At 68.3% G+C, this 56,477-nt stretch carries 58 protein-coding genes and 1 tRNA gene (2 of these 59 running past the window's edge); 16 read left to right on the forward strand and 43 right to left on the reverse strand.

The window, feature by feature from the left end:
- The 21 genes from ABV606_RS00785 to ABV606_RS00885 all read right to left on the reverse strand — a co-directional run.
- Window positions 1-205, reverse strand: partial view of a DUF4383 domain-containing protein gene (locus ABV606_RS00785; RefSeq protein WP_281487661.1) — the beginning only. 251 nt of this gene lie to the left of the window's left edge; the window shows 205 of its 456 coding nt (coding positions 1-205); the start codon lies at window positions 203-205; the stop codon falls past the left edge of the window.
- Window positions 206-429: 224 nt separating this feature from the next.
- Entirely contained in the window at window positions 430-1,533 is a 1,104-nt protein-coding gene (locus tag ABV606_RS00790; RefSeq protein ID WP_353987987.1) for an HNH endonuclease signature motif containing protein, read from the reverse strand.
- Complete coding sequence (locus ABV606_RS00795; RefSeq protein ID WP_353987988.1) at window positions 1,496-2,050, reverse strand: DUF222 domain-containing protein; 555 nt, start codon at window positions 2,048-2,050, stop codon at window positions 1,496-1,498. The genes ABV606_RS00790 and ABV606_RS00795 overlap by 38 nt, the downstream gene beginning before the upstream one ends.
- 135 nt (window positions 2,051-2,185) lie before the next feature.
- Window positions 2,186-3,355: a flagellar hook protein FlgE gene (locus ABV606_RS00800; protein ID WP_281487659.1), complete on the reverse strand. Its 1,170-nt coding sequence runs from the start codon at window positions 3,353-3,355 to the stop codon at window positions 2,186-2,188.
- An 82-nt stretch (window positions 3,356-3,437) separates the two neighbouring features.
- On the reverse strand, window positions 3,438-3,887 hold the full coding sequence (locus ABV606_RS00805; RefSeq protein ID WP_353987989.1) for a flagellar hook capping FlgD N-terminal domain-containing protein: 450 nt from the start codon (window positions 3,885-3,887) through the stop codon (window positions 3,438-3,440).
- 25 nt (window positions 3,888-3,912) lie between these two features.
- Window positions 3,913-5,364 (reverse strand): NlpC/P60 family protein, encoded by a 1,452-nt coding sequence (locus ABV606_RS00810; RefSeq protein ID WP_353987990.1) that lies wholly within the window; start codon window positions 5,362-5,364, stop codon window positions 3,913-3,915.
- Window positions 5,361-5,801: a hypothetical protein gene (locus ABV606_RS00815; RefSeq protein ID WP_353987991.1), complete on the reverse strand. Its 441-nt coding sequence runs from the start codon at window positions 5,799-5,801 to the stop codon at window positions 5,361-5,363. Before ABV606_RS00815 ends, ABV606_RS00810 begins: the two co-directional genes overlap by 4 nt.
- Window positions 5,798-7,150, reverse strand: coding sequence for a FliI/YscN family ATPase (locus ABV606_RS00820; protein WP_422785342.1), 1,353 nt, complete (start codon window positions 7,148-7,150; stop codon window positions 5,798-5,800). The genes ABV606_RS00815 and ABV606_RS00820 overlap by 4 nt, the downstream gene beginning before the upstream one ends.
- Complete coding sequence (locus ABV606_RS00825; protein ID WP_281487655.1) at window positions 7,150-7,755, reverse strand: FliH/SctL family protein; 606 nt, start codon at window positions 7,753-7,755, stop codon at window positions 7,150-7,152. Before ABV606_RS00825 ends, ABV606_RS00820 begins: the two co-directional genes overlap by 1 nt.
- Window positions 7,745-8,773, reverse strand: a complete 1,029-nt coding sequence (gene fliG / locus ABV606_RS00830) for a flagellar motor switch protein FliG (protein ID WP_353987992.1) — start codon at window positions 8,771-8,773, stop codon at window positions 7,745-7,747. Before fliG ends, ABV606_RS00825 begins: the two co-directional genes overlap by 11 nt.
- A complete protein-coding gene (gene fliF, locus ABV606_RS00835; protein ID WP_353987993.1) occupies window positions 8,770-10,413 on the reverse strand; it encodes a flagellar basal-body MS-ring/collar protein FliF in 1,644 nt (547 codons plus the stop codon). The genes fliG and fliF overlap by 4 nt, the downstream gene beginning before the upstream one ends.
- Window positions 10,413-10,745, reverse strand: a complete 333-nt coding sequence (gene fliE / locus ABV606_RS00840; RefSeq protein ID WP_435415183.1) for a flagellar hook-basal body complex protein FliE — start codon at window positions 10,743-10,745, stop codon at window positions 10,413-10,415. The genes fliF and fliE overlap by 1 nt, the downstream gene beginning before the upstream one ends.
- Window positions 10,742-11,137, reverse strand: coding sequence for a flagellar basal body rod protein FlgC (locus ABV606_RS00845; protein ID WP_353987994.1), 396 nt, complete (start codon window positions 11,135-11,137; stop codon window positions 10,742-10,744). The genes fliE and ABV606_RS00845 overlap by 4 nt, the downstream gene beginning before the upstream one ends.
- A complete protein-coding gene (locus ABV606_RS00850) occupies window positions 11,134-11,478 on the reverse strand; it encodes a flagellar basal body rod protein FlgB (RefSeq protein WP_353987995.1) in 345 nt (114 codons plus the stop codon). The genes ABV606_RS00845 and ABV606_RS00850 overlap by 4 nt, the downstream gene beginning before the upstream one ends.
- A 151-nt stretch (window positions 11,479-11,629) precedes the next feature.
- Window positions 11,630-11,947, reverse strand: a complete 318-nt coding sequence (locus tag ABV606_RS00855; protein WP_353987996.1) for a hypothetical protein — start codon at window positions 11,945-11,947, stop codon at window positions 11,630-11,632.
- The gene (gene fliS / locus ABV606_RS00860) at window positions 11,937-12,362 is read right to left on the reverse strand and encodes a flagellar export chaperone FliS (protein WP_353987997.1); all 426 of its coding nucleotides are present in this window, start codon (window positions 12,360-12,362) and stop codon (window positions 11,937-11,939) included. The genes ABV606_RS00855 and fliS overlap by 11 nt, the downstream gene beginning before the upstream one ends.
- The gene (gene fliD, locus ABV606_RS00865) at window positions 12,359-13,672 is read right to left on the reverse strand and encodes a flagellar filament capping protein FliD (RefSeq protein ID WP_353987998.1); all 1,314 of its coding nucleotides are present in this window, start codon (window positions 13,670-13,672) and stop codon (window positions 12,359-12,361) included. Before fliD ends, fliS begins: the two co-directional genes overlap by 4 nt.
- A 178-nt stretch (window positions 13,673-13,850) precedes the next feature.
- Entirely contained in the window at window positions 13,851-14,678 is an 828-nt protein-coding gene (locus ABV606_RS00870) for a flagellin (protein WP_353987999.1), read from the reverse strand.
- A 120-nt stretch (window positions 14,679-14,798) separates the two neighbouring features.
- A complete protein-coding gene (locus ABV606_RS00875; protein WP_353988000.1) occupies window positions 14,799-15,464 on the reverse strand; it encodes an esterase/lipase family protein in 666 nt (221 codons plus the stop codon).
- Window positions 15,465-15,514: 50 nt separating this feature from the next.
- Window positions 15,515-16,312 (reverse strand): alpha/beta fold hydrolase, encoded by a 798-nt coding sequence (locus ABV606_RS00880; RefSeq protein ID WP_353988001.1) that lies wholly within the window; start codon window positions 16,310-16,312, stop codon window positions 15,515-15,517.
- A 105-nt stretch (window positions 16,313-16,417) separates the two neighbouring features.
- Entirely contained in the window at window positions 16,418-17,338 is a 921-nt protein-coding gene (locus ABV606_RS00885; protein WP_353988002.1) for a sigma-70 family RNA polymerase sigma factor, read from the reverse strand.
- A 406-nt stretch (window positions 17,339-17,744) separates the two neighbouring features.
- Between ABV606_RS00885 and flgN the strand changes: the two genes are divergently transcribed.
- The 5 genes from flgN (at window position 17,745) to ABV606_RS00910 (ending at window position 22,578) form a co-directional block, all read left to right on the forward strand.
- Window positions 17,745-18,230, forward strand: coding sequence for a flagellar export chaperone FlgN (gene flgN, locus ABV606_RS00890; protein ID WP_353988003.1), 486 nt, complete (start codon window positions 17,745-17,747; stop codon window positions 18,228-18,230).
- 88 nt (window positions 18,231-18,318) lie between these two features.
- On the forward strand, window positions 18,319-19,734 hold the full coding sequence (gene flgK, locus ABV606_RS00895; RefSeq protein ID WP_281487642.1) for a flagellar hook-associated protein FlgK: 1,416 nt from the start codon (window positions 18,319-18,321) through the stop codon (window positions 19,732-19,734).
- Window positions 19,735-19,744: 10 nt separating this feature from the next.
- Window positions 19,745-20,626 carry a flagellar hook-associated protein FlgL gene (gene flgL, locus ABV606_RS00900; protein WP_353988004.1) on the forward strand — a complete coding sequence of 294 codons (882 nt, stop codon included), beginning with the start codon at window positions 19,745-19,747 and terminating at the stop codon, window positions 20,624-20,626.
- On the forward strand, window positions 20,623-21,045 hold the full coding sequence (locus tag ABV606_RS00905; RefSeq protein WP_353988005.1) for a flagellar assembly protein FliW: 423 nt from the start codon (window positions 20,623-20,625) through the stop codon (window positions 21,043-21,045). Before flgL ends, ABV606_RS00905 begins: the two co-directional genes overlap by 4 nt.
- Before the next feature lie 168 nt (window positions 21,046-21,213).
- Entirely contained in the window at window positions 21,214-22,578 is a 1,365-nt protein-coding gene (locus ABV606_RS00910) for an NAD-dependent succinate-semialdehyde dehydrogenase (protein WP_281487639.1), read from the forward strand.
- A 113-nt stretch (window positions 22,579-22,691) separates the two neighbouring features.
- On the opposite strand, the gene ABV606_RS00915 is transcribed toward ABV606_RS00910, so the two are convergent.
- Complete coding sequence (locus tag ABV606_RS00915; protein WP_353988006.1) at window positions 22,692-23,195, reverse strand: SRPBCC family protein; 504 nt, start codon at window positions 23,193-23,195, stop codon at window positions 22,692-22,694.
- Between the two features lie 247 nt (window positions 23,196-23,442).
- Here ABV606_RS00915 and ABV606_RS00920 point away from each other — a divergent pair, with 247 nt between their 5' ends.
- From ABV606_RS00920 to ABV606_RS00960, 9 genes are all read left to right on the forward strand, one after another.
- Window positions 23,443-24,135 (forward strand): DUF6766 family protein, encoded by a 693-nt coding sequence (locus ABV606_RS00920; RefSeq protein WP_281487638.1) that lies wholly within the window; start codon window positions 23,443-23,445, stop codon window positions 24,133-24,135.
- Between the two features lie 11 nt (window positions 24,136-24,146).
- A complete protein-coding gene (locus tag ABV606_RS00925; RefSeq protein ID WP_353988007.1) occupies window positions 24,147-24,599 on the forward strand; it encodes a low affinity iron permease family protein in 453 nt (150 codons plus the stop codon).
- Between the two features lie 318 nt (window positions 24,600-24,917).
- The gene (locus ABV606_RS00930; protein WP_435415190.1) at window positions 24,918-26,102 is read left to right on the forward strand and encodes an ABC transporter ATP-binding protein; all 1,185 of its coding nucleotides are present in this window, start codon (window positions 24,918-24,920) and stop codon (window positions 26,100-26,102) included.
- Window positions 26,103-26,195: 93 nt separating this feature from the next.
- Window positions 26,196-27,380 (forward strand): extracellular solute-binding protein, encoded by a 1,185-nt coding sequence (locus ABV606_RS00935; protein ID WP_281487636.1) that lies wholly within the window; start codon window positions 26,196-26,198, stop codon window positions 27,378-27,380.
- Complete coding sequence (locus ABV606_RS00940) at window positions 27,373-28,269, forward strand: ABC transporter permease (protein WP_353988008.1); 897 nt, start codon at window positions 27,373-27,375, stop codon at window positions 28,267-28,269. Before ABV606_RS00935 ends, ABV606_RS00940 begins: the two co-directional genes overlap by 8 nt.
- Complete coding sequence (locus ABV606_RS00945; protein ID WP_353988009.1) at window positions 28,266-29,198, forward strand: ABC transporter permease; 933 nt, start codon at window positions 28,266-28,268, stop codon at window positions 29,196-29,198. Before ABV606_RS00940 ends, ABV606_RS00945 begins: the two co-directional genes overlap by 4 nt.
- A gap of 43 nt (window positions 29,199-29,241) precedes the next feature.
- Complete coding sequence (locus ABV606_RS00950) at window positions 29,242-30,897, forward strand: amidohydrolase (RefSeq protein ID WP_353988010.1); 1,656 nt, start codon at window positions 29,242-29,244, stop codon at window positions 30,895-30,897.
- A gap of 60 nt (window positions 30,898-30,957) precedes the next feature.
- A complete protein-coding gene (locus ABV606_RS00955) occupies window positions 30,958-32,406 on the forward strand; it encodes an NAD(P)/FAD-dependent oxidoreductase (RefSeq protein WP_353988011.1) in 1,449 nt (482 codons plus the stop codon).
- A gap of 44 nt (window positions 32,407-32,450) precedes the next feature.
- Complete coding sequence (locus tag ABV606_RS00960) at window positions 32,451-32,759, forward strand: cupin domain-containing protein (protein WP_353988012.1); 309 nt, start codon at window positions 32,451-32,453, stop codon at window positions 32,757-32,759.
- Between the two features lie 28 nt (window positions 32,760-32,787).
- Here the strand turns inward: ABV606_RS00960 and ABV606_RS00965 are convergent, their stop codons facing one another.
- Window positions 32,788-33,759: an IS481 family transposase gene (locus tag ABV606_RS00965; protein ID WP_353988013.1), complete on the reverse strand. Its 972-nt coding sequence runs from the start codon at window positions 33,757-33,759 to the stop codon at window positions 32,788-32,790.
- A 106-nt stretch (window positions 33,760-33,865) separates the two neighbouring features.
- Window positions 33,866-34,429 (reverse strand): dihydrofolate reductase family protein, encoded by a 564-nt coding sequence (locus ABV606_RS00970; protein ID WP_353988014.1) that lies wholly within the window; start codon window positions 34,427-34,429, stop codon window positions 33,866-33,868.
- Window positions 34,430-34,539: 110 nt separating this feature from the next.
- Between ABV606_RS00970 and ABV606_RS00975 the strand changes: the two genes are divergently transcribed.
- A complete protein-coding gene (locus tag ABV606_RS00975) occupies window positions 34,540-35,310 on the forward strand; it encodes a type 1 glutamine amidotransferase (RefSeq protein ID WP_353988015.1) in 771 nt (256 codons plus the stop codon).
- On the opposite strand, the gene ABV606_RS00980 is transcribed toward ABV606_RS00975, so the two are convergent.
- The 7 genes from ABV606_RS00980 to ABV606_RS01010 all read right to left on the reverse strand — a co-directional run bounded on the left by ABV606_RS00980 (window position 35,307) and on the right by ABV606_RS01010 (window position 44,590).
- On the reverse strand, window positions 35,307-35,864 hold the full coding sequence (locus ABV606_RS00980; protein WP_353988016.1) for a GNAT family N-acetyltransferase: 558 nt from the start codon (window positions 35,862-35,864) through the stop codon (window positions 35,307-35,309). The genes ABV606_RS00975 and ABV606_RS00980 overlap by 4 nt on opposite strands.
- 39 nt (window positions 35,865-35,903) lie before the next feature.
- Entirely contained in the window at window positions 35,904-37,358 is a 1,455-nt protein-coding gene (locus tag ABV606_RS00985) for an MFS transporter (RefSeq protein WP_353988017.1), read from the reverse strand.
- Window positions 37,351-39,870 (reverse strand): ABC transporter permease, encoded by a 2,520-nt coding sequence (locus tag ABV606_RS00990; protein ID WP_353988018.1) that lies wholly within the window; start codon window positions 39,868-39,870, stop codon window positions 37,351-37,353. The genes ABV606_RS00985 and ABV606_RS00990 overlap by 8 nt, the downstream gene beginning before the upstream one ends.
- Entirely contained in the window at window positions 39,867-40,640 is a 774-nt protein-coding gene (locus ABV606_RS00995; RefSeq protein WP_353988019.1) for an ABC transporter ATP-binding protein, read from the reverse strand. Before ABV606_RS00995 ends, ABV606_RS00990 begins: the two co-directional genes overlap by 4 nt.
- A complete protein-coding gene (locus ABV606_RS01000; protein WP_281487622.1) occupies window positions 40,637-41,146 on the reverse strand; it encodes a DJ-1/PfpI family protein in 510 nt (169 codons plus the stop codon). The genes ABV606_RS00995 and ABV606_RS01000 overlap by 4 nt, the downstream gene beginning before the upstream one ends.
- Window positions 41,147-41,318: 172 nt before the next feature.
- Complete coding sequence (locus ABV606_RS01005; RefSeq protein WP_353988020.1) at window positions 41,319-44,063, reverse strand: ATP-binding protein; 2,745 nt, start codon at window positions 44,061-44,063, stop codon at window positions 41,319-41,321.
- Between the two features lie 56 nt (window positions 44,064-44,119).
- Entirely contained in the window at window positions 44,120-44,590 is a 471-nt protein-coding gene (locus ABV606_RS01010) for an ATP-dependent zinc protease family protein (RefSeq protein WP_281487620.1), read from the reverse strand.
- A 25-nt stretch (window positions 44,591-44,615) separates the two neighbouring features.
- Between ABV606_RS01010 and rimK the strand changes: the two genes are divergently transcribed.
- Window positions 44,616-45,809: a 30S ribosomal protein S6--L-glutamate ligase gene (gene rimK, locus ABV606_RS01015; RefSeq protein ID WP_281487619.1), complete on the forward strand. Its 1,194-nt coding sequence runs from the start codon at window positions 44,616-44,618 to the stop codon at window positions 45,807-45,809.
- A gap of 54 nt (window positions 45,810-45,863) precedes the next feature.
- Here rimK and ABV606_RS01020 read toward each other — a convergent pair whose 3' ends face one another.
- From ABV606_RS01020 to ABV606_RS01075, 12 genes are all read right to left on the reverse strand, one after another.
- Entirely contained in the window at window positions 45,864-46,784 is a 921-nt protein-coding gene (locus ABV606_RS01020) for a dihydrodipicolinate synthase family protein (protein ID WP_353988021.1), read from the reverse strand.
- Window positions 46,781-48,169: an MFS transporter gene (locus ABV606_RS01025; RefSeq protein WP_353988751.1), complete on the reverse strand. Its 1,389-nt coding sequence runs from the start codon at window positions 48,167-48,169 to the stop codon at window positions 46,781-46,783. Before ABV606_RS01025 ends, ABV606_RS01020 begins: the two co-directional genes overlap by 4 nt.
- A 231-nt stretch (window positions 48,170-48,400) precedes the next feature.
- Window positions 48,401-49,582 carry an AI-2E family transporter gene (locus ABV606_RS01030; protein ID WP_353988022.1) on the reverse strand — a complete coding sequence of 394 codons (1,182 nt, stop codon included), beginning with the start codon at window positions 49,580-49,582 and terminating at the stop codon, window positions 48,401-48,403.
- A 144-nt stretch (window positions 49,583-49,726) separates the two neighbouring features.
- Window positions 49,727-49,802: transfer RNA gene (locus ABV606_RS01035), tRNA-Ala, on the reverse strand.
- Window positions 49,803-50,009: 207 nt separating this feature from the next.
- Complete coding sequence (locus tag ABV606_RS01040) at window positions 50,010-50,843, reverse strand: MetQ/NlpA family ABC transporter substrate-binding protein (protein WP_353988023.1); 834 nt, start codon at window positions 50,841-50,843, stop codon at window positions 50,010-50,012.
- Window positions 50,844-50,983: 140 nt separating this feature from the next.
- Window positions 50,984-51,736: a methionine ABC transporter permease gene (locus ABV606_RS01045; protein WP_281487615.1), complete on the reverse strand. Its 753-nt coding sequence runs from the start codon at window positions 51,734-51,736 to the stop codon at window positions 50,984-50,986.
- Entirely contained in the window at window positions 51,733-52,776 is a 1,044-nt protein-coding gene (locus ABV606_RS01050; RefSeq protein WP_353988024.1) for a methionine ABC transporter ATP-binding protein, read from the reverse strand. Before ABV606_RS01050 ends, ABV606_RS01045 begins: the two co-directional genes overlap by 4 nt.
- Before the next feature lie 175 nt (window positions 52,777-52,951).
- Window positions 52,952-53,329 (reverse strand): ribosome silencing factor, encoded by a 378-nt coding sequence (rsfS, locus tag ABV606_RS01055; RefSeq protein WP_353988025.1) that lies wholly within the window; start codon window positions 53,327-53,329, stop codon window positions 52,952-52,954.
- 37 nt (window positions 53,330-53,366) lie between these two features.
- Window positions 53,367-54,761 (reverse strand): hypothetical protein, encoded by a 1,395-nt coding sequence (locus tag ABV606_RS01060; protein WP_353988026.1) that lies wholly within the window; start codon window positions 54,759-54,761, stop codon window positions 53,367-53,369.
- Window positions 54,758-55,363, reverse strand: a complete 606-nt coding sequence (gene nadD / locus ABV606_RS01065; protein ID WP_281487611.1) for a nicotinate-nucleotide adenylyltransferase — start codon at window positions 55,361-55,363, stop codon at window positions 54,758-54,760. Before nadD ends, ABV606_RS01060 begins: the two co-directional genes overlap by 4 nt.
- A 15-nt stretch (window positions 55,364-55,378) precedes the next feature.
- Window positions 55,379-55,591 carry a hypothetical protein gene (locus ABV606_RS01070; RefSeq protein ID WP_281487610.1) on the reverse strand — a complete coding sequence of 71 codons (213 nt, stop codon included), beginning with the start codon at window positions 55,589-55,591 and terminating at the stop codon, window positions 55,379-55,381.
- A 33-nt stretch (window positions 55,592-55,624) separates the two neighbouring features.
- Window positions 55,625-56,477 carry the 3' portion of a glutamate-5-semialdehyde dehydrogenase gene (locus ABV606_RS01075; protein ID WP_353988027.1) on the reverse strand. 410 nt of this gene lie beyond the right edge of the window, so only the last 853 of its 1,263 coding nucleotides appear in the window; its start codon lies beyond the right edge, outside the window; its stop codon occupies window positions 55,625-55,627.

Genomic DNA, 56,477 nt, shown 5'->3' on the forward strand with positions numbered 1-56,477 from the left:
GGACGATGTTGTGCAGGATCGAGACTTGGAACAGGCCGAGCAGCAAAGCTTCGGAGTCATGCCCCGCGAACTGCATCGTGTCGTAGTTGGTGGTGATCCCGGGGATGAACCCCGCGATGCCGACGACCAGGAAGACGATTCCGTAGATCATCGACACTTTCTGCACTGCGGTTTCCGCGTAACCGTACGCGACATTGGTAGCCATGATGAGCTCCTCCGTGTTTGGGCACATTGAACCCCCCGCACGGGAGCCTCGCTAGAGACCAACGAATCTTTCTCCCAGATCAGAAGGCGCTTCTCCCACTTCCCGGCGCTTCGACGCCCTCTGAGTCTCCGCTCACGACACCGCGGACGCGCTTGCAGCCGCGACGCTCGTTGAGCGAGGCGCTGTGGGATTTGCTTCAGAGGACGATGAACGCCCGTCTCCTCTCATGTTCGCATTGCGATGCGGATGCGGGATTTGGTGCTGGGTCGCCAGGTGCCGGTCGGGTCGAGCCATGGCGGGGGTTTCACCCATGGGGTGCCGTGGCGCATGCTGATCTGCCAGCCGCTGGTGTCGATGGTGCGGTGGTGGAAGTAGCAGAGGCTCACCCCGTTCTCGACGCTGGTTGGTCCGCCGAGGCTGGCGGGCGTGACGTGGTGGAGCTCGCACCACGCAGCGGTGATGCTGCAGCCTGGGATCACACACCCGCCGTCGCGGAGGGTGATCGCCCGTCGTTGCTGCGCGGTGAACACCCGTTGCGGGGTGCTGAGGGAGATGATCCCGCCGTGCGTGTTCACGATCGCCGGTTGGATGCCGCCGTTGCAGGCGTAGGCGCGGGCCTTGACCATGCTCACCGGCTCGCTGATGCCATCGACCATCGCCGCCCCGCTGCCCCGGTCGAGATCGCGGTGCTGGACGGCGACGATCACCGTCGGCGGTGCCCCACCGATCGTCGGCGCGTCGGCGGCGCGGGCGGCGGTATCGAGGATGCTGGCCAGCACATCATGCCGGCGCTGATCGAAGGACCGCGGATCCGGCTTCACGAGATCGTTCGAACCACCGTAGACCGGGGTGCCACCAAGATCGGACGCGACCGTCACGCCTGCTCCGAGGCCCGCTGCAGCCGCGCCGGCACGGTTGGCGCCCGAGGCAGCCGCAGGATCCGAGGCCGCCCACGCCTCTCGCTGTCCTGACGGGCTCGAGGCGCTGTCGGCATCCGCGCCCGAAACCGAATCGGAGTCCTCGAACGCGACTTGGCGTCGCGGTGACAGGTGCGCATCCAACTGCCGTTGCAGGGACGCGGCGACCTCGGGCATCAGCATCCCGGTGATCGGGATCAACCCGCCCTTGGCCCGACCCAACCGCAAGAACCGGCGCGCCATCGCCTGCTCATCCGAGATGAGCACACCGTCAGGGTCGATCGCGGCCCGCCACACCTGCGCCTGCACCCGCACCTCATCAGCATGGAACTCGCCCGCCGAACCGGTGACCGCCGCCTCCGCCGCGACGAAGTCAACCTCGAGCACACCCCCGGCCGGGCACCAGGTCACGATCCTCCACCGGCGTCACACGATCCAGCAGCGGCCCGAACGTGGTCACGATCGCCGTCGCCGTATCAACGCCGATCCGACCCTCCCGCAGCGCCGCCGCCACCGTCGGAAACGCCGGCGGCACCGTCTCGCCGGTGAGCGTCGTCTCTGGCGTGAGCCGCTCGCCCAGCCGCAGGCGGCGCTGCGCGGTCACCGCGCTGACGCCGGTGACGCGCTGCACCAACTCGACCGCGGTGCGACAACCGTGACGCCTCGCCATCGATTCCTCACCAAGGCTCGTGCGAGACCGACGACCAATCTCACCAGCGACCAAGACCCGAAGCGAGTCAAGAAGCCGGCCGGCCCGCTCCGCGACCTCGAGCAACTCGATCAGGCCAGCGTCATCCGCGCTGTCGATCCGAGCGTGCTGCGCCTCAACGAACGCCACCAACCCCGCAGGCAGCAACGCAGCATCGACCGCGCCTGCCCCAGCGGCGGCGCCAGAAGCCGCGTCGCCCTCGCCCGATCGGTGAACCATGACCCGATGCTGTCACCAGCCCCGACATTCACGATCCACGAAAAACCCAGATCAGCAGCCGCTTTCCTGTGGAGAAGACGACCCCTGTGGAGGAAATGTCGCACGCCGGCTCAGGCCCGCCGCCCAAGCGTAGAACTACCGCTTGAGGTTCGTGAGCTCCTGCAGCACCTCGTCCGACGTGGTGATGATGCGGGCGTTCGCCTGGAACCCGCGCTGTGCGACGATCAGGTTGGTGAACTCCTGCGAGAGGTCGACGTTCGACATCTCAAGCGCACTACCGAGCACTAGCCCGAGACCCTCACTACCTGCCGTGCCAAGCGCCGCGGCACCCGAGTTCAGGGTGGCGCGGTACGACGATGCTCCGGCCTTTTCGAGCCCCACAGGGTTGACGAAGTTGGCCAGCGCGAGCTGCGCGAGCACTTCGGTCGCTCCGTTGCTGAACGCGCCAACGATCGATCCGTCTTTCGCGAGCGAGAAGGATTCGAGTGTGCCTGCGTTGCGGCCGTCCTGCCCAGTGACCGTGGCCGTGGTGAGCCCCGCGTAGCCCGTCACCGCACCGAAGTCGACCGCCACACCGCCGATGGTCATGGCCGGCGCAGCGTCCAGCACACCGTCGGTGAACGTCAGTGAGGCGGTGACCGCGCCGCTGCCGTCGTCGCCGCTCACGTCCCAGCCCGCGGCCGATTTGGTGAACGTGAAGCTCAGCATCCGGCCGTTGCCCGCCGCGTCGAACACCTCGACCTCGCGAACGAGCTGGTCGCCCACGGTTGCATCCGAAGGCAGGTTGCCGCCGAGGCTCGCTGTGGTGGTCGCGACCGCGGGCGCGATCGCCCCGAGCGGCAGCGTGATCGGGCCGGCCGGGCCACCAGCGCTGACGGTGCCACCCGCGGCGGCCCACCCCTGCACGAACGCGCCGTCAGCCGTCACGAGCCGACCCCGCGCATCGAAGTCGAACGCGCCCGAACGCGTGTAGAGCGTCTCGGTGCCCTGCCGCACGACGAAGAAGCCGTCTCCGGCGATCATCATGTCAGTGCTGCGGCCGGTCATCTGGGCCGAGCCCTGCGAGAAGTTCGTGGTGATGCCGGCCACCTGAACACCGAGGCCGACCTGTGCCGGGTTGGTGCCACCCACGTTCGCGGCGGGGCGACCCGCGCCCTGCACGAGCTGCGACAGCGTGTCCTGGAACTGCGTGGCGGATCCCTTGAAGCCGGTGGTGTTGACGTTTGCGATGTTGTTGCCGGTCACATCGAGCATGGTCTGGTGCGAGCGCAGTCCCGAGATGCCGGAGTACAGGGAGCGGAGCATTGTGGTGCCCTTTCGGTCGAGTTTCGGAAGTTCGGAGGTGGATGCCGCGGCATCCGTCGGTTCGTGGAGGCGGTCGCGCGGTCTACGCGGCGCCGGGCGCTGCGCCGGGCGTGCTGCCGGGGACGGGCGGGATTGCTGTGACCGCGTCGAGTGCGATCGACCTGCCATCGATCACGAGCGCGGGCACCGCGCCGGCGAACGACACGGACGACACGAGCCCTGAACGAGCCGCGCCGTCAGCGTCGAGATACTCGACCGTCTGACCGATCAACGCCGCCGCAGTGCTGCGCATCTGCAGCGAGAATGATTCCTCGCCGGTGCGCGCCAGGGCCGTCAGTTGCTCCATCATCGCGAGCTGGGTGCTCTGCGCGATCATCTGATTGGTGTCCATCGGCGAGCTCGGGTCTTGATTGCGCAATTGCGTGACGAGCAGCTGCAGGAACACCTCGCTGTCGATGGTCTGCTTGCGCTCGACCGGGCGGCCGCTGCCGGCGTGCACGCCGGAAGCTCCGCCGAGTGCGTCGATCGTCATCTTGTGGCTCCGTTCAGCAATCCGGTCAGGTCAACAGGTCGATGGTCGCGCCGAGCCCAGTCAGTGAGACCGGCAGTGCAGTGGGTCGCGCCTCGGTGACGGGCAGCGCCGAGTCGGATGCCGCGAGCTCCGCGGCCGCGCGATCAACAGGGGCCCCACTGCTCGCGTGGCCATGCTCACCCGTTCCTGCATCGCGCGACTCGCCGTTCAACGATCCGGCCGCCGACCCGGCGTCGCGGGCAGCGCTGCCCTGGCCGCCGCCATTCGAGGTGGAGGCATCGGCGAGGTCGAGTCGCGCTCCGGCGTGCAGCATCCCGAGTTCGCGTCGAAGATCGCCCAGCATCCCCCGAAGCGCTTCCCGGCCCTGGTCCGGTGCGAGGAGTTCGATGCGGATGCCGTCGGTGCCGATGTTCGCGCGCACGGTGACCGGTCCGAGCTGCTCGGGCTGCACGCTGAGCGTCACGGTGTGCTCACCGGCCCCGCGCGAGGCGAGCGCGAGGATCGGCCGACCCAGCTGTTCTGCAAGCGTTGCGTGCGCGGCCCTCGGGGCAGACGTGGCGTGGGCCTCGGCAGGCGCATCAGGCGCGGGCGCTCCGGAGGTCGGCGTTCCCGCGGCAGCTGCGGCGGCGCCGAGCAGGGACCCACCCGCAATGCCCGCGTCTCGCATCAGCGGGGTCGGCGCAGCGCCGAGAGTCGATGTAAGACGCGCCGCCTCTGCTGCCGCATTTCCCGCCGGCGAGCTCGCGCTCATGAGCGAGGCGAATCCGTCCACTGGTGCGCCGAAACCGCTGCCCCCGGCCGCTCCCGGCATCGCGCCGAGCACCGAGGCGACGGCCGCCGCGGCATCAGCGGTGGTGGCAGGGCCGCTCACGAGCGGCAAGGCGGCAGGCGCAGTCTGCACGGGTGCCGCGCCCGGCACGGTTACCCGCCTGATGGTCTTGATGTCGGCATCCGTGAGGTAGTTGGGCTGCAGAGACACCGTGCGGCCCGCATACGGCGCGTGGATGATCTGCCCGTCTCCGGCATAGATGACGATGTGGTCGGCGTTGTGCGTCACGATGAGGTCGCCCGGTTGCGCATCCGCGAGCGAACTCACCTCAGTGCCGAGATGCTGCTGGTGCCGCACGAGCCGTGGCACGTCGATGCCGAGATCGGCGAACACGCGCTGCACCAGCCCTGAGCAGTCCATCCCGCTCCGGTCTTCGCCCCCGAACACGTACGGCACACCGAGGTATCGCTTCGCCGCCGCGACGATCGCCTCTCCTCCGCCTGCCCCGTGCGCACCATCGACGGCGAGCCCGACCGCCGAGCTCGGGTTCGCGCCGAGCGCGCGGGCGAGCGAGCCGGCGAAGGCGCTCTCGGTCGGTCCTGGCGTGCCGCGCGAGTGCACTCGGTCGAGCAGCGTGCGCAGTTCTGATACGCGCGATTCGATGGCGCCGATACCGGCGGATGCCGGTGCGATCTGCGGCACGGTCATACGACTCCCCCTTCGTCAGCCGCGCGGAGCGCGCCTCGCAGCCCGGCCACCTCGTCGAGGCGCAGTTGCTCGGCGTGCTGCGCTGCCTGCTCGGCCTGCCGAGCATGTTCCTCGGTCACCCGCTCGAGTGCGCGGCTGCGCTGGAGAGCAGCTCGGTGCTCCGCCTCCGCTTCGCCTACCGAGCGATTCTGTGCCGCCCTCGCCGCGGCCAGGGCTGCCAGCATGCTGCTCATCGCCGCCCGCGACGCTGCCAGCGCTGCGAGTGCGTGCGGCGATGTGGGCTCCAGCGGCAGCAGGCCCAGTTCGTGCTGCAGGGCGGCGGACCTCGCCTGCAGCTCCTCGGCCCGCCGTCGGCGGGCGGCGAGTTCCTGCGCGGCGCGATCAGCCTCGGACCGGCGCAAGCGCAGCAGCGAGAGCAGGGGCGACGCGGCCTTCATGCTGCGGCCCCGAGAAGCGCGGCGAGTCCCTGCAACTCAGCCCAGGCCCGGTCGGCCGGAACGAGTTCGTCGAGGCGTTGCGTCAGGAATGCCTCAATGGCATCGGAGTGCCGCAGCGCGGCATCGATGCGGGGATTCGTTCCAGCGTGATACGCGCCGACGTCGATGAGGTCGCGGGAACCGGCGCGCGCGGCGAGCACTCGTCGCAATGCGGTCTGCGCGGCGCGCTGCTCGGCATCCGTCAATCGACTGGACAGTCTCGACACCGAGGCGAGGGGGTCGACCGCGGGGAAATGCCCTGCGACGGCCAATTCACGGGTGAGCACGATGTGGCCGTCGAGGATCGACCGCGCTGCGTCTGCGACCGGCTCATTGTGATCGTCGCCGTCAACGAGCACGGTGTAGATACCGGTGATCGAGCCGCTCTTGGCGGGCCCGGCGCGCTCGAGCAGGCGTGCGAGCATCGAGAACGTCGACGGCGGATAGCCGCGCGTCGCGGGCGGCTCGCCTGCCGTGAGCCCGATCTCGCGCTGGGCGGCCGCCGCACGGGTGAGCGAGTCCATCATGAGCACGCAGTCGGCCCCGTCGTCCCGGAAGGTCTCCGCGATGCGGGTGGCGAGGAACGCGGCGCGCAGGCGCATCAGCGCGGGCTCGTCCGAGGTCGATACGACGACGACCGAGCGTGCGAGCCCCTCTGGGCCGAGGTCATGCTCGAGGAACTCGCGAACCTCGCGACCGCGCTCGCCGATCAAGGCGATCACCGTCACCTCTGCCGTCGAGCCCCGCGCGATCATCGACAGCAGCGACGACTTCCCCACCCCTGAGCCTGCGAAGAGCCCGAGGCGCTGCCCGCGTCCCACCGGTGTCAGGGTGTCGAGCACGCGCACGCCGAGCGGCAGCGCGGTGGCGATGGGGGTGCGCTCCAACGGTCCTGGCGGGTCATTGGTGAGCGACACCCACGACGAAGGGCGCAGTGGGCCGAGACCGTCGATGGGGCGACCGAGACCATCGAGCACGCGTCCGAGCAGAGTGGCACCGGTGGGCACGAGCGAGGGATGCGCCTGCCGGCGCGCCGGTGCGCCGACCCGGAGCGCGGACGGGTTGGTCAGCGGCATGCATCGCACGCGACCAGTGGATGCCGCGACGACTTCTGCTGCGACGGGCGCCGCATCGTCGATCATGATGACTTCGCCGATCGCCGCGTCGAGCCCCGTGACCTCGAGGCTCAACCCGACCATCGACGACAGCCGCCCCACGCGGTGCGGAGCCGCCGAGCGTCGGGCGCGGTGGAGCGCCGCTTCAATGGCTGGTCGCATCCCTGAGGCGGATGCCGCTCGCGTCGCCGGCATCACGGCGTCATCTCCTCGAGGCAGGCCTTCGCACGTTCGAACGCGAAGCGGAGCCTGGCGTCGATCCACCCCTCGGGCAGATCGGCGATCGCGTCACCGCGATCGAGCGATGCATCGTCCACGATCGGCGGCAACGACTCGGCCGATCCCGCTCTCAGGAGCGCCGCGTCGACGGGGTGCATGCGGATGCCCACCGCCTCGCCGGCATCCGGATGGGCCAGCACACGACTCAGGGCCGCCCTCGCCGCGTGCTCACCATCGCGCAGCTCGGTGCCGAGCACCGCTTCGCTCAACTCGACGGTCGCTCGCAGGAGCAGGCTTTGCGCGTCTCCCGTGAGCTCCGCGGCGCGTTGCCGCAACACCTCGGAAGCGGTGGTCAGGGCAGCGACACGCTGCTCCTGCGCCTCCGCCATCGCGCGGGCGGACGCCTCCGCCTCCGCTTTCACACGGGCCAATTCATGTTCAAGCTCGGCTCTCGCGGCGCGCATGCCGGCCGTGTACCCCGCCGAGAACCCCTCCGCGACCGCCCCTGCGGCACGACGCTTGTGCTCGGCATCGTGCACCGCGGGGTACTCAAGTCGAGCGAAGGCGATGTCAGTAGACATACTCCTCCTCGTCGCCGCGCTGCACGGTGATCGCCTCCTGCGCTTCGAGGTCCCGAATCGTGCGCACGATCTCCGCCCTGGCCTCTTCGACCTGCGAGAGCCGCACGGGCCCGAGCAATTCGAGCTCGCCGTCGAGCACCTCGCGGTTGCGCTCAGTGAGGTTCGCGCGAATCACCGACGAGACGGCTTCGGGAGCGCCCTTCAGCGCGAGCGCCAAGGTCGCGGCGTCGACGCCTCGCAGCACCAGCTGCGCATCGCGCGGTTCGAGCCGTGTGATGTCGGCGAAGGTCAGCATGCGGGACCGCACGGCCTCCGCGAGCTCCGGGTCACGCTCGTCGAGTTCGCTCAGCAGAGACTTCTCGATCGTCACATCGGCGCGGTTGATGATGTCGACGAGCGGCTGCACGCCGCCGACCGCCTCGGCCTCGCGCAGCGCCGCGACCGCCCCCACGCGCAGCTTCATGGTGTCGGCCACGAGTTGCACGGCATCCGGTGCTGCAGATCCCATAGTGGCGAGGGCCTGCGCGACATCGGCACGAGCCTCTTCGGGCAGCACCCCGAACACCGAGCTAGCCCGGTCGGGACGAAGGTGGGCGAGCACGAGCGCGACGGTCTGAGGCAGCTCGCTCTCGAGCAGCCCTGCGACCTGCGCCGGATCGAGGGTTTCGAGGAACTCGAACGACTTGCCGGCAAGACTCGACGCCACCCGGTTCATGACTCCCGCGGCACGCTCAGCACCGAACGACGCTTCAAGGAGCCCTGCTGCCACATCGTGGCCACCGCGCGACGCGACCCGACCATGCCGCGCGATGTCGTGGAACTCGCTGAAGGCCCGCTCGACCGCCTCAGGGGCGACCCGTCCAAGGCGGGTGATCTCGGCGGCGATCTCTTCGGCTTCAGCCTCGGTGAACTTCGACATGACCTGCGCAGCGGCGGCAGGGTCGAGGTTGAGCAGCACGATCGCCGCCTTCTGTACTCCGGTCAGCTGCTCGGCAGCGGTGATGACTGTTGTCGTCATCTGGCCGCCTCGATCGGAGTCGTCGGCACGGAGGCGGTCACCGCCGCGGGTTCGCCCACGGAGAGTTGCGGCACGGCGGCGAGTGAAGGTTGCTCTGCCATGAGCCCGCGGAGGAAGTCGGCCGTGCGCTCAGGGTCGCGCGCGGCGAGCGACTCGATCTCGGCACGGCGGCGCGCGGCCGAAATCACCTCGGGAAGCTCCGGCTCATCGTCCACGGGCGGCGGCACGACCTCCTGGTAGTCGAGCGGCGCGGTGGGCGGCGCCTCAATGGCGGCCGGCACGGCGACGTGGCGCCCGCGCCCGCGGCGCTTCATCATCACCACGGCGAGCAGCAGTGGCAGGAGGATCGCCAGGGCGATCATGACGATCGTCGCAATGCGCCAGAGCTGTTCCTGAAAGGCCGCGTCTCGCGCAGCCTCGAGCTCTGCGGCGGCCTGCTGGGCAGCGGCCTGGCTGAAGGGCACGACTTCGACGGTCACCGAATCGCCACGGTCGGTGTCGATCCCAGCAGCACTGGCGACGAGCGCCCGCAGGTCTGCCGCGCCGATCCCTTCCGCCGCGGCACTATCGACCGCGACCGAGACGCTCTGGCGCACGAGTTCGCCCGCCGGTCGCACGGTCGACTCGGTCACTCGGTTGAGCGCGTTGTTCCTCGTGCTGGTCTCCGAGTTGTACGCGCCGCCCTGCGCATTCCCGGGCACCGCGATGTTGTCGGGGCCGAGCACGCCCGCAGCGGTGTCGCCGTTGCCGGTGTACTGCTCGGTCGTCGTCGATTCGTTGATCGCGGGTGCGCCCTCGGGGTTGGTGTAGGTCTCCTCGAGTCGCTCACCGGTAGAGAGGCTGAGCTCTGCCGCCACGACGACCGTCGCGTTGCCTGTGCCGACGACGCGGTCGAGCATCGCCTGCACCGCGGTGCGAACGCGGCTCTCGTAATCGCCGGCGCGCTGGTCGGCGGTTCCGGCCGTGCCCGTGCCGACGGCCGACAGCACCGTGCCGTCGGCGTCGATGATCGCGACGTTCTCGACCGGCATGCCCTCGACGGCCGCCGAGGTGAGATGCGCGATCGCCTGCACCTGTTCGTTCGAGAGGGTCGTGCCCTGCGAAGTCTCGATGAAGACACTGGCCGTGGGGTCGGCCTTCTGCGCAACGAACACCGTCTCTTCTGGAATCGCCAGTCGCACGGATGCCGTGCGCACGCCCTGCATGGCACCGATCGTCGCCGCGAGCTCACCCTCGAGCGCACGCTTGTAGGTGACCGATTGCTGGAACTCGGAAGCTGTCACGCCCATCTGGTCGAGCAGCGAGTACCCGCTGGCGCCCGCGCTCGGCATCCCCGCCGCCGCGGCCTTCAGCCGCTGGTCGTAGACGTGCGCCTCAGGCACGAGGATGGTCGACCCGCCTGCCTGCAACTCATAGGGAACGTTCTCAGCACGCAGTTGCTCGACGATGGCGCTGGCGTCCGCGGCGCTCAGCCCGGTGAACAGTGGGGAATAGGCGGGACGCAGCAGCCACGATCCGAGCGCGACGATGCCGAGCGCGAGCACGGCGATACCGATGAGCGCGATGGTGCGCTGCGCAATGCTGAACCCGGCGACCACCGCGCGGGCGCGCTGGAACAGGGAGGTGACGGCCTGGGGCATCAGGCCTGCATCCGCATGATCTCGTTGAACGCATCGACGCCCTTGTTCCGGATCGCCGCAACCAGCTCGAGGGTGACTTGGGCCCGGCTCGAGGCGATGGTCGCCGCGTGGATGTCGGTGAGCTCACCGGTTACCGCCTTGATGGCGAGGGTCTTCGACTCGGCTTGCAGCGCTTGGGTGCCGTCGACGGCGCGGCCGAGCGCCGCCGCGAACCCCTCGCCCGACGCGCCCTCGGTGCCGCGAACGGCGTCCGTGGCGCGCATTCCGGGCATCGCGGGCATCGCGGCGATGCCGGGCAGCGCGTCACCGATCGCGCCGATGGGGAACGTCATGCCTGCCTGCCGATCTGCAACGCCGCCTCGTAGCTCGACCGCGCGCGCTCGATCACCGCGGCGCTGGCCTGGTACCCGCGCTGGGCGAGGATGAGCTGGCCCATCTGGGCGGCCATGTCGATGTCGGGGTAACGCACGTAGCCGGCCTCGTCAGCAAGCGGGTGCTGGGGGTCGTGCACCATGCGCCCCTCCGGGTCGCCCCAGGCTGCGCCTTCGACGTACACGCCAGACCCTTCTGCGCCTTCGCGGGCAATGAGGTATCGGGCCTGGAACGCCGCCCCGTCGGTCGGTCGGGCCGTGTTGATGTTCGCCAGGTTGTCGGCGACCGCGTCGAGCCATTTCCGATGCACGGTCATGCCGGTGCCGGCGATGCCGAGCGCGTCGAAGGTCACGAGCTGCTCCTCATCGCGGCGCGGATCGAGCTGAAGCTGCCGCTGATGGACTGCGTGGCGAACTGGTAGCGAAGCACCGTGTCGATATTCGACAGCGTCTCGGTCTCGAGGTTCACATTGTTGCCGTCGAGACGTGTCGGCTCGAGCGAGCGACCCTCGCTCGCGGCGGCACGTCCGTCGCCCGCGGCCACCGAGGAGGCGAGGGCGGATTCGAACTGCACGCGTCTGGCTGTATAGCCCGGCGTATTGACGTTCGCGATGTTGTTGGCGATGGCCCGCTGGCGCTGCGCGAGCCCGTCGAGTGCGCTGCTCAGCGCATTGAAAGACACGGATTCGAACACTGCAGTTCCCTATTCGGCGTTGTTGTCGAAGGGCGGCCTATCCATGGCCTGGCATTGAGCGATCCGTGCTCGACTACAGCTATCGGCAGTCGACTGCGAAGCGTTAGCGAGCGCCGTGTTGTGCTTGTACTGGGGCGGCGGACGGCGTGCGTCAGCCTGTGACGTCGAGGAACACTGCCGCGTGCTCCTTCGCGGGCGGCACTGTGTTGAGCGCGCGCAGGTGCTTCTTGACGCCTTCCGCGCGCGTCTGCAGTTCAGACAGGCGTTGCTCCTGACGCGCCAACAAGCGCTCGGCACGTGCCCGGAGCGATTCCGGAATCGGGATCAGTGATGCCGGGGGCTCCCACCCCGCAGAGAGACCATGCTCGTCCTCGAGCGAGCGTTCCAGGCGCTCGAGCTCGGCGGCCCATGCATCGAGGCCGGTGCAGGCAGCGCCCGCTCCCCGAGTCTCGGAGGAGTCAGGCGACACCGAGCACGCCGCCCTGCTCACTCGTCGCCGTTGAGGCGGGGGGCGCGACAGACATGCCTGCCAGCACCTCGTGCCAGGCCGACTGCAACGGCTCGAGCAGTGCGATGCACTCGATCACGGCTTCGGCGTCATGCCGGATGTTGGCGTGAATCAACCTCGACTGCACCCACTCGTACACGGCTGCGAGCTGCGTGCCTTCGGCCCATCGGCTGGTGTCGAGCGACACCGCCAGTTCCTGCACGATCCGCTGGGCGTGGAGGAGTTGAACAGAAGCCTCTGCGAAGTCGCCGCCGGCTTGAGCGCGCTTCGCGCGATGGAGATCGACGAGCAGCCGGTCGTACAGCATCGTGACGAGTTGCGCGGGGCTCGCCGAGAGCACGGCGTCGCGCTGGTACTGGTTGAGGCCCGTGGTCATCGCTTGCTCCCCTGCCCAGTGCTGAGACCCGCCAACTGTGAGCTCAGCCATGACGACTGCGCGTTCAACTGACCCATCGCCACCTCGAGTGCTGCGTAGGTGCGCTGCAGGGTCGTGCGTCGCTGCTCGAGCCGTGCATCCCACTCGAGCACCTGGTCGCTCAAGCGCTTGACGGTCGACTCCTGACCGGTGATCTTCTGAGTGAGGATGCCGTCGTACTTGTCTGAGACGAGGTCGCTCGCCGATGCGATGCGTTCCGCGATGACGGTGATCGCTCGCTGGGCGAAGGCGGCGTCGTCTGCCAGCGCGGCGGTGAACTTCTCCTCGTCGAACTCGATCGCACCCTGCCGAGTGATGGTGATGCCGATCTCGGAGGGCGAGCGCCCATCGACCGGGCCGATCGCAGCGTCCGTGAGTCGGCTTCGCACATCGCGGACCATGCTGTCGCCGGTGAAGATGCCACCCTTGGTGGTGCTGCCTCCGGCGCCGTTCGACACCGTCACCGCTGAGTTGGTCGCGATGTACTGCACGAGCTGGCCGATCATTCCGGCGAACTCGGTCACCGACTCGGTGATCGTCGCGTCATCGCGCGCCACGTCGATTGTGACGGCATCGGTCGAGGTCTCCCGCACGGTGACATCGACACCGGGCAGCAGGTCGGTGAAGGTGTTGCTCGACGAGGTGATGACCTGCTCAGCACCGGTGCCCGCCCACAGTCGCACCTGAGCGTCACGGGCCGGCACCACATCGGTGAAGCCGCCAGCCGAGACCGTGAACGCGCCCTCGGTTCCGGATGTCGCCGACGTGAGCTGCAATCGCGCAAGGCCGCCGCCCACCGACACCTTCGTCGCCGAGACGCCCGCGCCGCTCGCGTTGATCGCAGCGACGAGGTCGTCGAGAGCACCGCTTGCCGGGTCGACGACGACACTTCCGGCGGCCGTCGAGATGGTGAGCGGCCCCGCAGTCCATTCGCTCATCGCTGCTGAAACGCTGCTCTGCCGCGACGCCAGCTGATCGACGATGATGTCGATGCTCCCGGCAGCGGTGCCGGGGCGGGCGGTTGCGGTGACGGCATCCGAACTGCTGCTGGCTGCAGCGGGAGCGAGCGCCTGTGGCTTCAGCAGTTCCTTGGCTCGTTCGCCAAGGGCCGCTACGCGCGAGTTCAGGTTCTGCAGGGCGCTCAGGGTCGTCTGCGTGGAGGCGACTTGCCGCTTGAGCAGCGTCTGAGGTACCGCCTCGATCTGCATCAGGGAGTTGATGAGCGCAGTGGTGTCGAGCCCGCTCGCGAGACCGTCGATAGCGAACGCCATGCGGAGCCTTTCTGATCGGGGCCGGAGCGTGTCGGGTTCGGAATTCGGTCAGGGATGCCGGTGGTACTACGAGCCCGGCGACGGCGCGAGAGGTCCAGTTCTCGCACCGCCGCCGGGTCGTTCAGGCTCAGCCTGTTCAGTGCCGCGGCCCGGGGTGGCCGGGCGCGCGGCGACCGGATCAGCCGAGCAGCTGGAGCACGCCCTGGTTCGCGGCGTTCGCCTGGGCGAGCATCGCGGTGCCAGCCTGCGAGAGGATGTTCGCGCGGCTGAAGTTGACCATCTCGGCTGCCATGTCGGTGTCGCGGATGCGCGACTCAGCGGCCGAGAGGTTCTCGCGTGCCACGTTGAGGCTGTTGATGGTCGACTCGAAGCGGTTCTGCGCCGCACCGTAGCCCGCGCGAGCGGTCGACACTGCTGCGATCTCGGTGTCGATCGAAGCGATCGAGGTGAGCGAGTTCGCCGCCGAGTCGACAGTGAGCGCCTTCACTGTGGCGCCGAGTCCCGAGAAGTCCGTCAGGGTGACGGCGATCTGGTCTTCGGCTGCCGTGCTGCCCGCACCGACCTGGAACGTCAGAGTCGGCACCGAACCATCCATCAGCTTGATGCCGTTGAAGTTGGTCGAAGCGGCGATACGGGTGAGCTCGTCGCCGAGGGCGTCGATCTCGGTCTTGATCGCTGCCCGCGAGTCGGCGTTGTTCGAGTCGTTGCCCGCCTGAACAGCGAGGTCGCGAACACGCTGCAGGATCGAGTGCACCTCGGTCAGCGCGCCTTCAGCGGTCTGGATGACCGAGACGCCGTCCTGCGCGTTGCGAGCGGCGACAGCCAGACCGTTGACCTGCGCACGCAGACCCTCGGAAATGGCCAGACCCGCGGCGTCGTCAGCAGCACGGTTGATGCGCAGACCGCTCGAGAGCTTCTCGAGCGACTTCGACAGGTCGTTCTGCGTGTTCGACAGGTTGCGGTGAGCGTTGAGCGCCGCAACGTTGGTGTTGATCTGCATACCCATGGTAATTCCTCCGTGACTGGGTGTGGTGACACCTGCCCATCCGTGGGCCGGCTATCCAGACCTATCGGCAGCACGTGACCCGCCGTTAGCAATCGCTCTGGCAGCCGCGCTCGGCAGCCCTCAATCCAGGTGCTCGTCGATCGCGGCGAGGAGCAGCGGGTCCGCGAGCAGCCGGAAGTGCCCGACTAGCGGCAGCTCCACATTCACCGCGCGCTCGAGCCTGCTCCCCTCGGGGATGTGCGGATCGACACGCGGATAGATCGAGACGATGCGCGAGTTCGCCTCCCGCTCCGCGGCGAGCGCGCGGAGCGAGGCATTCGCGGGGCGGAACGCTCGCAAGCTCGGAGCGATGAAATAGTCGGCGTACCGGGAGCCGGCAAACGGCGTGGCGATCGCGATCAGCTTGTCAACCCGATCGGGGGCGCTCAGCAGCATCCGCTTTCCGATGAGTCCGCCCTTACTGTGCGCGACGATGATGACGTGCTCCAGTGACGCGCGCTTCAGGTACTCGGCGCCGAGCTCGGCCGACTCGTCGATCGGGCGCAGGTTGAAGCCGAGGCCGGGAAGCGTGTGAACGCGGTGTCCACGCTCGCGCAAGTGCTGCTCGAGCGCGCCCAGAAACCCTGACGTCTCCCAGACGCCTGGGATCAGCAGCACCGGATGTCGTGACGGATCCCCCTCGTTCACAAGCGGCCTCGGTGCGCGCGCGCTCATCGCCTGCTGGCGGATCGCCCAGCGGTAGTCGCGGGCCAACTCACGCAGCGTGGCGCGTCTCGATCCGTTCATCGAGCGGTTCCCATTCCCGCTCGCGCCCTGAGTGCCCTCGCGTCCGCCGTTCATCGCTGTGCCGCGTGCTCCTCGATGAGCCTTGCGGCGCGCGCAGGGTCGGTGAACATCATGACGTGCGCACCCTCGACCTCTTCGAAGCGGCCATCGGGGGCCAGCTCAGCCAGTCGCCGCGACCAGACCGCCGGAGCGATCGGGTCGCGGTCGCCACGAAGCACGAGGGTTCGAGCGGTCAGCAGCGGCATCCGCCTCTCGATGCGGTCATCGAGCAGGTGCGGCAGCTGCCGGAAGTAGTACACCGGTCCACAGCGGACGATGTAGTCCCAGACGACGATGGCGTTGGTCAGCGGCGGCTCACGCAGAAGGTCGTGCCCCAGTCGAAGGCTCGCCCGAAGGAAGGTGCGTGCGGCCGGATCCATCGTCGGACCGATGAGCACGAGGCGATCGGTGACATCGGGACGGTCGACTGCGAGACGGGTGACGATCTGCGTCCCCATGGAGTGACCGACCAGCACCGGGTCGACGAGTCCGAGTGCGTCGAGCAGTTCGGCGAGCACTGCTGCATGCTCACCGAGGCTGACGTCTCGTCGGGCGCTCGGCGCCGCCCCGTATCCGGGCAGGTCGATGAGGTACACGGGGCCGTACTCGGCGAGCGCTACCGCCAGGGGGTGGAAATAACGCGATGAGACACCGATGCCGTGCACGAGCACGAACGGAGGGCCCGAGACCGTGGAGGGGAAGCGTTTCGCGAAGACCCCGAGGTCGCCGAGGCGGGCTCGTCCGCTCCAATAGGTGGTGCCGCGCCACACGCGCGCTCTGAGGCCTTCTTCGATCGCGCGCCCGGTCACCTCGCCAGCCTAGGCTGGCCGCTGCTGATCGAGCAGGGCTCTGTGGCGACTTCGACCGTGGGCAGGAACGGGAGCGGGCAGGAGAAGCGCGGGATCAGGACAGCATCAGGACGCGACCGACTCGGTGAGCGACGGCCTGCGCAGCAGCGGGTGCGCCGCCATTCTCGCGAGGTAGGCGATGCGCTTTGCGGCCGCGGCGCCGGTGACCTCGCTGACGGCCGGTGCGCCGACGTGCGACAAGGCGACCGGCGCTCCGGATGCCGAGTGCGCTTCGTCGGAGTCGGAATAGTGCGCAGCGAGCCCCTCCCTGAGCAGCTTCACCGCGGCCGAGCGCTGCTGCGACACCGCTGAGTGGGTGATGCCCAACTCGCGGGCGATCTCTGAGACGCTCTTGTCCTGGAAGTACACCTGATCGATGACAGCGCGCTGTCGCTCCGGCAGTGCCTCCACTGCTGCTCGCAGGTAGGCGAGGCGTTCTTCCACGAGGAGGTTCTCGCCGGGTGCCTCCGCGTCGGAGGCCAAGCGGTCGGCGACCGTCTCATCGAGCGGCTGCACCGTGCGCGCCGCGTCGTTCAGGGCCTCCACCACGGCGGCGCGATCAAGACCTGTCGCCGAGGCGAGCTCCTCGACCTCGGGAGCGCGCCCCAGCGCATTGGAAAGCGTCTCGCGCGTGGAGGTCACGGCCTTGATGCGTTCACGAGCTCCGCGCGTAGCCCAGTCGGCTGCGCGCATCTCGTCGGCGAACGCGCCCATGATGCGGCGACGTGCGAAGGCGCCGAACGGCACCCCGTAGGCCGGGTCGAACGAATCAGCTGCCGTGACGAGCGCGAGGGCACCGGCCGCCGCGAGATCGTCACGAGACAGATGCGACGCGCGAGCCCACACCTCGGAGACGAGGTAGCCGACGAGCGGAAGATTCTCCACCACGAGCCGATTGCGTTCGGCTCTCGCCGCCGCCGGATCGTCGGTATCCCGGTCTGTGATCCCGATCGAAGTCGGTGCCGAACTGGTCTCGGACAAAGCCACTGCGTTCTCCCCCTGAGCGCTGCCATGTCATGTGCTGACGCACATCTGCTGAACCTATTTGCTCGGGTGGCGGCTCCAGTTCGGGTTGTCGGGGGCCTGGGTCGGCGGCCCCGCGACGCTGCAGCCTGTGTTGAGGCTAGCTCAGTGGTCTCGGGCCACAGCGCTCCCCCGATGCCCCACTTCTGGGCCCTCCCGAACGGGTCACGTTGGCCAGCCGCACTGGCGCAACCACGGGCTTTTCCCTTACCGCGCGGGCCGGACCGGGAGACGCCCACGACTTCGCCCTCGCGCCGCGCTTACGCGGCCGCACGGGCGGCCGAGAGTAGTCTTCGAACCGGATCGGCGCTCCAGCCGGCGCGAAGCCGGCGGCATCCCCCCGAAGTTGCCGGTGTCTCTTGGAGGAAGCGTGGGCTCGAACGAACTGTCGGCCGTGCTGTGGCGCGAGCGAGAACTGCTCGAGACCGTGCTGTTCAAGCTCGAGACTCAGCGCTTGCTGCTGACCGCCGGCGAGAGCCGCTGGCTTCCGCTCGCGACGCGTGAACTGGAGCATGTGCTCGAGAAGCTCCGCGGCGCTGGGCTCGGCCGCGCAGTCGAGGCATCGGCGGTCGCTGAGGCGTGGGGCGCCCCCGAGCAGGCCACCCTGCGTGAGCTCATCCAGCACGCACCAACCCCCGCGTGGCGCGAGATCCTCACCTCGCACTTCGACGCGCTCAGCCAGCTGACGAGCGAGGTCGCGGCACTGCGCGATTGCAACACGCGCCTGCTCGAGACGGCCTCGCGCGCCGCACGAGAGACCCTCGACGGCATCGGACGGGATGCCGGCACTTACTCGGCCGACGGCAAGCCGCAGCGCGACGAGGGTTCGAGCCGTCTGCTGGACACCTCACTATGAGGCACCGCGCGCGAGTCCTGCGCAGAGGCCTCGGGCCCGCCGCGCCTTCATGGCATGAGCGATCCCCACTGACGAACGGAGACACCCCTTGAGCACCTTCGGCGCTCTGAACACGGCTTGGAGCGGGCTCGCGGCGGCCCGCCGCGGTGTCGATGTGGTCGGTCAGAACATGGCGAACCTCAACACACCCGGATACACACGCCAGCGCGTCACTCAGGCGGCCTTGCCGCCCGCGTCGAGCTTCGGATTGCTGCAATCCGGAGCGCCGACGCCCGGACTCGGCGTTTCGGTGCTCGGTGTCGCTCGGATCGGTGACGAGTGGGTCGACGCCCGCGTGCGCACGGCATCGGCATCCTCGGGCTACTGGGACGTGCGGGCCGACGTGCTCTCGCAGATCGAGAAGTCGTTCAACGAGCCGAGCGAGCACGGCCTTGCTGCTCGCCTGCAGGCGTTCTGGTCGTCGTGGGAAGACCTCGGGAACCGGGCCGGTGAGGCGGCCCCGGCAGCGGCGCTCCTCGAGACGGCGCGCACCCTCACGACCTCGATCGCTGAGGGCTACCGGAGCGCTGCGACCCTCTGGCAGCAGACTCGTACGAAGGCCGACGCGCTCGTCGCCGAGGTCAACACCGCCGCTGCCCAGGTCAGCGACTTGAACGCCCAGATCCGAAAGAACCTCGCTGCGGGCACATCGCCGAACGAACTGATCGATCAGCGAGCCCAGTTGATCGAGCGGATCGCCGCGATCACGGGCGCGGAGTCCCGCCCGGCGGCTGACGGCACCGTGGAGGTGCTGGTGGCCGGCAATCCACTCGTGAGCGCCGACCGCACCTATCCGCTCGCGCTGACCGGGGATTACGTGCTCGGTGGCGCGGCCGTCACGCTCGGATGGGAGCGCGGTGGCGCTCCCGTCGGCCTCGAGGCCGGCGAGCTCGCCGGAACACTGGCGGCGCTCGCCCCGGCGACCGCCGGCGGCACCGGCGGCCTGATCGCTGAGACAGCGGAGACCTACAACCGCCTCGCGACCGCTCTCGCGGCTCAGGTGAACGCCGTGCACCAGACGGGCGAAAGCGTGACCGGCGCCTCGGGCCTCGACTTCTTCTCGCTCGATGCGGCCGCGCCGCCAGCGCTCGGGCTCGGCGTGGCGGCGACGGGCGTTGCGGATATCGCCGTCGCCGCACCGGGCGCCGGCTCGCTGGACGGCTCGATCGCGGATGCGATCGCTCAGCTTCGCAACGGACCGGGGAGCGTGGACGCCACCTGGTCGACCTTCGTCACCGGAACGGCAGTGGCATCCCGGAGCGCAAAGCAGCAGTCGACCCTTTCGGCGCTGGCCCTGGATGCGGCCCGCGACCAGCAGGCCTCGGTCGGCGGAGTCGACCCTGACGAGGAGACGTTGAACCTGATGATGTACCAGACCGCCTACCAGGGTGCGGCCCGAGTCATCTCGACGATCGACGAGATGCTCGACACGCTCATCAACCGCACCGGTCTCGTCGGCCGATAGAGGAGGAACGGTGATCAGCAGGACCCCCGGCTCGTTGATGGCGAGCAACGCGCTCATGAACCTCAACTCCGCGCGCGCCGAACTGGCGCGGCGCCACGAGCAGGCCAGTTCGCAACGCGCGCTGCTGGCGCCCTCAGACGACCCGGCCGCCACCGCGACGGCGATGCAGGTGCGCTCTGCGATCTCGTCGAACGCGCAGCACGCGCGGAACCTCGACGACGCGAAGGGCTGGCTCTCGACCGTCGATGGAGCGCTCGCGTCGACGACCGGCATCCTGCAGCACGTGCGCGACCTGACCGTGCGTGGTGCGAACCAGGGCGCTCTGTCGTCAACGGCGCGCGAGGCGATTGCGGCGGAGCTCGACGGGCTCGCCGACGACCTGCTGGCGCAGGCCAACACCCAGTACCTCGGCCGGTCGGTGTTCGCTGGCACCTCGGGCGCTGGAGTGGCCTTCACTCCCGCCTTCGCCCACACAGGCACCGGCTCGCCAGTGGAACGCCGGATAGCCGACAACACGACGGTGCGGGTGGATGCCGACGGTGCCGCCATCTTCGGCACGGGCACCGGCTCGATCTTCGCGCTGGTGCGGAGCATCGCGGACGACCTCCGAGCGGGAACGCCGGTCGGAGCGCATATCGGCGCCGTCGACAGCCACCTCGACAGTGTGCTCGAGCACCACGCGGCCGTGGGAGCGCGGCACAATCAGATCATGCGAACGGAGGGGCTCAACATGGCGGATGCCGTGTCGCTCGAAGCTGCGCGCTCAGGGGTCGAGGACGTCGACCTGGCGGAAGCGATCATGAACCTGCAGTTGCAGCAGACCTCCTACCAGGCGGCGCTGCACGTGACGTCGAGAGTGCTGCAGCCCACGCTGATGGACTTCCTGGCATGAGCCGCCTGCTTCGACTGCTCGAGCCGCTGCCCGGTCTCGACGGGCAGGTCGACTACGTGCTCGACCAGGTCGAGGGCGCGATCGGACTCTACGCACTCCGCGCAGCGTCGCCGGGGCAGACCTCGTCCGCTGCCGAACCGGCGCAGAGCGGCGGCGGTGCCCGATTGTTCGTGCTCGATGCGGGCGAGTGCCTGCCGTCGTACTCGCCAGAGCTCAACGACGAGGCGGCCGACGCCCTCGGCATCCGCACGCCCGACGCCGCCGAAGTGCTCGTCGTGGTGAACCCGGCGGACGAGGCGACCACCGTGAACCTGCTCGCTCCCATCGTCGTGAACAAGGCGACTGGGGCCGCTTCGCAGGTGATCCTGGACGATGCGTGCTGGCCGCTCAAGGCGCCGCTGGCCGAGCTGCTCGGATAGCACCCGAACCCGCGGCTGCTCGGTGACGCGCGCCCATCGACTGCGCGCCCGCGCGCCAGCCGCTGACAGGCGCGGCTCCCGCCGATACCCTTGAGGCAAGCGTGTCCATCAGACATGCGTGCGCTCGGCGCACGGACACCGCCGTCGAATGCCCGAACAAGGAGAACCATGACGTATGCCGTGACCAACCCCCTCACCGGGGAGACCGTCAAGACATTCCCCACCATCTCTGACGACGACCTCAAGGCCGCCATCGCCGCCGCCCACGAGGCGCACCGCACCTGGTCGCGCACCACCTCGGTCGCCGATCGCGCCGCGCTCGTGCGCCGCGTGGCCGAACTGCACCGCGAGCGCCGTGAGGAGCTGGCCGAGATCATTGTGCGCGAGATGGGCAAGCCCCTCGAGCAATCGCTCGGTGAGGTGGACTTCAGCGCCGACATCTACGAGTACTACGCCGACAATGCCGAAGAGTTCATGGCCGACGAGCCGATCAAGCTCATGGCCGGCAGCGAGGGCTCGGCCGTCGTTCGCAAGGCTTCGATGGGCGTGCTGCTCGGCATCATGCCCTGGAACTTCCCCTACTACCAGGTGGCGCGCTTCGCGGGGCCGAACGTGATGATCGGCAACACGATCCTGCTCAAGCACGCGGAGCAGTGCCCCGAGTCGGCGGCCGCGATCGAGCAGATCTTCACCGACGCGGGCGCACCGAAGGGTGTGTACACGAACATCTACGCCTCGCACGCGCAGATCGAGACCATCATCGAGGACCCGCGCGTGCAGGGTGTCTCGCTGACCGGCTCCGAGCGCGCCGGTGCCGCAGTGGCGGAGATCGCCGGCCGCAACCTCAAGAAGGTGGTGCTCGAGCTCGGGGGCAGCGACCCCTTCGTGCTGCTGTCCACCGACGACCTCGACGCGACCGTGGCCGACGCCGTGGCCGCACGCGTCGACAACACCGGGCAGGCCTGCAACGCAGCCAAGCGCTTCATCGTGATCGATGAGCTGTACGAGCCGTTCCTCGAGAAGTTCACCGCCGCCATGAAGGAGGTCGACGCCGGCGACCCGGCAGCCGATGCCGACATGGGCCCGCTGTCGTCGACGGCCGCTGCCGACCGGCTCGAGCAGCAGGTGGGCGCGGCAGTCTCGGGTGGCGCGCAGGTGCTCACCGGCGGCTCGCGAGACGGCAACCTGTTCGACTCCACGGTGCTCACGAACATGAGCCCCGAGAACCCGGTGTACCGCGAGGAGTTCTTCGGGCCCGTGGCTCAGGTGTTCAAGGTGTCGAGCGAGGAGGAAGCGGTCGAACTCGCGAACGACACGCCCTACGGCCTCGGCTCGTACGTCTACACCACCGACTCGGCCCAGGCGGCGCGGGTCGCCGACCAGATCGAGGCCGGCATGGTGTACGTCAACATCGTGGGTGCCGACAGCCCTGAGCTGCCCTTCGGCGGCATCAAGCGCTCCGGTTCGGGACGTGAGCTTGGCAAGTACGGTGCCGACGAGTTCGTCAACAAGAAGCTCATCCGCATCGCCTGACGATATCGCGGGCTTCGCGCACCGCTGCGGCGCGGTCTCGACTCCGGTCGGGCCGCGCCGCTGTCGTCTGCCCTGCAGCACTGAGGCGCGCCCGCCAGGAGCACGTTCCAGGATCAGCTTCGTGCGCGGCCCTCGGCCAGGAAAGCGAGGCGGCGAAGCGTCTCCGAGTTCCTGAAACGGATGCCGGGCTGCCTCAGCGCGGCCGGAATCTTCGCCATGGGGCCGGCCGCGGCATCCTCGCCCATTCGCACCACACAGCCACGCGGGTGCTCACGCACGTCGAACCGTACCGACGCCTCACCGAGCGGCCAGCCTCGAGCCTTCAGGATCGCGTGCCGCGGCGGATCCCACGCGACCATGACGGTGATGTCGTCGACAAGGGCCGGCCACAGACCGAACGAGTGGTGCAGCTTCGCGCCCGGCGCGGGCCAGGTCTCATCCACCCCTCGAATTCGACTCGTGCCCACCACCCAGGCGGCGTAGTTCCACCCGTCCGCGAGCACGGCGAAGACGTCCTCGGGTCGACAGTGGAAGAGCCTGTAGTTGGTCGCCATCGTGGCGCCATGGTGACACACCCCGGCGGTGCGCGCCGCACCGGAGAAGTCGCGGTCAGCCATCTTGCCGACCGTCCGGGCGAGCGTACTGTCTGAGACGCAGGCGTGACGAACACTCAGTGCCCGTTCACGGTTCCACGCGAGGACCTGCAGCCGGTGCGACGAGGAGGTGGCCCCACGCTCTGAACGCACTGGCGCTCGCATTCACGGAGGAGGGTGTCATGCGTTTGGCCTTCACGAGTTGGCTGGTCGTCATCGGAGCGGGCCTCGTGGCTATGCTCACGATCGGGTTCATGGGCCGGTGACCGCGATGAGCATCAACCGCATTCCGACGGGCGTCCGGAACCACGCGCTGAGCTTCGCGTTCGGCGTGATCTTCCTCGCCGCGCTCATCGCGCAGTCGATCGTCGGTCATATCGACCACAACGAGATCCAGGTCGCGCACGGCATGCCCGAGGTCTCCTACTGGCATTTCATCACCTCGAGCAGCTTCGCCGTCGACGTGGCGGAGAACTGGCAATCCGAGTATCTGCAGTTCTTCCTGTTCATCCTCGGCACCATCTGGTTCGTCCAGAAGGGCTCGCCCGAGTCGAAGAAGCCGGGCGACGAGGGTCCGCAGAGCGATAAGGACCAACTCGTCGGCGAGTACGCGCAAGAGGACTCGCCCAAGTGGGTGCGCATGGGAGGGTGGCGCGAGAAGGTCTTCTCCAACTCGCTGCTGCTCGTGATGGGTGCGATCTTCCTGCTGTCGTGGTGGGCGCAGTCGGTCACGGGCGTGGTGGCCTACAACCAGGATCAGGCGATGCACGGCGACCCGGCGATCGGCTGGCTCGACTACATCGCGTCTGCCGACTTCTGGAACCGCACCCTGCAAAACTGGCAGAGCGAGTTCCTGGCGGTGGGCAGCATGGCCGCGCTCGCGATCTACCTGAGGCAGCGCGGTTCAGCGGAGTCCAAGAAGGTGGGTGCGCCCCACCTCGATACCGCTGACGCGGGCGAGTGAAAGGCAAGACCATGGTGCAGAAAGCAGTCATGCCCTCGGATATCTCCGCCCATGTCGGGTGGTTCGATCGCTTTGCCGCGCGCGTTTCGGAGCTGACCAGCCGTGCGTGGTTCTTCGCGTTCTGCGTGCTGCTCGTCATCGTCTGGGCGCCTTCGATCGTGTTCCTGCGGAACATCGACACGTGGCAGCTGATCATCAACACGCTCACCACGATCGTGACGTTCCTGCTCGTGGCTCTGCTGCAGAACAGTCAGACGAGGGCAGACCTCGCGCTGCAGCACAAGCTGAACGCGATCGCCGACTCGCTCAGCGACCTGATGGAAAAAGAGGGCCTGCACAAGGATGCCGCTGAACTGCGCGACGCGGTCGGCCTCGAGGATCGCGAGAGCAGCAGCGGCAACACGACCGACGACCGCAAACGGAAGCTCGAGCGCAAGGAGCGCAACTACCCCATCGACCGCTGACGGCGCAGTCGCGGTGGCTCGCCGGGTTCCGGACGGCGAGCCACTTGCGGTCCCGGTTTTCGCACGCGCTTTCGGCTCGGCAACGACCGGGTTCCACCCGGCCCGTAGGTGCGGATTTGCTTGTCCGCCGAGCGATCCATGTGGCGAAACCATGGCGCTGACAGTCAGTTCCTTCGGAATCAGTCGAGAGCCGGTTTTTCCCTGGACCGCTGGCCGAGAAGATGCGAGACACGCGCGTCAAGGTTGACCGGGATTGGGAAACCTGGCTTGAATGGCCAGACGAGCGATGATGCTTCACGACCCAGGAGGTGTCGATCAGTGACGATCGAGGCAACCCAGAGCGCCACCGCAACGCCGCCAGAGAGCGGCACCGATGCCTCGGGCGCGGTCGTCCTCGAGGGGCTGGTGAAGCGGTACAGCGGCGTGGTCGCGGTCGACGGTCTCTCGCTCCGCATCGAACCGGGTGAGTTCATCTCGCTGCTCGGGCCCTCGGGTTGCGGCAAGACCACCACGCTCCGCATGATCGCCGGCTTCGAGCAGCCGGACGAGGGCGACATCCGCATCTCGGGCCGCTCGGTGCTCGGGCAGCCGCCCTACCGCCGGAATGTGAACACCGTGTTCCAGGCATACGCGCTCTTCCCGCACATGAGTGTCGCCGAGAACGTGGCCTACGGGCTTCAGCAGCACCGCACACCACGATCGGAGCTGCGAGAGCGGGTCGCCTCCGCGCTCGAGCTTGTCAAGATGCGCTCGTTCGCAGACCGCAAACCCATGCAGCTCTCGGGAGGACAGCAGCAGCGGGTCGCGCTGGCCCGCGCCTTGGTCAACCGGCCTTCGGTGCTGCTGCTCGATGAACCGCTCGGCGCGCTCGACCGGCAACTCCGCGAAGAGATGCAGCTGGAACTCAAACTGCTGCAGGCGAAGCTCGGCATCACCTTCGTGTTCGTCACGCACGATCAGGGCGAGGCGCTCTCGATGAGCGATCGCATCGCGATCATGCGCGAGGGCCGCATCGAGCAACTCGCCGACGCCTCGACGATCTACGGCCGTCCGGCCTCCGCGTACGTGGCGGCGTTCGTCGGGCAGCAGAACTTCCTTCGCGGCACCGTGGCAGATGGTGGCCTTTCGGTCACGACGCCGTCCGGGGTGGTGCTTCGCGCCGGTGAAACAGCACTCGTGGACCACACCGAGGGACAAGCGGCGGTGCGTCCGGAGTCCGTCAGCATCGAGCGAGCGGATGCCGCCGCCACCCGCGGCGAGCGCGGCACCGTGAATGCGGCATCCGGAACCCTGCTCAGCATCTCGCACCAGGGCGAGACCATGCAGTACCTGGTCGAGATCGGTGAGGCCACGAGCCTCATCGTCAGGCGACCGACACCGACTGCGCCGCAACTGTCCGCCGGCGACCCTGTCCTCTGCACCTGGGCCGCCGAGAACGTGCAGCTCTTCCCCCTCGACGACGCTCCCGAAGACGCCGGATACGTCCCACCGCCCACCGCCTGACCCAGAGGGTGTCTGCTCCGGCCGTCGGCCGGCAGGCGCCGCCGTGACACTCACCTTCCGCTGTCCCTGCCGACCGACTGCAAGGAGTTCCAGATGAACGCATCACGCTCCCCCATCCGCATCCTGGCGAGCGCGAGCGCCGCGCCGATCATCCGCCGTGAACTGAACCGGCGCAACTTCCTCGCTCTGGCCGGTGCCCTCGGCGTCACCGGCGCCCTCGCTGCCTGCTCCCCCGGCGGCGGGGAGACACCGAGCACCGAGGCGACCGGCGGACCCCTCGAGAAGGAACTTTCGATCTACACCTGGGGCGACTACGACAACCCCGATGTGCTGTCGGCGTTCACCGACGAACTCGGGCCACGCATCACGCTCGACTCCTTCAACTCCAACGAGGAGCTCATCTCGAAGCTCGTCGCCGCGAAGGGCACCTCCGGCTACGACATCGTCGTTCCCACGGGCGTGTTCATCCCGCAGATGATCGAGAACGGCCTTCTGCAGAAGCTGAACCGCGACCTGATCCCGAATCTCGAGCACATGGATGCCGACTACCTCGGTCGCGCCTGGGATCCGAACAACGACTACTCCATCTGCAAGGCATGGGGCACCACGGGCTTCGTGTACGACAAGACCAAGATCACGCGCGAGCTGAAGACTTGGAACGACTTCATCGACGCCGCCCAGAACGAGGCAAGCGGCTCGACTTCGGTGCTGGACGACCCGGCTGAACTCACCGGGCTCTACTTCTGGGCCAATGGCATCGACTGGAACACAACGGATCAGGGCGATCTCGACGCCGCCGAGGACTTCCTCGTCAACACCCTCGCCCCGCACGTGTCCGCGTTCGACTCCTACCCCGGCGGCGCGGCGATCCCACAGGGCACGCACGCGCTCATGCAGGTCTGGAACGGCGATGCCCGGATCGGCATCCTGGAGAGCCCCGACCCCGACCGTTGGCAGTGGGTGCTCGGCGCTCCCGCCACCGAGATCTGGATGGACAACTGGGCCATCGCCGCCGGCGCACCGAACCCCGAAGCCGCCCACGCGTTCATCGACTACGTGCTCACCCCCGAGAATCAACTGCTGCAGGTCGACTACATCGGCTACCACACGGGCGCCAAGGGCATCGAAAGCGCCGCCGAGGATGCCGGTCTGCCGATGCTCGACCTCGTGTTCTTCAGCTCGGAGCAGGTCGCCACGATGCACGAAGGCGAGGTGACCGAAGCGCAACAGCGCATCGTTGAGATCTGGAACAAGATGAAGGCGGCCGCAGGTGCGTAGAGCCCCCGGCATCGCGCTCGCGATCCCTGCCTGGGCGTGGCTGCTGATCTTCTTCGTCGCGCCCGTGGGCATGGTCATCTGGTTCAGCTTCGGCTACAAACCGGGCATCTTCGGCACGCACGCCAATGACGTCCTCTCGTTCGACCGCTACGCCGAGGCGATGTCGCCCACCTTCTTCGCGACCTTCCAGAACACGCTGTGGGTGGGTATCGCGGGCACGCTGCTCTGCCTGCTGATCGGTCTGCCCGCGGCGTACTGGATGGCCGTGAAGGCCCCGCCATCCAGGCGCGGCCTCCTGCTCGCGCTCGTCATGGTGCCGTTCTGGACCAACTTCCTCGTGCGGACGATCGGTTGGCAGGTGATCCTCGCCCCAGAGGGCTGGGCGTCGACGCTGCTGCAGTCGATCGGCGTGCTGAACGGGCCGCTCGACATCCTCTACACGCGCACAGCGGTGCTCATCGGCGTCGTGTACAACTACCTCCCGCTGATGATCCTTCCCCTGTTCGTCGCGTTCGACCGTGTGGGGCATTCCCTGCGCGAGGCTTCGAAGGACTTGGGCGCCGGTCGATGGAGCACATTCTTCCGGGTGACGCTTCCGCTGGCCCGACCCGGCGTGATCGCGGGGGTGCTGCTCGTGTTCATCCCGCTCATGGGCGACTACATCACCGCGACCGTCCTGGGCGGGGCGAAGGGCAATATGGTCGGTCAGCTTGTCGCGAGCCAGTTCCAGACCGCGCAGAACTGGGCGCTCGGCTCCGCTATGGCGGTGCTCCTCATTCTCGTCATCATGGCGACCGTCGCCGCGGGCGCCGTGCTCGTGTGGTTGGTCACCTGGCCACTCCGCGCGCGCCAACGGCTCGTGCTCGACACGAGGGAGGCAGTGCGATGAGAACCCCGACCGGCAGCACCGCCACCCAAGCGCTCGCAGCGCAGCGCGCACGAACGAGCGGCAGCGGTGTCAGGCGGCGCGCGCGCGGCCCGAGGCGCTCGTGGACGGACGTCGGCTTCACCGTCTGGGGCATCGCGGTGTTCGTCTTCCTGTTCGCCCCGATCATCGTGATCATCGTGTCGTCCTTCAACGTCGGCCGCCTGCTCGTCGCCTGGCAGCAATTCGGCTTCGACTCCTTCCTCGCGCTGGTCGAGAAGCCCGCCATCCGAGACGCGGTGTGGGTGTCGGTGCAGACGGGATTCATCGCCGCGGTGCTCGCCACGCTGCTCGGAACCCTTGCCGGGATCGCGATGGCCCGGCATCCCGGCAAGTGGGCCTACTGGTTCCTCGGGCTCCTGCTGCTCGTCTCGGTGACGCCCGAGATCGTCGACGCCGTCGCGCTCCTCCCCTGGCTCGTGCTGCTCGGGCAAGACCTCGGGCTCGGCATCTTCAATGACGGCATCGTGCGGCTCGTAGTGGGCCACTCGCTGTTCTCGATCGCTGTTGTCTCGTACATCGTCCGCGCCCGCCTCATCGGTCTTGACGCGCAACTCGAGGAGGCGTCGAGCGATCTCTACGCCCGCCCGCTCACGACGTTCCGACGGGTGACCTTGCCGCTGGCGATGCCGGCCGTCCTCGCCGGATTCCTGCTCTCGTTCACCCTGAGCCTCGACAACACGGTCATCGCGGCGTTCGTACAGGTGTCGGGCACGACACCCTGGCCTGTGTATGTGCTCAGCGCCCTGCGCAGCGGCTTGCGCCCCGAGATCGCCTCGGTCTCGACCGTCATGCTCGTGCTCACGCTCGCCGCGTTGGCGCTGGTCGCGGTCGTGCTCAGGCGTTCAGGCGACTCGGCGACGCAGATCGCTCGCACCATGACCGGAAACTGACGCCCAGGCGACTCGACTGCGGCTTGAACCCCAAGGAGGCCCCGTGACCCAGGCGGATCTCGTATTCATCAATGGACCCGTGTTCACCGCCGACGCGCAACGGCGTCGAGCGAGCGCTGTCGCGGTCGCCGGCGGGCGCATCATCGCGGTCGGCCACGACGAACTGCGTGACCTGGTGGGCACCGGCACAGAGGTGGTCGATCTCGCCGGTCGGATGCTGGTGCCCGGGTTCCAAGACGCGCATGTGCACCCGGTCTGGGGCGGCCTCGATCTGCTGCGCTGCGACCTCTCCGAGTTGAACTCGCAAGACGACTACCTCGCTCGCATCGCCCGGTACTCGGCCGAGCACCCGGATGACCAGTGGGTGCTCGGAGGCGGCTGGTCGATGTCGGCATTCCCGGGAGGCACGCCCACCGCCGAGGCGCTCGATCGGGTGGTCCCGGACCGTCCGGCGTTCCTTCCGAACCGCGACGGTCACGGCGCATGGGTGAACTCGGCGGCGCTCCGCCTGGCGGGCATCGACCGCGACACCCCCGACCCCGCCGACGGTCGCATCGAGCGGGATGCCGATGGCAACCCGACCGGCACGCTGCACGAAGGGGCGATGACGCTGGTGAACCGGCATCTGCCCGAGACCTCGCTCGCCATGCTGGTCGACGCGCTCATGCTCGGGCAGCAGTACCTGCACGATCGGGGCGTGACTGCCTGGCAGGATGCGATCGTCGGCAGCTACGGGGATGCCGGCGACCCCGGTCCCGCGTACCTCGCAGCAGCCGAGCAGGGGCGTCTGACGGCCAGAGTTGTGGGTGCGCTCTGGTGGGATCGAGGCGCCGGCCTCGAGCAGATCCCCTCGCTCGTGGAGCGCCGTGAACGGTTCCGCGCCGGCCGTTTCGCCGCGACGAGCGTGAAGATCATGCAAGACGGAGTCGCTGAGAACTTCACCGCGTCGATGCTCGAGCCATACTGCGACGGCCACGGGCACCCGACCGATAACTCCGGCATCTCATTCGTCGACCCCGAGACCTTGCTGCCTGCGGCCGCCGAGCTCGACCGTCTTGGCTTTCAGCTGCATTTCCACGCCATCGGCGATCGAGCAGTGCGCCAATGCCTCGACGCCGTGGAGCACGCGATCTCGCGGAACGGCCGCAGCGACCACCGCCATCACATCGCCCATCTGCAGGTCGTGCACCCCGACGATGTCCCTCGTTTCCGCGAGCTCGACGTCGCCGCGAATATGCAGTCGCTCTGGGCGTCGCTCGAACCGCAGATGGTCGAGCTCACGCTCCCCTTCCTCGGCGAACCGCGCAGCAGTTGGCAGTACCCGTTCCGAGACCTGCAGCGAGCCGGTGCGGTGCTCGCCGCAGGGAGCGACTGGTCGGTGTCAACCCCCAACCCGATGGCGGCGATCCATGTCGCGGTGAACCGGGTCGCCGCACCGGGTCTCGAGGAGGGCGACTACGAGGCATTCCTTCCGGAGCAGTCGCTCGACCTGGCCACCTCGCTCGCCGCGTACACGGCCGGCTCCGCGTACGTGAACCACCTTGACGAGATGACCGGAACCGTGGAGGTCGGCAAATTCGCAGATCTCGTGGTGCTCGATCGCGATCCCTTCGCCGGTCCTGCCAACGAGATCGGCGAGACGCGCGTGCTGCAGACGTTCGTGCAGGGCGAGCGAGTGTTCGCGGCCTCCGACGCCTGAGGTCGACACTCGACAGCAGTGCCGCCATTCACCACCCAGCCCGTAAATGGAGTGATAGCAATGGAGACCACGGTCTTCGAACGACGCCGACCATCGGCATCCGTCATCGAGCATTCGCTCGAAGGCACCCGGCAATCCGTGTTCTGGCTCGACGACATCGGGCAGGAGGGGCTGGCTACTCGCCAGGCACTCAGTGGGGTGCGCCGAGCCGACCTCGCGATCGTCGGCGGCGGCTACACCGGTCTCTGGACGGCGCTGCTCGCGAAGCGACGCGACCCCTCGCTGAGTGTCGTGCTCGTCGAGGCCGGAGTGGTCGGCTGGGCCGCGTCTGGCCGGAATGGCGGGTTCTGCGAGGCAAGCCTCACTCACGGTCGGGCCAACGGGGAACGGCGCTGGCCGGAGGAGCTCGACGAGCTCGAGCGCTTGGGGCTGGCGAATCTCGATGCCATCGAGACCGACGTCGTCGCCCTCGGGCTCGACGTCGAGTTCGAGCGCACCGGTGTGCTGTCTGTGGCGACCGAACCGCATCAGGTCGAGTGGCTGCGCGACGAGTTCCAGAGCGCCGCGCGCCGGGGAGACCATACGATCCGGTTCCTTGATCAGGATGCGGCCCAGGCCCAGGTCGCGTCGCCCACCTACCTGGCCGCGACCTGGGATACGCACAGCGCCGCCCTCGTGCATCCGGGAAAGCTGGCCAGCGAGCTCGCCCGGGCGGTCGAAGAGGCGGGCGTCGAGGTGTTCGAGCGCTCGCCCGTGCGCAGGCTCGAGACGAGCGACGGGGGCGGTCCAATGCTGCTCGAGAGCGCCAACGGCCGGATCATCGCCGAGAAGGTCGTGCTCGCCACCAACGCATTCCCCTCGCTGCTGAAGCGCAACCGGTTGATGACGGTGCCGGTGTACGACTACGTGCTCATGTCTGAGCCGCTGAGCCAGGCGCAGCTCGCCGACGTCGGCTGGTCGGAGCGTCAAGGCATCGCAGACCTCGCGAACCAGTTCCACTACTACCGATTGACCCGAGACAACCGCATCCTGTTCGGCGGGTACGACGCCATCTATCACTATGGCGGTCGGGTTCGGTCGAAGTACGAGCGCCGCCCGGCGAGCTTCGAGAGGCTCGCGAGCCACTTCTTCACCACGTTCCCGCAGCTCGAGGGGCTGCGATTCACCCATCAGTGGGCGGGCGCGATCGACACCTGCACGCGGTTCTGCGCTTTCTTCGGCACCGCTCGCGGCGACCGCATCGCGTACGCGACCGGGTTCACCGGGCTCGGCGTCGCCGCCACCCGGTTCGCCGGCGAGGTGATGCTCGACCTGCTCGAGGGCGCCGACACCGAACGCACCCGACTGCGGATGGTGCGCGAACGCCCACTGCCGTTCCCGCCCGAACCGGCCGCCTCGATCGGCATCAACGCCACCCGCCGCGCGATGGACCGTGCCGACCACCGGCGCGGCCGACGAGGTCCCCTCCTCTCCGTGCTCGACGCGGTCGGCCTGGGGTTCGACTCATGAGCGCCCCTCGTCTGCATGCGGGCGCCGCATGCGACTCTCTGAGCATGCCGCTGGACCTCGAGCCACTATGCGCCGCGGACGTCGTGGAGGGCTCACCGCGCGCGGGCCACGTCGACCTGGACGCGACCGAACTGCGATGCATCGGGGTCTGGGAGATGACCCCCGGCACGGCGCGCGACGTGGAGAGCAGCGAGGTGTTCGTCGTGCTCACCGGCGAGGCGACCGTCTCGTTCGATGACCCCCACCAGCCGGCGATCGAGCTTCGGGCAGGCTCCTTGGTGCGGCTTCGCGCCGGGATGCGCACCATCTGGACGGTGCGAGAGACCCTTCGCAAGGTCTATATCGCCCCCTGATACAGGGCATCGCACGCCAGTGAGTCGCCTAGCTGTAACTCCCACTGACGTTATGAACGCGGTCGATGGGTGAGTGTCCGCCGATCCCGCTGTGGGGTCTGTGGTGATTGTAGTGATGGAGCCAGGTGCCGTAGTCAGCGGCCCTGGCTTCGTCGCTGGGATAGGGCTTGGCGTAGGCCCATTCGGCGGCGAGGGTGCGGTTGAAGCGCTCGACCTTGCCGTTGGTCTGCGGCCGGTAGGGCCTTGTCCACTTGTGCTTGATGGTCGGCCCGAGCGCGTCGCGGAACGCGTGGGAGCGGTAGCAGGAGCCGTTGTCGGTGAGGACACGGAGCACGGTGATGCCGTGGGCGGTGAAGAACGCATTTGCGCGTTTCCAGAACGCGGCAGCAGTTTCCTTCTTTTCGTCGTCCAAGATCTCGGAGTAGGCGAGGCGGCTGTGGTCGTCGACTGCGTGGTGCAGGAATGAGTAGCCGCGACCGGTGCGCGGGTTGTTCTTCCGACCAGCTTCCCGGCCGAGGACCCGGTGGCCGCCGCCGTCGAGGATGCGGCCGAGTTTCTTGATGTCCACGTGCACCAGATCGCCGGGGTTGGGATGTTCGTAGCGGACCGGTTTCGGGCGGCGCACCGGCAGCCCGGTCGCCTGATCGAGGTGGGACAGCTTGGGCATCCGGAAGCGGTTGAGGACCTTCTCCACCGTCGACCGGTTGAGCTGCAGGTGATGGGCGATCCGGTGCGGTCCCCAGCGGCGGGTGAACCGCAGGGCGATGATCCGCCGCTCGGTGCGTCGCGGGGTCTGGTTCGGGCAGGTCAACGGCCGTGAGGACAGATCCCGCATGCCTGCCGGGCCCGCTGCCCGATACCGGTCGGCCCATTTCTTCACCGTCGATGCGGAGCAGCTGAACCGATCCGCGGCCCGGCGCAGCGGCCAGTGATGATCGACGACGAGCTTCGCCAGCCGTAGTCGGCCAGTTTCGGACAGGGGCGCGTTAGCGTGGGTCACGAGGGTCTCCGTGTTGCCGATGCGAGTGTGGTAACCCACATCGAACCGGAGGCCCTCGCCCCGTTAGATCACGCCACGCTGTTCACAACCTCCGTGGGAGTTACACCTAGCCCGCGCTCGATCGGATCTCGTACACCAGACGCGCGAACTGACCGACAGCGGATGCCGATACCAGCCGCAATCGATCCGACTCGACCCGACGGGGCAACAGCGGAGCACCACCGGTGAGTGCTACGGGTGCCACCGAGAGCGCCAGCACATCGAGCGCGCCGGCGTCGAGGAACTGCCCCGCGAGGTCCCCGCCGCCGACGACCCAGACGTCACCGCCCGATGCCGCGTCACGGATTGCGGGCAGCGCGTCGAGCACAGGCCCCGAGACGAAGCGAACATCGGCGCCCGCGGGCACCGGCAGCGTTCTGGTGGTGAATACGAACACCGGCTTCTCACCGTGGAATTCCGCCCATTTCTCGGGGTGCTCGAGCAGCCGCTGTTCGCGCAGCAGCCACTCGTACGTCGAGGCGCCCTCCACCAAGACACGCGCGTCGGCAGGGTACAGGCCCTCATCGGGGGTCTCCCCGTTCTCGACGACGAACAGCCATTCCAGTGAGTGCTGTTCGTCGGCTATCCAGCCGTTCAGGCTCGTCGCGGTGTCGAACACGATGCGTCCCATGCGCCGACACTACGGCCCGCCGGCGCTCTGATCACTATCCTGGTCGCGACACGCCATGGGCGCTGTAACGTGCGGTGCGCGGGCACCGCGTGGGAAACCGGAGTCTCTCAATGACGCGAGTACTGGTAGTCGAGCACGAGGCCAATGCAGGCGTCGGCCTGGTGGGAGAGCGGATCGCGGCGGCCCGCGGCGAGGCGGTGATCGTCGGCCCCGACACCGGCATCCCCATTCCCGAGTCAGCGGTGGGATACGACGCCGTGGTCGTGCTCGGCGGCACCCCGGGACCGACTGACGACGAGGAAGCGCCGTGGCTGCCACCGGTGCGTGCTCTCATCGCGGACTGCCTGGCGCGGGAAGTGCCATATCTGGGCATCTGCCTTGGAGCACAACTGCTCGCCGTGGTCGCCGGCGGCACGGTCGGCCCTGCGCGCAAGGGCGCGGAGATCGGCGTGACGACGATCATGAAGACGGATGCTGCAGCCGACGACCCTCTGCTCGCCCACATGCCCGCGAACGCGCGGGCCCTGCAGTGGCATTTCCTCGAGGTGCAGACCCTTCCGCCCGGCAGCCGATCGCTCGCGTCCAGCTCGCAATGCGAGAACCAGGCGTTCCGCGTCGGCCCCGCGGCGTGGGGCCTGCAGTTCCACCTCGAAGCACTCACAGCGACCGCCGAGACCTGGGCGTCCGAGGGCGACTACGAGCTCCGCTCGCTCGGGCTCACCGCCAAACAGGTGATCGCGCCCGTGCGGGAGCAGGAACGCGGGCTGCGCGTCACGTGGTCACGGATCGCAGACCGCTGGATCGCTTTGGTCGCCGGCGCGCGCGAGCAGGCCTCGAAGCCTGCCGAAGATGCGGCAGAAGCCGGTGCTCCCGCACGCTAACCCACCCGGCTCGCTCCGCCAGATCGGCGCAGCATGATCCACACCCGCGGGGCGCTCGACTCATATTCCAGTTCCGCCACCGTGCGAAAGCCGAACGCTCTGTAGAACTCGAGGTTCGATTCAGCGGAGGTCTCGAGTAGGCAGCTCAGTCGCGCCTTGTCGAGCTCGTCCAGACCCGCTTGGAGCACGGCCGATCCTTTTCCGGACCGCTGCACTCGGGGATGCACCGCAACGGTCGCGAGCACGCGATCATGTGCGGGCCGGAGGCTCCGAGCGCGCGCCTCGTGCCGGAGAGCCCGCGGCGTCCCCGCGCCGTGGAGTCGGCGGATGCGGTCGACCACTGACGGCGCGGGTGGCGGCATCTCCCCCGGCACCAATGCCGCCACCGCGTCTCGATCGCTCGTCGTCCAGACCTCTCCATGGGTCAATGCCTCCGTGAGATAGAGCGCTTGCAGTTCTCGCAGTCGTTCTTGCCGATGGCGACCCGGCACCGTCCAGTCGGTCCAGGCGTATCCGGTGAACGCACTCGCGAGCACCTCTGCAAGCGCAGGCACGTCGCTCGCCTCAGCTCTTCTACAGGTGAACACCTCACCTCACCTCACCAGCTGCCGCAGCGGGCGATCCGCAGGTGCTGCGAACGTACGCCGCGGGCTGCCGTTGCGACGCAGTCCGGGGAACGTACCGAGGGCGACGAGCACTGCAAGCGCAGCGGCTATCGCGGCGGCCAGGTGCGCTGCCGAGAGCCCCGTCTGGGAGGCCGTGAGCGCGCTCTCGCCGGCTTCGAGGGCCGCTGCGCGCACGGAGGTGTCGATCGCTCCGAAAACGGCCAGCCCCACAGCGCCGCCCACTTGCGCGCTCGACGAGGCGAGGCCCGAGCCGACACCGGCGTTGCGCGCCGCGATTCCCTGGGCGATCACCAGCGTGGTCGGGGTGAAGCTGGCGGCCACGCCGAAGGCGGCGAGCAGCAGTGCCGGCAACACATGCTGCCAGTACGGGGTCTCTAGCGACACGTTCGAGAGCATGATGTGGGCCACGCAGACCGATGCGAGTCCGGCGATGGTGACCCGCTCGGGCCCGAAGGCTGCGAGCAGTCGCGGCAGCACGAGGGCGCTCACAGCGAACCCTGCGATCGACGTCGGCAGCATGGCGAGGCCCGCCGACTCCGGTTCGAGGCGCATCACCTGTTGGAGCACCATGGCGATGAGCACGAAGCATCCGATCCTCGCTGCACCGCCGAATGCGTTCGCGGCAATCCCGCCCGCCACGCGGGGATCGCGCAGCAGCGTGAGCGGCAGCACGGGGTCGGCTGCTCTGCGTTCTGCCGTGACGAAGACGGCGAAGCAAACGCCCGCTGCCACCGAACCGCCAAGGGTTTGGACGGAGACCCACCCGTAGTGGGGTACCGAGAGCACGGCGAACACGACGCCGATGGCGGCGCCGGTGAGCGCGAGCGCGCCCATCACATCGAACGAACGGCGGGCGCGGTCCTCGTCTGGAGGAAGTGTCTTCCAGGCGGCGAATGTCACTAGCGCCGCGACCCCCGCGGTGAGCACGAAGACCGACTGCCACCCGAGCGCACCCGTGACGAGCCCACCTGCCGTGACGCCCACGGCACCGCCGACGGTGGATGCCGCGCCCCACGCGCTCATCGCCCCGGCTCGCGCTCGTCCGTCGAAGCGGGCGAGGATGATCGCCATGGCAGCTGGGCTGAGGAGCGCCGCACCGGCCCCCTGCATCAGCCGAGCGGCGAGGAGCACTCCTTCGGCGCCGGCGACGACGCCGAGCAGGGATCCGGCGAGCAGTGCCGCCGCACCGATCATGAACATTCGCCGGCGGCCGAAGACATCCGCTGCCCGTCCGGCGACCAGCAGCAGGCCGCCAAAGGTGAGGAAGTAGGAGTTCAACACCCAGGCGGCACCGACACTGTCGAGGCCAAGGTCGCTTGTGAGGGATGGCAGCGCGACGTTGATGACCGATGAGTCGAGCATCACGAGGAACTGCGCGGCGACCACTGAGAGGAGGAGACCGGTTGTGCGCGACTCAGTCATGCGAGATCGCGTCCAATGCGGGCAGCGCGGCCGCGCGCCGCGCCGGTGCGAAGGCGGCGAGCAGACCGGCGAGGGCGACAGCGGCGCCTAGCCACGCGAGTTGATCCAGCGGTACCACGAGTGGCAGCGGCGCGATGGTGCCGAGCGCACCGACGGCCGCGAACGCTGCCGCAGCGCCGAGGACTGTTCCGATCACCACTGCGGTCGCAGCGACGAACACGGCCTCTGATTGGACCATCGCTCCCACGTGCGCCCGGGACATGCCGAGGGCGCGAAGCAGGCCGATCTCGCGCGTGCGCTCGACGATCGACAGGGCGAGCGTGTTGGCGATGCCCAGTACGGCGATGAGCAGTGCGAACGCGAGCAGAACGGTGACGAGGCCGAAGAGCTGATCGATGATCTGCGTGCGCCCCGCGATCACCGCGGCCTGGTCTCGCACTTGCACGGTGGGGTGGTCAACGAGTTCGCGTTCGAGCGCGGCGGCCAGCCGGTCGGCGGTGACGCCGGCGGCTCCCACAACGAACACACTGGCATCCATATCTTCCGTGAAATGCTGCGCGTACGTGTCGAGCGAGACCAGGAAGTCGGTCTGCAGCGCGCGCGCAGTGGTGTCAGCGACGACACCTACCACCGGCAACGCCTCTTCTCCGGTGCGGGCGAACGTCATGGTGAGCTCGTCGCCGACACCGAGGTCACGCTCCTCCGCGACGCGCTGTGCGATCACCACACCCCCGGGCGTCGCGAGATCCACGATCTCGCCGTCGATCATTCGGATCACGGCCACTTCTTGGATGGCGTCTGGGTCGACGGCGCTCAGCGCGCTCATCATGCCGGCGTCGCGCCAGTGGCCGTACTTGAGCCGGGTCGCTGCACCGACCTCATCGACTCCGAGCACCTCGTCGAAGACGGCGGCGTGCACTCCCCCGAGCATCTCCTGACCGGCACTCTCGACCACGACATCCGCTTGGATCGCCTCGCGGTACTGCTCACCGGTTGCCGTCTTGACCGAAGCGCCGACGATCGCGGCGAAGCTCATGAGCGCAAGGCCGAGCGCGAGCGCCATCACGGTTGCCGAGGTGCGCCGCGGGGCGCGCTCCGCAGACTCCTGCGCCAGCCGCGCAGCCACTCCCATGCGTGACAGCGGGGCACCGATCGCACGGACCATCGGGCGGATCACCACCGGAGCTATGAGAATCACGCCGGCGAGCGCGGTGCCGAGACCGACAGCGAGCACGGGCATGTCGGCGCCGAAGGATGGCATCGCCGCGAGCACCGCACCGACTGTGAGGAGAGCTGCTCCGACTGTCGTCCGCGCGCGCGACACAAGCCTCGCCTCCGCTGCGCTCTGCCGCATTGCGGCGACCGGCGAGATCGCTGCTGCCCGGCGAGCCGGGCCTATCGCGGCGGCCAGCGTGACGATCACTCCCACGCAGACGGCCACCAGCACGGTGCGCGGTTCCACGACGAGGTCGCCATCTGGGATGGTCACTCCCGCGCCGCGAGCCAAGGCCCGCAGCCCGATCGCCCCGCCGATGCCGACCATCGTGCCGATTCCCGAGGCTGCCATGCCGACGACGAGGGCCTCGCCGAGCACAGAACGGAGGATCTGCGCGCCGGTGGCTCCGGTCGCTCGAACCATGGCGAGCTCGCGGGTGCGTTGCGACACGACGATGGCGAAGGTGTTGCCGATGAGGAACGACCCCATCAGCAGCGCCGCGACCGACATCGCGACGAGCACGATCTGGAGCATCTCGAGATTCGAGGCGGCGGCTTCGGCGCCCGCGGTCGCGAGGTCCTGAGCAGTGGCGACCTGGTACGAGGCGCCGAGGACCTCTCCTAGCAGCGGTTGAAGCTCGTTCACAGCGAGATCGGTGGTGATCATCAGCTCTGATACCGCCGCGCCCAGCCCCAGCGCCTCTTGCGCGGTACCGAGAGAAGCGATCACGGCAGTTCCGACCGGAGGGCCTTCGGCATCACCGAAGCCCACGAGGCCGACGATGCGAACCTCAATGCGCTGATCGGCGACGAGCGTCAGCCGATCGCCGATGCGAAGGCCGAGCGTGCCGGCCGACGCGACATCGAGCGCGACTTCGCCTGCCTCGACCGGCGCGGTGCCGTCGCGGAGAGGAAACGCACCCACCGGTTGCGGAATCCACGAGGTGAGCTGCGCGGCACCCAGATCGACCTCGCGGTCTTCGAGCCGCACGGAGCCTTTCGCAACGGCGATCGCTGCATCGACGCCGTCAATGGCCGCGACCTGTTCGACCACATGAGCAGGGAGAGGGTCCCGTTCGACTTCGACACCCATGCCCGAGTCGAACGCAGTGGCGGTGCGAACGGTCAGGTCTGCACCGGCGGATGCCGTGCGGAACTGCTCGTCGAAGAGCCGCTGCGCGGTGTCGTTGAGCACGAGGCTTCCGGTTACGAAGGCCACGCCGAGGATCACCGCGATGACGGTGAGAGCGAGCCTGACGCGGTGAGCGATGAGTTGCGCGAGCGTGAACCGGATCATGCTGCCACCTCCTCTGCGACAGCATCGAACCGTGCCATGCGATCGAGCACGGCCTGCGCGGTCGGGTGGTCGAACCCGTCGACGACCTGGCCGTCGGCGAGGAACTCAACCCGGTCGGCGAACCCGGCGGCGACCGGATCATGAGTGACCATGACGATCGTCTGGCCGAACTCGCGCGACGCCCGCTGAAGGAACGCCAGAAGGGCGCGACCTGCGCGGGAGTCCAACGCACCGGTGGGCTCATCCGCGAAGACGACTTCTGGACGCGAGGCCAACGCTCGCGCCACAGCGACGCGCTGCTGCTGGCCGCCAGAGAGCTCGTTGGGACGATGCGACAGACGCTCCTGAATGCCGAGCGTCGTCACGAGCTCGTCCACCCACGCCGAGTCGGCTCGCTTGCCGGCCAGCCGCAGCGGCAGCTCGATGTTCTCAGCCGCGGTGAGGGAGGGCACGAGGTTGAAGCTCTGGAACACGAACCCGACCTTGCGGCGGCGCAGCACAGTCCGCTCGCGTTCGCTGAGTTCCGTCAGCTCGACGCCGCCGAGTCGCACTGTCCCCGAATCGACCGAGTCGAGCCCCGCCATCACGTGCATCATGGTCGACTTGCCGGAGCCGGAAGGGCCCATGACCGCGGTGAATCGTCCCGCAGCGATTGAAAGAGTGGCATGGTCGAGGGCGTGCACGGCCGCGGCGCCCGATCCGTACGTCTTGACGAGTCGCTCTGCGACGATGATCGGGGCAGGCGCGGCCGGTCCGGTTGACGGGTTCATTGGAGGAGTCCTTTCGCGAAGGCTGTGGTGGGTGTGAAGAGCGCGATGGCTGAGGCGTCCGCCATCGTCACGAAGCGGTCATCGATCGCGATCGCCTGGTCGACCGCCACGACGCCGAGGCCGGCGAGTTCATCGCGGAGCACGGGCGGTGCCGCCACCGTTCGGCCCGATAAGAGCCCCGCTGATGCGGCGATCAACGAGCCGTGCGACACCGACATGAACAGCCCCGCATCCGCTGCAGCATTGCGGAGCCACCGGTGCAGCGTTCCGTTCTCGCGGAACAGCGCGGCGCCGACACCGCCAGGGAGCGCGATGATGTGCGGCCGAGGCAGTTCGTGGAGAGCCGCATCCGCGGTCAGTTCGACACGACGTGACTCGTCTCGCACTGGCCCGACCGTCTCGCCGATGAACGTGGCCTCGGCTTCGGGCAGCCGGCTGAGCGTGTCATGGAGCGACACTGCGTCGAGCGAGGCGAACCCGTCGAAGAGAAGGATGGCGATCTGCATATCCCTATGCTTTTCGCCAGGGTCACCGGGCCGCACCGGTGAAACCACCAGGTTCCTGGGTGCATCGCCCGCTCGGCGCTCCAGCTGTCAGGCGACGTTCAGGGCCTGCGACGCTGCCGGCGATCTCGGTGCAGTGGAAAGCAGCCGCCGGTGCCGATGGGGACCTGTGTTGTCAGGCTGCAGGGTCGAGCGGCACGTTGGCGAGCGCGGCGCGTGAAGCGATGCCCAGCTTCGCGAAGATATTCCGCAAGTGGAACTCCACCGTCCGGGGGCTGACGAACAGGCGCGCAGCGACCTCGCGATTCGAGAGCCCCTCCTGCACGTGGCGCGCGACTTGCAGTTCCTGCGCTGTCAGCGACGGAAGTTCGGCTCCGGTCGCGTGGCGTCGCATGGTCTCACCAGACGCGCGGAGTTCGTCGCGTGCGCGGTCGGCCCAAGGCGCCACCTTCAGCTCGTCGAACATCGACGCTGCGATGCGGAACTGCTCGCGCGCGTCGACTCTGCGGCGAGCACGACGCAGATACTCGCCATACGCGAGCCTTGTGCGCGCGTGGCTCAACGGTCTCATCGACGAGGCATGGTGCTCCAGCGCTGAACGAAAATGACGCTCCCGTTCCTCGGTCTGCGCACTAAGCGCCTTTGCATGTTCGACGATCGCGTGTGCCCACGAGTTGCCTGTCGCCGCCGCGAAGCCGGCGATCTGCCCGGTCGACCTCGCCACGGCATCGGCATCGCCACTGCGGACTGCGACCTCGATGAGGTCGATTGCCGCCGCCTGAGCGATTCCACGGTGCTGCACCGCTTGGAAGCAACGAAGCGCTTCCCGGGGATCGTCGCGGGCCGCTTCGATGCCGCGCGCCCACCTCGTGAGATCGAGCGTGATGGCTTCGAGCACGCCGGAGGGATGGGAGCGCGTGAGCTGCTCGACCTCGTCGGCACGTGCCGCGACGCCAGGAGCGCCGCGGTATGCGTCGATGACCAGCAGCTGTGCGAGCGGGAGCGCGAGCTGATTCTCGTGGCCCGCGGCTCGCGCGAGATCCAGCACTTCTTCGCCGGCGGCGCGGAGCTCGCTCCAACGCCCGGCGGGCAGCTGCACCAGTGCCCGCCGGGTGAGCGCGTGGAGCGTCTCCTGCACCGACGAATTGGCGCGCGCAGCGTCGAGTTGACGATCGTGCCAGCGGAGAGCTGCCTCGTCATCTCCGAGCGTCAACGCGGCAATGCCCAGGTTCGTCAGCAGGTCGGTGTGCGGCAGTCCCTCGCCGAGCTCGAGCGCACGGCGCAGTTCAGCAGCGCCGTCGGCGAGGCGATCATGAAGCATATGGTCCATGCCGAGTAGCAACGCGGTGAAGCACGACGCCGAGCGCCCGGTCGTTCCCGGTTCGAGGGCCGCAATGGCCCGCACATCGATAGTTGCCCCGGATTCCGCACCGAACGCCGCCAATGCCGTCGCGATCATGCCGAACCGTCTCGCACGCTCCGCGTCGCTCGCCGCGAGGGCCTCGCCGGCCGCGCCAGCAAGGATGCCGTGCGCCAGGCGAACCGAGCCGTAGTTCATCTCGACGAAGGCACGGAGTCGATCGGCTTCGGCCTGCAACTCACGACTCGTGGCTGTTGCTCGCACTCGTTGCGCGAGCACGCGCGTGCGCTCCGGGTCTCCGGCGAGCCAGGCCGAGTTCGCTGCGTCGAAGAGCCGCTGCTGCATCCGATCGCCGTTCTCTGAGAGCTGCGCGGCGCGCTCGAACGCGGCCGATGCGGCCTCATGACCCCCGTGCAGCCGAAACCGCTCGGCCGCCTGTGCCAACAGCTCGGCCGTCTCCTCCTCCGGCCCATCGACGGCAGCTGCGCGGTGCCAGATCGCCCGATCGAGATCGCCGTACAGTTCCAGGGCGTTGGCGAGTGCGGCGTGAACGCGCCGGCGCTCCCCGAGCGAAGCACCCCAATGCAGCGCGGATCGAACGAGGGGATGCCGCATCTCAAGCGTCGAGCCGGTCACGGCGATCAAGTCGGTGTGCTCAGCGGCGTCTGCCTCCGCCTCAGCAACGCCGAGCAGCTCAGACGCGCGACGGATGACTGCGGCGCTTCCGGTGTCGTCGATGGCGGCGATCAGCAGGTGGGTCTGCGCTCCGGCTGGCAGCCGTCGCACACGGTCGAGGAACACCCGCTCGAGGTGGTCGGTGAGCGGCAGGTGACCAGAGAGCGGCGAGAGACCCGCCACCTGCGACTCGGTCAGCGCACGCGGAATCTCCATCAGCGCGAGCGGGTTGCCGCCCGTGCGGGCAATCAGGTCACGCCGAACGGCAGGTGCAAGCTCGTGCCCCGCCGCGCTGTGCTGAAGCAGAGCCTCCGCCGCGCCCGGTTCGAGCCCTTCGAGGCGCACGCTCGGCAGATCCGCCGCGTCGAACCGGCGAGCGTCGCCGTCGCGCGCCGCGAACACCATGGCCACTGGAGAGACATCGATGCGGCGCGAGATGAACAGCAGCGCAGCCGCAGAAGCGTCATCGAGCCAGTGGGCGTCGTCCACGAGGCACACCAGGGGCGCATCCTCAGCGGCGTCAGTGATGAGCGTGAGCGCCCCCAGGAACACCAGCACGCGCTCATCGCTCCCGACCACCGGTCCGTGGCCCAGCATCTGCGCCGACAAGGCTCGCGCCTGCGGTGGAGGCAACCTGTCGAGTCGATCCAGCAGCGGCAGCAGCAGGCGGTGCAGCGCTGCGAATGCGAGCGGGCTCTCGCTCTCGATGCCCTGCGTTCGGAGCACACGCATGCCGGCGGCGTCAGCATCGAGCAGAGAGGTCAGCAGCGCTGACTTTCCGATGCCCGCCTCGCCCCGGAGCACGAGCGCCCCTCCGCGCGACTCGCGGGCCCCGTCAAGTGCGTCGAGAAGCGCCCTTCGCTCGCGCTCGCGCCCCAGGATCACGCGCCGATCCTATCGAGCGCGTGCCGATCCCGGCGAGAACCGATCCTGCCCCGCGATCACGCGCCGCGGTTCGCCAATCGCACGCGCCGTGGTGCCCTGCCTCCGAGATACGAGGCGGCGGGATCGACCAGGAAGCCCTGGCGGAGCGCTTCGCGGCCGATGAGCATGCGGAACCCCATCTCGTCGCGGTTCGTCAGGGTCGTCTCGGCGGTGACGAGACGACCGGCGAGACGAATGTCGAGTAGCACCACGATGCGCTCCTCGCTGTGCCCGGAGGAGCTGCGCACCGTGCGCCGATCGTGCACATCGCACTCGACGTCGATCGCCCCGTCATCGCTGGCTTGCCAGGGATGGACTTGGAAGCGGACTCGCTTGCCATCGGGCGACTGCTCGAGATCGAAGGCGTGCAGTGCGGAGCTCCGGGCGCCGGTATCGATCTTCGCCTTGATCCACGGCACCTGGATTCCCGGCAGGCTCGCCCATTCTCGCCACCCCACGAGGGTGCTTGAATGGATGTCGCTGTTCACTCGATCATCTTGGCAGGAACCCCACTTGAAGCTCGCCATCCTTTCGCGCGCCCCCCAGGCGTATTCCACGCAGCGACTTCGGGCGGCGGCCGTGCAACGGGGGCATCGCGTGAAAGTGCTCAACACTCTGCGCTTCGCGATCGACCTGTCGGGTCCTGAGCCCGACCTGCACTACAGGGGCAAGTTCCTCTCGCACTACGACGCGATCCTGCCTCGGATCGGCGCCTCCATCACGTACTTCGGCACGGCGGTCGTTCGCCAGTTCGAGCAGATGGATGTCTACACGCCGAACACCGCCAACGGCATCATCAACTCAAGGGACAAGCTTCGAGCCACCCAGATCCTGTCGCGGCACAACATCGGAATGCCCGCGACGGCCTTCGTGCACCACCGCGGTGATGTGCGTCTCGCGATCGATCAGGTCGGCGGCGCCCCGGTCGTGATCAAGCTGCTCGAGGGCACGCAGGGCATCGGCGTGATCCTCGCACCCGAGGTGAAGATCGCCGAGGCGATCATCGAGACGCTGCACTCGACGAACCAGAACGTCCTGATCCAGAGCTTCATCGCCGAGAGCCGGGGCCGCGACATCCGCGCCCTCGTGGTCGGTGATCGGGTCGTCGCCGCGATGCGGCGCACCGCCAGCGGCGACGAGTTCCGCTCGAACGTGCATCGCGGAGGCACCGTCGAGGCGATCGACCTCCCGGCCGAGTACGAGCAGGCCGCCGTGCGCTCGGCTCAGATCATGGGCCTGCGCGTCGCCGGCGTCGACATGCTGGAAGGCAACGAGGGCCCCTTGGTCATGGAGGTGAACTCATCCCCCGGCCTCGAGGGCATCGAACGCGCCACCGGACTCGACCTGGCCGGTGCCATCGTCGACTACATCGGCAATCAGGTCGCCTTCCCAGAGATCGATGTGCGTCAGCGGCTGAGCGTGTCGACCGGGTACGGAGTCGCAGAACTCGTCGTGCACGCGAACGCCGATATGGTAGGCCGCTCGCTGCGAGACTCGGGACTGCGAGAGCGAGACATCACCGTGCTCACCCTCCACCGCGGCGCCAATGTGATCCCGAATCCCAAGGATGCCGTCGAGCTGGAGGCCGGCGATCGGCTGCTGTGCTTCGGCAAGCTCGAAGAGATGCGCTCGATGATCCCGGAGCGTCGGCGCCGTCGCCCTCGCGTTCGCAAGCTCCCCAAGGAGGCGACCGCGGCCGAAGGGTAGCTCCTCGCAGCAGGTGCAGCGAGCCGCGCCCAGGATGACCGGCGCCGGATGACGCTATCGGCCGAGGCCGAGTTCCTCGACGACACGGGCGACACGGCGGCGGTCCGCATCGCCAAGGCCCTTGATCGGCAACGGCAGGCAGTACGGTCGCGCCAGGTCCAGGTGCTCCGCGATCGCTGCCGTGACACGGAGACTGCCGTGCTCGGCGAAGAGTTCCCAAAGCGGTGCCAGCCGCGCCGACAGCGCCGCGGCTTCGTCGGCTCGGCCGGCCTGAGCAGCGCGCGTGATCGCGAGAGCGGGCTCAGGCAGCGTGCCGGCGATGACCGAATACCACGCATCGCAGCTCGCAGAGAGACCGGTCGCCGCAGAGGCGTCGCCCGACACACCGATCGTCACATGGGCGGGCAGCACCTGGCGCAGACGCTGCACGCGGTCCGCAGCCGCTGCTGAGTCGGCGGGCAGCGCAGGGATCTTGATCGACGTGACTCTCGGGAGACGCGCGATCGCCGCATACAGCTCTTCGGTGAAGGCGAAATGCGTGGTGCCCGGGTTGTCGTAGAGGATGACCGGCAGCGACACTGCGCTGGTCACATCGTCGAACAGCCCATAGACGTCGTCGGCGGTGAGCGCCTGATAGGTCATGGGCGCGAGCAGCAGCGCCGCAGCGCCCGCGGCCTCAGCATCCGCTGCATGCTCGAGCACATGCTCGGTGCGAAGCGCACCGATGCCCACGACTACGGGCGTCGCGCCCGCGTGCTCGACCGCGAGGGCGGCGACCCGCGCGCGTTCGGCTCTCGTGAGATACGCGTAGGAACCGGTGGACCCGAGCGCGGTGATGGTGTCGACGCGAGCTGCGGCGAGACGGCCCACGATCCTCGCGTAGGCGGTCTCATCGACGCGGTGGTCGGCGATCGGTGTGAGCGGGAACGCGCTGAGTCCGCGCAGCGGTTCAGCGGCAGAGTTCGCGGACTTCATGCTTCGGATGCTCCTGACTGATTCGAGTTCCTTGTTGTGAGAAGAAACACCGTGACCATACCGGCGAGCAGCACCGCGGCGGTGACCGCCATGGCGGCTCCGATACCCGGCATCGTTTGGGCAATCGCTGCATCCGGTTGCCGGGCCAGCACATTGGCGCCGATGATCGCGCCGAGCGCGGCGACGCCGAGGGTGGATCCGATCTGGCGGAAGGTGTTGTGGAGGGCCGCGGCGGTCGACGAGTCGGCCGGATCGGCATCCGCGACCGCGAGGCTGCTCATCGACGAGCTCATGAGCCCGGACGCGACGCCGACGACCGCGAGGCGCCATGCGAGATCAGCCGGACCCGATCCTTCAGATTGCACTGCCAGCAGAGCGCATCCCGCTGCGCCCAGCCCCAGACCGGTGATCAGCACGGGTGCGATGCCGAAGCGAGCAGCGATGCGGCCGGCGATCGGCCCGAATGCCGCCGTGCTCAGCATCATGGGCAGGAACAGCAACCCGGCGGTGAACGGGTCGTGACCGCGGTATTCCTGGAGGTCGATCGAGTAGAAGTACGAGGTGCCGAAGAACATGAAGAAGTAGGCGAGCCCTGCGACGCTGGCCGCGATCACTGCCGGCGACTGCCAAAGCGAGGGCGGGATCAAGACGACCCGATCGTGACGGCTGCGCGCCCGCTGCCTGATCAGGAACAGCGCAATCGAGGCGGTGCCGACTGCGAATGCGCCCAGAACCAGAGGTGAGGCGAATCCCTGGAGGGGCAGTTGCAGCAGGCCCTCCACCAGGCCGCCGAGGCCGACGGCACCGATCGCGGCACCGACCCAGTCGACGCGGACTCCGGCCGCCGGCCGCCCGTGCGCGGCGGGCGGCACACCGCGCGCGCCGAGGATGAACGCGGCGATCGCCAGCGCAGCAGAGAGCACGAACCCCAGCCGCCAGCTTCCCGCCGCGAGAATGACCCCACCCAGTACCGGCCCAGCGCTCAATCCCAGGCTCGCGACCCCGGCCCAGAGCCCGACCATTCGAGAGCGCTGCGCGGCATCATCGAACTCAGCACGCAGGATTGCGAGGGTCTGAGGGAGGAGCAGCGCGACGCCGACTCCCTGCAGGGCGCGTCCGAGGAGAAGCACGACCAGGTCGGGCGCCAGAGCGCAGGCGACCGACGCGGCGGTGAATACGGCGGTACCCGCAAGGAACGCCGCACGACGGCCGAATGCGGTGCCGATCGCTCCGCCGATCATCAGAAGGGCGCCGTAAGCGAGCGTGTATGCGGCGCTCACCCACTCGAGGCCGACTGCGGGTACTCCGAACTCGCCGCCGATCGCCGGAACCAGGAGGTTCACGAGGGTGGTGTTGAACATCGAGATCATGGATCCGATGCACATCGCCACGACGAGTAGCGTCCGCCCGCGGAGTCCAGTGGCGACCCCGTGACGCCTCGCTCCGCTCATACCGTTGGCAACCTCGTTCACCGAGAACCGATCATCCGAAGAGGAACGTCAACCGGTTCTGTCTCTTCCGGGGACGAGCCTAGTGGGAACACGCTCGCGCGATCGTCGCCGACGTGGCGCGGGCTGCTCGACCACGGGGCAACCGCGGGGCCCAGGTGACAGCGCTCATGACGCCTTCCGAGCGCCGCGTCGCAAGCGGAGCTGCTTGCGTGCATCGAGCGTCGGATCGGGCTTATCCCAAACCTTCACGATCGCCCACCCGACCGCGGCGATCGGCACTGCGAGCACAGCGCCCGCGATCCCGCCGAGGATCGTGCCGACCGTCAGTGCGACGAGGATGATCAGCGGGTGCAGCTTGAGCGACTGACTCATGACGATGGGCTGCAGCAGATCGCCCTCGAGTTGATTCACGACGATCACGATCAGCACCACGATCAGCGCCACGACCGGGCCGTTCGCTACCAGCGCCACGAGCGCAGCGAAGACACCGGCAACGGTGGCGCCGACGAGCGGGATGAACGAACCGAGGAACACGATGACTGCGAGCGGAAGCGCGAGCGGCACCTGCAAGATCGCAAGGCCCACGCCGATGACCAGAGCGTCGACCAGGCCAACGATGGCGGTGCCCCGTATATAGCCGCCCAGCACTTTGACGGACGTGTCACCGATGCGACGTCCGCGCTCCAGGCGGGCTCCGTCGAAGGGGCGCAGCAGGAAGGCCCAGATCCGGTCCCCGTCCTTCAAGAAGAAGAACAGCACGACGATCACCAGCACGGTGCCGGTCACGAACTCCGTCGCGAGCGAGACGCCTGCGATCGCGCCGGCGCCGAACTCGGCGCTGGTGATGAAGTCGACGATGGCATCACGGGCCGCGGTTATCTGGGCCTGGTCGATAGGCAATTGCAGGTCGGCCAGCCAGCGCTGCAGGTCTTCGAATCCCTCGGTCGCCGACGCGACCAACTCGTCCCACTGGTTCCGCACGGCGAAGACGATGAGCGTGACGATTCCCCCGAACACGGCGAGGCCGCCGAGCAGCGTGATCCACGCGGCCAACATGGGCGGCATCCACCGGCGCAGCCGCACGATGACGGGGCTTGCTGCCGCCGCGAGGATGATGGCGATGAGCAGCGGGATCACCACGAGCTTGACCTGCACGAGCGCCCAGATCGTGAGCGCGCTCAGCGCGATGATCAGCAGAAGCTGCAGGCTGCGCACCGACCAGCGTCCGAGCCTGTCCCCCCACAACGAGCTCGACAGCAGGCCCCGCGTCGGCGCGATGGTCTCCACGCCTGCCGAGGGAGCCGTCACTGAGCGGGTTTGCGGATCTCGACGCGTGAAGAGCCCCATCGCCCCAGCCTATGGAGCGGAGCAGCAGCCGCAATGGCTCGGCCGGCGTGAGCTCTCGACCGTCGATGCGAACTCGACAAGAGGAGCGATCGGTACGGCCGGTTACGGCCACGTGAACCGAGCCCTGAGAACCGACTCGAACAATGGTGGATCTGAGGGGACTCGAACCCCTGACCCCCTGCATGCCATGCAGGTGCGCTACCAGCTGCGCCACAGACCCGTTTCGGTCGACCTCCTCGCGGAGGCGACTCATCTACTTTACTACATGCCCCGGCAGCCGCTGACCACCGCGTGGACTTCGCTGGCCGGCTTCGCACCGTGACCGGGCTCGACGCGCGGTCGTGCCGAGCCGGTACGGCAAGCGCCCGACCCCCGATAGACGGAAGCCGGGCGCTCATCAGCCGTGCATGGCACTGCCGGGATCAGCTCACTTGGTGACCGGGATCATCTGGTCGCCGAAGGTCTCCTCCATGTAGGCCTGAGCCTCGTCAGAGAGTAGGAGGTTGTAGAGCTTCTGCACGCGCTCGTCGTTCTCGAGCTCAGGAGTCGTGGCGAGCACGTTGAAGAACTTGCTGCTCTCACCCTCGACAAGGATGGCGTCCTCGAGCTTGAGGCCGGCGGGCAACGCGAACGAGATCGTCACGAACGCGGCGTCGACGTCGGGAAGTGCCGCGGCGAGCGAGGCGTTCTCGATCTCGACGAACTCGAAGTCGTTCGGGTTCGAGGTCACGTCGTTGAGCGTCGAGGGGTTCTCGGTGGTCTCGATCAGGCCCTCGGCGGCGAGCATCTCGAGTGCACGCCCCTCGTTGGTCGGGTCGTCCGGGATCGCGATCTTCGCGCCCTTCTCCAGGTCGGCGATATCAGTGATCTTGTCGCTGTAGAACGCCGCGACCGGCAGGTAGACCTCGCCCACGCTCACGAGGTCGCTTCCGGTGGCCGTGTTGAAGTTGGCGAGGAAGGTCGTGTTCTGGAACAGGTTCGCGTCGACATCGCCATCGACGAGGGCGGTGTTCGGCGTGTTGTAGTCGGTGAACTCGATGTACTCGATGTCGAGGCCGGCGTCGGCGGCCAGGTTCTCGTCGACCCACTGGAGCAGTTCCCCTGCCGGGATCGCGAGCGCGCCGACCTTGATCGTCTGCACGTCGCCGCTACCGGCGTCAGTGCTGCCGGCGTCGCTCGCCGCACCGCAGCCGGCAAGGCCGATGGTGAGGGCGGCGGCGAGACCGACGCCGGCGAGGCGCTTCGGAGAGATGAACGTCATGGTGTTTCCTTTGCTTTGCTGTGGTTTCAGGCGTGGTGAAGCCGTCGGTCCTCCGGACGCTGTGAAACGCGAGAGCCCGGAACTCGACGGTGAGAGAGGTTGCATCAGGGTGGAGCGGATGCGGTCGGCTTCAGACTGGCTCAGCCGCCGGCGACGCTCTCGAACATTCGCTTGCGCTTGCCGGTGTCGCCGCTGCGGTGGGTGAGTCGGCGCGCGCCCCAGGTGGCCAACCACTGCAGCACCATCACGATGATGAAGATGATGATGATCACGATGATCATGTGGATGACGCTGTAGCGCTGGTAGCCCCAGCGGATCGCTACCGACCCGAGACCGCCACCCGCCACGACGCCGACCATCGCCGAGAAGTTGATGATCGAGGTGACCGTCGTCGATAGACCGAGGACCATTGGCGCCAGAGCCTCGGGCACCAGCACCTTCGACACGATCTGCCAGCGGGTGGCGCCGAGCGAATGCGCGGCCTCGATGAGCCCGGCATCCACCTCCTTGATGGCGATCTCGACCATGCGGGCGAAGAAGGGGATCGCGACCAGCGAGAGCGGCACGATCGCCGCCGTCGCACCGATCGAGGTGCCGACGAGGAACCTCGTCACGGGGATCAGCGCGACCATGAGGATCACGAACGGCACACTGCGGCCGAGGTTGACGATGAAGTTCAGCACCCAGTTGATGACGGCGCTGAGCCGGCGTGAGCCGAGCACCCGCTCGAAGAGGCCACCGCGCTCGGTGCCGACGACCGCGATGCCGAGTGGCAGGCCGAGCAGCACCGTGAAGATGAGCGCGACGCCCACCATGTAGAGGGTCTCCCCCGTGGCGACGAGCATCAGCTCCCAGAGCTGGGGCCAGAAGTTCGGGTCGTTGACGTCGATCATGAGACACCTCCCGCTGCATCGGCGGAATGCACCTCGACGAGCAGCCCCTGGTCTCGGAGGTCGTCGACCGCAGCGGCGTTCTGCGCCGGCGTGCCCGGAAGCTCGAGGCGAGTGCGACCCGCCTGGCTGCCGCCGATCGACTCGATGACGGCGCCGAGGATCGACACGTCCAGCGAGTGATCGCGCGCGAGCTGTGCGATCACGGGCCGATCAGCCGACCCGCCGCTGAACGTGATGTCGATCACAGTCGTGCCGGGCGCGGGTGTCGCGTCGCCGAGCGGGAACAGGTCTGCAGCAAGGCGCGAGCCGGGCGTCGAGATCAGTTCGACCAGTCCCCCGGTCTCGACCACTCGGCCGTGCTCGAGGAGCGCCGCAGAATCGCAGATCCCCTTCACGACGTCCATCTCGTGCGTGATCAGCATGACGGTGAGGCCGAGCTGCTCGTTGATCGTCTTGAACAGCTCGAGGATCGATCGCGTCGTCTCGGGGTCGAGTGCGGAGGTCGCTTCGTCTGAGAGCAGCACCCTGGGTTCAGCAGCAAGGGCGCGAGCGATGCCGACGCGCTGCTTCTGCCCGCCCGAGAGCTGAGACGGAAACGAGCCGGCCTTGGCGCCGAGACCGACGAGGTCGAGGATCTCCGACGCACGGCGTTTGCGGTCGCGGGAGTCGGTGCCCGCCAGCTCGAGCGCGAGCTCGACGTTGCCTTGCGCGGTGCGGCTCTCGAGCAGATTGAAGTGTTGGAACACCATGCCGATGTGCTGGCGAGCTCGGCGAAGCGCCGAGTCGCTGAGCGTGGTGAGTTCCTGCCCGTCGACGATGACGCTTCCGCTGTCGGGCCGCTCGAGCAGGTTGACGGTGCGGATCAGGGTCGACTTGCCGGCACCGCTCTGGCCGACCACGCCGAAGATCTCGCCAGGCGCCACCTGCAGGCTCACATCGTCGAGCGCGGTCACCGCGGCGTCGCCCGACCCGAAGGTCTTGGAGACATGGCTGACAGTGATCACAGGCGGAAGCGCTTCCTGGTGAGAGGACGGCGGCATCCAGAGATCGTTCTCGATGGATGCCGAGGCGCCGCTCAGGCGCCCTTGGGTACCCGACAAGCCTAATCAGCCGTTGCTTGGTGTTCAGCCAGGATGTCGCATTCCGCAACATTCGCAGCGCGCCTGAGCGAGCCGCCTGTCAGACGCCACGACCACGGGGGTGTTGGGGAACCGATCAGGCCGGTTCGCCGGGCCCGTCGATCGGTACCGGGATCACCGGACAATCGCGCCAGAGCCGCTCGAGCGCGTAGTACACGCGCTCCTCCTGATGGAATACGTGCACCACGAGGTCGCCGAAGTCGAGCAGCACCCAGCGGGCTTCGGACCGTCCCTCGCGCCGAAGCGCGTGCGTGCCGTGCTCCGCGAGCTTCTCTTCGATCTCGTCGGCGATCGCGAGCACCTGACGCTCGCTGCCCGCGCTCACGAGGAGAAACACGTCGGCGAGCGGAAGTGGCTTCGACACGTCGAGCGCCACGAGATCTTCGCCGCCCTTCGCATCGGCCGCCCTCGCGGCGATCGCGACGAGCTGCAGTGCGTTCTCGGATGCCGTCACGCGGCGCACCCGACGTCGCTCAGCGGAATGCCGCCCACTAGAAGACTCCGTTCAGCACGCCGATGACGAGCAATGCCACGACTCCGACCGCAAGGCCGGATGCCGTGATCGCCAGCCCGGTGAGCAACTTGTTGCCCCGGGGCTTCTTGGTCTGGATGACACCGCGCGTCGCGCTGCTCGTGCTGATGGCCTTCGAGGCGCGCACCGGCTGCGAATCGCTGACGGCCTGCGACGCGGCGCGGTCGTCGGCATCGAGCAGCCGGTCGAGTTCGATGCCGTCGAGCCCGGTGCTGTGGCTGCCAGTGGCGGCCAGACCGCCCGAGAGCCTGATGCTGTCGGTGATGATGATCTCGCCGGTGCCGTCGAGGGCGCGCGGCAGATCACTGTGACCAGGCACCGACGGCAGCACGAGGGCCGCGGCGCTGACCGTCGAGCCACCGGCCTCAGGGCTGACCATCGAGTCGAAGGCGGTGCTGCGCTCACGCAAGTCCGTGTCGTGCGCGGCATCCTGCTCTCCCTCGGAAGCAGCGGCGCTCGGTGCGTCCGCCTCGCGGGCAGTCGGTTCCGCTCGCGCGAACGGGCTGCGCTCGACGATCTCTGGAACAGTCTCGTTCGCCGGGGCCGCCGCCTGTCGCGCGTCGGAGGCGAACGGCGTGCTCTCGATGAGCTGCTGCGACTCAGGCGTGGACGATGGCTGAGGCTCGATTACGGGCGCCTCCGCGGATGCCGCAGACTCGGTCGACCTCGCGAAACCGGCCGACACTGCGGACGGGCGGAGCCGATCACGCCGGCGAACCGGAGCCTCGCCGGCGTCGGACGGCCCCGCCTCAGCGCCACTGGTGACTGATGCCGCTGCGTCGGCGGTTCCTGCGTCGGCGTCGCCTGCAGCAGCACGCTGGGGGCTCGTGTTCGAAGGCCGGGACGTGACCGGGGCGGGCATCACCGGTGCGCTGCCTGTGCTGACGTTCGGCACCTCGGGCAATTCGACCGGGGCGAGCGGACCACGGGCAGCCGGCTCATGCTCGCCGGGTTCGACGAGCGGCGGCACCGCGCCGGCCTCCTGCGCCCTGCGCAGCTCGCGGAGCTGCCGACGCGTCATCGGCTGGCCGTTCACGAAGAAGGGAGCCGACGCCATCGACATCGGTGCTCCGGCGCTCGCAGCCGTCGATGGAGCGGTCGAGTCCTGCGGCACGGCCGGTCGAGCCGCCTCGTCAGAGGGAGCGGACGGTGCCACCGACGCTCGATCGGTCGACTCCGCCTCTGTCGGCGCCGAGGCGGGTGCGCTGCTCGGCTCGCTCGCGGAACCAGCGTCGGAGGCGCTGCTGACCTCGCGCTGCTCGATCGCCTCGCGCAGTTCGCGTTCCGCGGCGAGCTTGCGCTCATACTCACGCGCCTCGCGCCGGCTCATGTGCTGGTGCTGTCTTGCGCTCACGGTTGCTTGCTCCGATAGAGGTGGTACTTCGAGATGTACTGGACGACGCCGTCTGGAACCAAGTACCACACCGGGTACCCCCGGCTCACCCTCTGCCTGCAGTCGGTCGACGAGATCGCCAGCGCGGGAACCTCCAACGAGCTTACGCGGCGCGCTGGGAGTCCGCTGATGCTCAGTGCGTGGCCCGGTCGCGAGACGGCCACGAAGTGAGCAAGTTCCCACAACTCCTCGACGTTCTTCCACTCGAGGATCTGGGCGATCGCGTCGGCGCCGGAGATGAAGTAGAAGTCGGCTTCGGGCCGCAGTGCGCGGAGATCGCGCAGCGTGTCGATGGTGTACGTCTTGCCGCCTCGCTCGATGTCGACACGGCTCACGCCGAAACGCGGGTTCGACGCGGTAGCGATGACCGTCATGAGGTAACGGTGCTCGCTCGGCGACACATCGCTCTTCATCCACGGCTCGCCCGTGGGCACGAAGATCACTTCATCGAGGTCGAAGTGCTGCTGCACTTCGCTTGCGGCCACGAGGTGCCCGTGATGGATGGGATCGAACGTGCCGCCCATCACACCGATGCGCGGACGACGCCCGGTCACCTCGGCCATCAAGGGAGGCGCCGCCTACTGCTCGTCGGCGGGCTTCTCGACGCGCGCCTCGGCCGCCTTGCGGTGGTAGCCGAGACGGTTGGTGACATCGCGGTAGCTGAACGTGACCGCGGCACCCGCGATGAACAGCACGGCCATGACGCCTGCGATGACCGGCGCCGGCGCGATCAGGGGAGCCAGCTCGTGGCCGCCCTCGGACGCGGCAAGCACAGCGGTGATCAGCGACATAGGTGGTTCTCCATTCGAAAGTCGTCTACGAGTCTAGCTGCGAACCTGACCGGAGCCCCGCACGACCCACTTCGTGCTCGTCAGCTCGGCCAACCCCATCGGTCCGCGAGCGTGCAGCTTCTGGGTCGAGATGCCGACCTCGGCTCCGAAGCCGAACTCGCCTCCGTCGGTGAACCTCGTCGAAGCGTTCACCATGACCACCGCGGCATCGACCTCTGCGAGGAACCGCTCGGCGTTGTGCAGGTCGTTCGTGATGATCGACTCGGTGTGTCCGGTGGTGTAGTTGCGGATGTGGGCCATCGCCTCGTCGATGGAGTCGACGAGCTTCACGGAGAGGTCGAGCGAGAGATACTCCGAGGCCCAGTCGGCATCGGAGGCGGGTACGGCATCTGCGAAGAGCTGGATGACGCCCTCGTCGCCGTGCACTGTGACATCGGACTCGCGGAGCGCCTGCAGCACGCCCGGCAGCAGCCGGTCTGCCGCCGCGCGGTGCACGAGCACGGTCTCGACGGCGTTGCACACGCTCGGGCGCTGCACCTTGGCGTTGCGGACGATGTCGACGGCCATCTGCTCGTCAGCGCTCTCATCGATGAAGATGTGCACCACGCCGGCGCCGGTCTCGATGACGGGCACGGTCGACTCGTTGACCACGGTGCTGATGAGCGAGGCGCTCCCCCGAGGAATGAGCACATCGACGAAGCCGCGAGCGCGCATGAGCTGCTTCGCGCCATCGCGCCCGAACTCATCGATCGTCTGCACGGATGCTCGCGGCAGCCCTGCCGACTCGAGCGCGTCCTGGATGATCTCCACCAGCACGCCGTTGGTGTGCTGCGCCGCCGACCCGCCGCGAAGCACTGCGGCATTACCGCTCTTCAGCGCCAGCGCC

The sequence above is a fragment of the Ruicaihuangia caeni genome (assembly GCF_040536845.1).
Lineage (GTDB): Bacteria > Actinomycetota > Actinomycetes > Actinomycetales > Microbacteriaceae > Ruicaihuangia > Ruicaihuangia caeni.

What these genes read in the sequence shown, in the direction of transcription:
- ABV606_RS00795 (WP_353987988.1), bottom strand. Translation starts at nt 2,050, where the DNA reads ATGGTTCACCGATCGGGCGAGGGCGACGCGGCTTCTGGCGCCGCCGCT.
- ABV606_RS00800 (WP_281487659.1), bottom strand. Translation starts at nt 3,355, where the DNA reads ATGCTCCGCTCCCTGTACTCCGGCATCTCGGGACTGCGCTCGCACCAG.
- ABV606_RS00805 (WP_353987989.1), bottom strand. Translation starts at nt 3,887, where the DNA reads ATGACGATCGACGCACTCGGCGGAGCTTCCGGCGTGCACGCCGGCAGC.
- ABV606_RS00810 (WP_353987990.1), bottom strand. Translation starts at nt 5,364, where the DNA reads ATGACCGTGCCGCAGATCGCACCGGCATCCGCCGGTATCGGCGCCATC.
- ABV606_RS00815 (WP_353987991.1), bottom strand. Translation starts at nt 5,801, where the DNA reads ATGAAGGCCGCGTCGCCCCTGCTCTCGCTGCTGCGCTTGCGCCGGTCC.
- ABV606_RS00820 (WP_422785342.1), bottom strand. Translation starts at nt 7,150, where the DNA reads ATGCCGGCGACGCGAGCGGCATCCGCCTCAGGGATGCGACCAGCCATT.
- ABV606_RS00825 (WP_281487655.1), bottom strand. Translation starts at nt 7,755, where the DNA reads ATGTCTACTGACATCGCCTTCGCTCGACTTGAGTACCCCGCGGTGCAC.
- fliG (WP_353987992.1), bottom strand. Translation starts at nt 8,773, where the DNA reads ATGACGACAACAGTCATCACCGCTGCCGAGCAGCTGACCGGAGTACAG.
- fliF (WP_353987993.1), bottom strand. Translation starts at nt 10,413, where the DNA reads ATGCCCCAGGCCGTCACCTCCCTGTTCCAGCGCGCCCGCGCGGTGGTC.
- fliE (WP_435415183.1), bottom strand. Translation starts at nt 10,745, where the DNA reads ATGACGTTCCCCATCGGCGCGATCGGTGACGCGCTGCCCGGCATCGCC.
- fliS (WP_353987997.1), bottom strand. Translation starts at nt 12,362, where the DNA reads ATGACCACGGGCCTCAACCAGTACCAGCGCGACGCCGTGCTCTCGGCG.
- fliD (WP_353987998.1), bottom strand. Translation starts at nt 13,672, where the DNA reads ATGGCGTTCGCTATCGACGGTCTCGCGAGCGGGCTCGACACCACTGCG.
- ABV606_RS00870 (WP_353987999.1), bottom strand. Translation starts at nt 14,678, where the DNA reads ATGGGTATGCAGATCAACACCAACGTTGCGGCGCTCAACGCTCACCGC.
- ABV606_RS00875 (WP_353988000.1), bottom strand. Translation starts at nt 15,464, where the DNA reads ATGAACGGATCGAGACGCGCCACGCTGCGTGAGTTGGCCCGCGACTAC.
- ABV606_RS00905 (WP_353988005.1), top strand. Translation starts at nt 20,623, where the DNA reads ATGAGCCGCCTGCTTCGACTGCTCGAGCCGCTGCCCGGTCTCGACGGG.
- ABV606_RS00910 (WP_281487639.1), top strand. Translation starts at nt 21,214, where the DNA reads ATGACGTATGCCGTGACCAACCCCCTCACCGGGGAGACCGTCAAGACA.
- ABV606_RS00915 (WP_353988006.1), bottom strand. Translation starts at nt 23,195, where the DNA reads ATGGCTGACCGCGACTTCTCCGGTGCGGCGCGCACCGCCGGGGTGTGT.
- ABV606_RS00920 (WP_281487638.1), top strand. Translation starts at nt 23,443, where the DNA reads ATGAGCATCAACCGCATTCCGACGGGCGTCCGGAACCACGCGCTGAGC.
- ABV606_RS00925 (WP_353988007.1), top strand. Translation starts at nt 24,147, where the DNA reads ATGGTGCAGAAAGCAGTCATGCCCTCGGATATCTCCGCCCATGTCGGG.
- ABV606_RS00935 (WP_281487636.1), top strand. Translation starts at nt 26,196, where the DNA reads ATGAACGCATCACGCTCCCCCATCCGCATCCTGGCGAGCGCGAGCGCC.
- ABV606_RS00945 (WP_353988009.1), top strand. Translation starts at nt 28,266, where the DNA reads ATGAGAACCCCGACCGGCAGCACCGCCACCCAAGCGCTCGCAGCGCAG.
- ABV606_RS00955 (WP_353988011.1), top strand. Translation starts at nt 30,958, where the DNA reads ATGGAGACCACGGTCTTCGAACGACGCCGACCATCGGCATCCGTCATC.
- ABV606_RS00960 (WP_353988012.1), top strand. Translation starts at nt 32,451, where the DNA reads ATGCCGCTGGACCTCGAGCCACTATGCGCCGCGGACGTCGTGGAGGGC.
- ABV606_RS00970 (WP_353988014.1), bottom strand. Translation starts at nt 34,429, where the DNA reads ATGGGACGCATCGTGTTCGACACCGCGACGAGCCTGAACGGCTGGATA.
- ABV606_RS00975 (WP_353988015.1), top strand. Translation starts at nt 34,540, where the DNA reads ATGACGCGAGTACTGGTAGTCGAGCACGAGGCCAATGCAGGCGTCGGC.
- ABV606_RS00985 (WP_353988017.1), bottom strand. Translation starts at nt 37,358, where the DNA reads ATGACTGAGTCGCGCACAACCGGTCTCCTCCTCTCAGTGGTCGCCGCG.
- ABV606_RS00990 (WP_353988018.1), bottom strand. Translation starts at nt 39,870, where the DNA reads ATGATCCGGTTCACGCTCGCGCAACTCATCGCTCACCGCGTCAGGCTC.
- ABV606_RS00995 (WP_353988019.1), bottom strand. Translation starts at nt 40,640, where the DNA reads ATGAACCCGTCAACCGGACCGGCCGCGCCTGCCCCGATCATCGTCGCA.
- ABV606_RS01000 (WP_281487622.1), bottom strand. Translation starts at nt 41,146, where the DNA reads ATGCAGATCGCCATCCTTCTCTTCGACGGGTTCGCCTCGCTCGACGCA.
- ABV606_RS01020 (WP_353988021.1), bottom strand. Translation starts at nt 46,784, where the DNA reads ATGAAGTCCGCGAACTCTGCCGCTGAACCGCTGCGCGGACTCAGCGCG.
- ABV606_RS01025 (WP_353988751.1), bottom strand. Translation starts at nt 48,169, where the DNA reads ATGTGCATCGGATCCATGATCTCGATGTTCAACACCACCCTCGTGAAC.
- ABV606_RS01030 (WP_353988022.1), bottom strand. Translation starts at nt 49,582, where the DNA reads ATGGGGCTCTTCACGCGTCGAGATCCGCAAACCCGCTCAGTGACGGCT.
- ABV606_RS01040 (WP_353988023.1), bottom strand. Translation starts at nt 50,843, where the DNA reads ATGACGTTCATCTCTCCGAAGCGCCTCGCCGGCGTCGGTCTCGCCGCC.
- ABV606_RS01045 (WP_281487615.1), bottom strand. Translation starts at nt 51,736, where the DNA reads ATGATCGACGTCAACGACCCGAACTTCTGGCCCCAGCTCTGGGAGCTG.
- ABV606_RS01050 (WP_353988024.1), bottom strand. Translation starts at nt 52,776, where the DNA reads ATGCCGCCGTCCTCTCACCAGGAAGCGCTTCCGCCTGTGATCACTGTC.
- nadD (WP_281487611.1), bottom strand. Translation starts at nt 55,363, where the DNA reads ATGGCCGAGGTGACCGGGCGTCGTCCGCGCATCGGTGTGATGGGCGGC.
- ABV606_RS01070 (WP_281487610.1), bottom strand. Translation starts at nt 55,591, where the DNA reads ATGTCGCTGATCACCGCTGTGCTTGCCGCGTCCGAGGGCGGCCACGAG.